Annotated in this window: 43 protein-coding genes (2 of these 43 cut by a window edge); 16 read left to right on the plus strand and 27 right to left on the minus strand. The window is 71.2% G+C overall.

Annotation, left to right across the window (positions count from 1 at the left end):
- Positions 1-1,117: the 3' portion of an aldehyde dehydrogenase family protein gene (locus tag KZX17_RS03265; protein WP_374107904.1), read on the plus strand. The gene continues 557 nt to the left of window position 1, outside the view; 1,117 of the gene's 1,674 nt are visible here — the last part of the coding sequence; its start codon lies beyond the left edge, outside the window; the stop codon is at positions 1,115-1,117.
- A gap of 142 nt (positions 1,118-1,259) precedes the next feature.
- Here KZX17_RS03265 and KZX17_RS03270 read toward each other — a convergent pair whose 3' ends face one another.
- The 3 genes from KZX17_RS03270 to KZX17_RS03280 all read right to left on the minus strand — a co-directional run bounded on the left by KZX17_RS03270 (position 1,260) and on the right by KZX17_RS03280 (position 4,811).
- A complete protein-coding gene (locus KZX17_RS03270; protein ID WP_248170775.1) occupies positions 1,260-2,786 on the minus strand; it encodes a DEAD/DEAH box helicase in 1,527 nt (508 codons plus the stop codon).
- Between the two features lie 181 nt (positions 2,787-2,967).
- A complete protein-coding gene (gene pip / locus KZX17_RS03275) occupies positions 2,968-3,948 on the minus strand; it encodes a prolyl aminopeptidase (RefSeq protein ID WP_248170774.1) in 981 nt (326 codons plus the stop codon).
- Entirely contained in the window at positions 3,945-4,811 is an 867-nt protein-coding gene (locus KZX17_RS03280) for a neutral zinc metallopeptidase (RefSeq protein ID WP_248170773.1), read from the minus strand. Before KZX17_RS03280 ends, pip begins: the two co-directional genes overlap by 4 nt.
- 218 nt (positions 4,812-5,029) lie before the next feature.
- On the opposite strand from KZX17_RS03280, the gene KZX17_RS03285 reads away from it, so the two are divergent.
- Positions 5,030-5,404 (plus strand): recombinase family protein, encoded by a 375-nt coding sequence (locus KZX17_RS03285; protein WP_248171663.1) that lies wholly within the window; start codon positions 5,030-5,032, stop codon positions 5,402-5,404.
- A gap of 5 nt (positions 5,405-5,409) precedes the next feature.
- Here KZX17_RS03285 and KZX17_RS03290 read toward each other — a convergent pair whose 3' ends face one another.
- The 12 genes from KZX17_RS03290 to KZX17_RS03345 all read right to left on the minus strand — a co-directional run bounded on the left by KZX17_RS03290 (position 5,410) and on the right by KZX17_RS03345 (position 26,888).
- The gene (locus tag KZX17_RS03290; RefSeq protein WP_248170772.1) at positions 5,410-7,083 is read right to left on the minus strand and encodes a serine/threonine-protein kinase; all 1,674 of its coding nucleotides are present in this window, start codon (positions 7,081-7,083) and stop codon (positions 5,410-5,412) included.
- On the minus strand, positions 7,080-8,453 hold the full coding sequence (locus KZX17_RS14995) for an FHA domain-containing protein (RefSeq protein ID WP_282443373.1): 1,374 nt from the start codon (positions 8,451-8,453) through the stop codon (positions 7,080-7,082). Before KZX17_RS14995 ends, KZX17_RS03290 begins: the two co-directional genes overlap by 4 nt.
- Positions 8,453-9,280 carry a PP2C family serine/threonine-protein phosphatase gene (locus KZX17_RS03300; RefSeq protein WP_248170771.1) on the minus strand — a complete coding sequence of 276 codons (828 nt, stop codon included), beginning with the start codon at positions 9,278-9,280 and terminating at the stop codon, positions 8,453-8,455. Before KZX17_RS03300 ends, KZX17_RS14995 begins: the two co-directional genes overlap by 1 nt.
- The gene (locus tag KZX17_RS03305) at positions 9,277-10,437 is read right to left on the minus strand and encodes an RDD family protein (protein ID WP_248170770.1); all 1,161 of its coding nucleotides are present in this window, start codon (positions 10,435-10,437) and stop codon (positions 9,277-9,279) included. Before KZX17_RS03305 ends, KZX17_RS03300 begins: the two co-directional genes overlap by 4 nt.
- Positions 10,434-12,737, minus strand: a complete 2,304-nt coding sequence (locus KZX17_RS03310) for a transglutaminase domain-containing protein (RefSeq protein WP_248170769.1) — start codon at positions 12,735-12,737, stop codon at positions 10,434-10,436. Before KZX17_RS03310 ends, KZX17_RS03305 begins: the two co-directional genes overlap by 4 nt.
- A complete protein-coding gene (locus KZX17_RS03315) occupies positions 12,734-14,071 on the minus strand; it encodes a DUF58 domain-containing protein (protein WP_248170768.1) in 1,338 nt (445 codons plus the stop codon). Before KZX17_RS03315 ends, KZX17_RS03310 begins: the two co-directional genes overlap by 4 nt.
- Entirely contained in the window at positions 14,071-15,042 is a 972-nt protein-coding gene (locus tag KZX17_RS03320) for a MoxR family ATPase (RefSeq protein WP_248170767.1), read from the minus strand. Before KZX17_RS03320 ends, KZX17_RS03315 begins: the two co-directional genes overlap by 1 nt.
- Before the next feature lie 37 nt (positions 15,043-15,079).
- Positions 15,080-21,166, minus strand: coding sequence for an Ig-like domain-containing protein (locus KZX17_RS03325; RefSeq protein WP_248170766.1), 6,087 nt, complete (start codon positions 21,164-21,166; stop codon positions 15,080-15,082).
- A 191-nt stretch (positions 21,167-21,357) separates the two neighbouring features.
- Positions 21,358-23,706, minus strand: coding sequence for an excinuclease ABC subunit UvrA (locus tag KZX17_RS03330; RefSeq protein WP_248170765.1), 2,349 nt, complete (start codon positions 23,704-23,706; stop codon positions 21,358-21,360).
- 3 nt (positions 23,707-23,709) lie between these two features.
- Positions 23,710-24,153, minus strand: coding sequence for a cupin domain-containing protein (locus KZX17_RS03335; RefSeq protein WP_248170764.1), 444 nt, complete (start codon positions 24,151-24,153; stop codon positions 23,710-23,712).
- Positions 24,154-24,175: 22 nt separating this feature from the next.
- On the minus strand, positions 24,176-24,754 hold the full coding sequence (locus KZX17_RS03340) for a DNA-3-methyladenine glycosylase I (RefSeq protein WP_308194516.1): 579 nt from the start codon (positions 24,752-24,754) through the stop codon (positions 24,176-24,178).
- Positions 24,755-24,782: 28 nt separating this feature from the next.
- Entirely contained in the window at positions 24,783-26,888 is a 2,106-nt protein-coding gene (locus KZX17_RS03345) for an acyl-CoA dehydrogenase (RefSeq protein ID WP_248170763.1), read from the minus strand.
- Positions 26,889-27,086: 198 nt separating this feature from the next.
- Here KZX17_RS03345 and KZX17_RS03350 point away from each other — a divergent pair, with 198 nt between their 5' ends.
- The 3 genes from KZX17_RS03350 (at position 27,087) to KZX17_RS03360 (ending at position 31,643) form a co-directional block, all read left to right on the plus strand.
- Positions 27,087-28,343, plus strand: a complete 1,257-nt coding sequence (locus KZX17_RS03350; protein ID WP_248170762.1) for a GNAT family N-acetyltransferase — start codon at positions 27,087-27,089, stop codon at positions 28,341-28,343.
- Between the two features lie 20 nt (positions 28,344-28,363).
- On the plus strand, positions 28,364-30,502 hold the full coding sequence (locus KZX17_RS03355; protein ID WP_248170761.1) for an alpha-galactosidase: 2,139 nt from the start codon (positions 28,364-28,366) through the stop codon (positions 30,500-30,502).
- 67 nt (positions 30,503-30,569) lie between these two features.
- A complete protein-coding gene (locus tag KZX17_RS03360; protein WP_248170760.1) occupies positions 30,570-31,643 on the plus strand; it encodes a Gfo/Idh/MocA family oxidoreductase in 1,074 nt (357 codons plus the stop codon).
- Positions 31,644-31,664: 21 nt separating this feature from the next.
- Here KZX17_RS03360 and recQ read toward each other — a convergent pair whose 3' ends face one another.
- Entirely contained in the window at positions 31,665-33,710 is a 2,046-nt protein-coding gene (gene recQ / locus KZX17_RS03365) for a DNA helicase RecQ (RefSeq protein ID WP_248170759.1), read from the minus strand.
- Positions 33,711-34,159: 449 nt separating this feature from the next.
- Between recQ and KZX17_RS03370 the strand changes: the two genes are divergently transcribed.
- Positions 34,160-34,642, plus strand: coding sequence for a DUF4262 domain-containing protein (locus KZX17_RS03370; RefSeq protein ID WP_248170758.1), 483 nt, complete (start codon positions 34,160-34,162; stop codon positions 34,640-34,642).
- 22 nt (positions 34,643-34,664) lie between these two features.
- On the opposite strand, the gene KZX17_RS03375 is transcribed toward KZX17_RS03370, so the two are convergent.
- From KZX17_RS03375 to KZX17_RS03410, 8 genes are all read right to left on the minus strand, one after another.
- On the minus strand, positions 34,665-35,201 hold the full coding sequence (locus KZX17_RS03375; protein ID WP_248170757.1) for a DUF1697 domain-containing protein: 537 nt from the start codon (positions 35,199-35,201) through the stop codon (positions 34,665-34,667).
- A 44-nt stretch (positions 35,202-35,245) separates the two neighbouring features.
- The gene (locus KZX17_RS03380) at positions 35,246-37,744 is read right to left on the minus strand and encodes an RNA helicase (protein ID WP_248170756.1); all 2,499 of its coding nucleotides are present in this window, start codon (positions 37,742-37,744) and stop codon (positions 35,246-35,248) included.
- Between the two features lie 232 nt (positions 37,745-37,976).
- Positions 37,977-39,434, minus strand: coding sequence for a cation acetate symporter (locus tag KZX17_RS03385; RefSeq protein ID WP_248170755.1), 1,458 nt, complete (start codon positions 39,432-39,434; stop codon positions 37,977-37,979).
- A complete protein-coding gene (locus tag KZX17_RS03390; RefSeq protein WP_248170754.1) occupies positions 39,431-39,799 on the minus strand; it encodes a heavy metal transporter in 369 nt (122 codons plus the stop codon). Before KZX17_RS03390 ends, KZX17_RS03385 begins: the two co-directional genes overlap by 4 nt.
- Before the next feature lie 13 nt (positions 39,800-39,812).
- Positions 39,813-40,523 (minus strand): LytTR family DNA-binding domain-containing protein, encoded by a 711-nt coding sequence (locus KZX17_RS03395; RefSeq protein ID WP_248170753.1) that lies wholly within the window; start codon positions 40,521-40,523, stop codon positions 39,813-39,815.
- 4 nt (positions 40,524-40,527) lie between these two features.
- Positions 40,528-41,715: a sensor histidine kinase gene (locus KZX17_RS03400; protein ID WP_248170752.1), complete on the minus strand. Its 1,188-nt coding sequence runs from the start codon at positions 41,713-41,715 to the stop codon at positions 40,528-40,530.
- A 23-nt stretch (positions 41,716-41,738) separates the two neighbouring features.
- Positions 41,739-41,951, minus strand: coding sequence for a YbdD/YjiX family protein (locus KZX17_RS03405; protein ID WP_248170751.1), 213 nt, complete (start codon positions 41,949-41,951; stop codon positions 41,739-41,741).
- 1 nt (position 41,952) lies between these two features.
- Positions 41,953-44,232: a carbon starvation CstA family protein gene (locus tag KZX17_RS03410; protein ID WP_248170750.1), complete on the minus strand. Its 2,280-nt coding sequence runs from the start codon at positions 44,230-44,232 to the stop codon at positions 41,953-41,955.
- A gap of 193 nt (positions 44,233-44,425) precedes the next feature.
- Here KZX17_RS03410 and KZX17_RS03415 point away from each other — a divergent pair, with 193 nt between their 5' ends.
- The 8 genes from KZX17_RS03415 to KZX17_RS03450 all read left to right on the plus strand — a co-directional run bounded on the left by KZX17_RS03415 (position 44,426) and on the right by KZX17_RS03450 (position 52,762).
- Positions 44,426-44,740: a GNAT family N-acetyltransferase gene (locus KZX17_RS03415; protein WP_248170749.1), complete on the plus strand. Its 315-nt coding sequence runs from the start codon at positions 44,426-44,428 to the stop codon at positions 44,738-44,740.
- A gap of 4 nt (positions 44,741-44,744) precedes the next feature.
- Positions 44,745-45,716, plus strand: a complete 972-nt coding sequence (locus KZX17_RS03420) for a pirin family protein (protein WP_248170748.1) — start codon at positions 44,745-44,747, stop codon at positions 45,714-45,716.
- 44 nt (positions 45,717-45,760) lie between these two features.
- Positions 45,761-46,315, plus strand: a complete 555-nt coding sequence (locus KZX17_RS03425; protein WP_248170747.1) for an ECF transporter S component — start codon at positions 45,761-45,763, stop codon at positions 46,313-46,315.
- Positions 46,316-46,352: 37 nt separating this feature from the next.
- Positions 46,353-48,149 (plus strand): ABC transporter ATP-binding protein, encoded by a 1,797-nt coding sequence (locus tag KZX17_RS03430; protein WP_248170746.1) that lies wholly within the window; start codon positions 46,353-46,355, stop codon positions 48,147-48,149.
- Positions 48,146-48,949 (plus strand): energy-coupling factor transporter transmembrane component T, encoded by an 804-nt coding sequence (locus tag KZX17_RS03435; RefSeq protein WP_248170745.1) that lies wholly within the window; start codon positions 48,146-48,148, stop codon positions 48,947-48,949. The genes KZX17_RS03430 and KZX17_RS03435 overlap by 4 nt, the downstream gene beginning before the upstream one ends.
- 26 nt (positions 48,950-48,975) lie before the next feature.
- Complete coding sequence (locus tag KZX17_RS03440; protein ID WP_248170744.1) at positions 48,976-49,824, plus strand: siderophore-interacting protein; 849 nt, start codon at positions 48,976-48,978, stop codon at positions 49,822-49,824.
- A gap of 125 nt (positions 49,825-49,949) precedes the next feature.
- Complete coding sequence (locus tag KZX17_RS03445) at positions 49,950-51,494, plus strand: APC family permease (protein WP_248170743.1); 1,545 nt, start codon at positions 49,950-49,952, stop codon at positions 51,492-51,494.
- 23 nt (positions 51,495-51,517) lie between these two features.
- Entirely contained in the window at positions 51,518-52,762 is a 1,245-nt protein-coding gene (locus tag KZX17_RS03450; RefSeq protein ID WP_248170742.1) for a saccharopine dehydrogenase family protein, read from the plus strand.
- Positions 52,763-52,771: 9 nt separating this feature from the next.
- On the opposite strand, the gene KZX17_RS03455 is transcribed toward KZX17_RS03450, so the two are convergent.
- Positions 52,772-53,656 (minus strand): PfkB family carbohydrate kinase, encoded by an 885-nt coding sequence (locus KZX17_RS03455; protein WP_248170741.1) that lies wholly within the window; start codon positions 53,654-53,656, stop codon positions 52,772-52,774.
- 144 nt (positions 53,657-53,800) lie between these two features.
- Positions 53,801-54,964, minus strand: a complete 1,164-nt coding sequence (locus KZX17_RS03460) for an acyl-CoA dehydrogenase family protein (protein ID WP_248170740.1) — start codon at positions 54,962-54,964, stop codon at positions 53,801-53,803.
- A 194-nt stretch (positions 54,965-55,158) separates the two neighbouring features.
- Here KZX17_RS03460 and KZX17_RS03465 point away from each other — a divergent pair, with 194 nt between their 5' ends.
- Complete coding sequence (locus KZX17_RS03465; RefSeq protein ID WP_248170739.1) at positions 55,159-56,034, plus strand: AraC family transcriptional regulator; 876 nt, start codon at positions 55,159-55,161, stop codon at positions 56,032-56,034.
- Here KZX17_RS03465 and KZX17_RS03470 read toward each other — a convergent pair.
- Complete coding sequence (locus KZX17_RS03470; protein WP_248170738.1) at positions 56,025-56,981, minus strand: M15 family metallopeptidase; 957 nt, start codon at positions 56,979-56,981, stop codon at positions 56,025-56,027. The genes KZX17_RS03465 and KZX17_RS03470 overlap by 10 nt on opposite strands.
- Before the next feature lie 95 nt (positions 56,982-57,076).
- Between KZX17_RS03470 and KZX17_RS03475 the strand changes: the two genes are divergently transcribed.
- A protein-coding gene (locus tag KZX17_RS03475; protein ID WP_248170737.1) for an intein-containing Rv2578c family radical SAM protein crosses the window boundary here: on the plus strand, positions 57,077-57,671 show its 5' end (the start). It continues 1,508 nt past the right edge of the window; only the first 595 of its 2,103 coding nucleotides appear in the window; the start codon lies at positions 57,077-57,079; its stop codon lies off the right edge, out of view.

Consider the following 57,671-nt stretch of genomic DNA (forward strand, 5'->3'; position numbering starts at 1 on the left):
CCTCGACGTCCTGTACGAGCTGCTGGCGAACGGACGGGTGGCGCTGCTGAAGGTGAACCCGACGCAGGACGCCCTGATCCCCGTGTTCGAGCGCGTGTTCGCACCGCTCATCGCGCCGGGCTTCGTGCAGATCGTGCGCGGCGGCGGTGACGTGGGGGCGTATCTGACGGGGCATCCCGGAATCGACCACGTCCACATCACCGGGTCCGAGTCGACCTTCCGGGCGATCGCCCGGAGCGGCCTCCGCGTGCCCATCACCGCCGAGCTCGGCGGGGTCTCACCCGTCATCGTCGTGCCGGGCCGATGGTCGAGGGCAGACCTGCGCTACCAGGCCGAGCACGTCGCCACGATGCGCCTGCACAACAGCGGACACAACTGCATCGCCGCCCAGGTCGTGCTGCTCAGCGAGGACTGGGACCAGCGCGAGGACTTCGAACGCGAACTCCGCGCGGCGTTCGCGCGGACGCCGAAGCGTCCCGTCTGGTACCCGAACGCGGACGCCCGGCTCGAGCAGGTGCGGGCGGCGTATCCCGACGCCGTGTGGTCGGCCGGCGGCACCCGGGCCATCGTCGACGGCGGCGGTGAGGTCGAGACGACGGAGCTCTTCGCACCGGTGCTGGGCGTCGTGCGCCTGTCGGGCGCGGACTTCCTGAGCGCCGCCGTCGCGTACGCGAACGAGCGGCTCACGGGCACGCTCGGCGCGAACGTGCTGATCGATCCGACGACGCGGCGGCAGCTCGGATCACGGTTCGAGGATGCCGTCGCGCGTCTGCGGTACGGGACGGTCGCCGTGAACGCCTGGACGGCGTTCGGCTTCCTCACGCCGACCGCGACGTGGGGCGCGCACCCCGGCGGGACCGTCGACGACTGCCCGAGCGGCATCGGGATCGTCCACAACGCCCTGCTGCTCGACCGTGTCGAGCGCACGGTGGTCCGCGGTCCGTTCCGCCCGTTCCCCCGATCGATCGGCCGCGGCCGGTTCTCGCTGCTGCCGAAGCCGCCCTGGTTCGTCACCTCGCGCACCGGTCGAGCGGTCTCGCAGGGGTTCACCCGGTACCGGGTGGACGGCGATCGCGCGCGCCTCGTGCTGACCCTCGTGCGGGCGTTCTTCGCCTGAGCCGTCGGGCCGGCGCGCCGACGTCCCGTTCCGGCCGGGGATGCGGCCGGAGTTCCCGGCTCGATCGGGACCCCGGCGACCCAGACGGCGAGAGCCGCGACCCCGGCAGGGGACGCGGCTCTCGCGAGAGGGAGGATGCGGGTCAGCGGCCGCCGCGGCGGTTCGCGCCGTTCTGGCGGACGACCGACCCGACGGTGAGGCCCGTGGTCGCGCGGCGACCGGTGCGGCGGGCGCCCCCGGGCGCCGCCTTCGCGGGCTGGCCGTGCGACGCGCCGTGGCTGCGGGCCGAGGGCGCCTGACGGTCGTCCGAGCGGCGCGGCGCGGCATCCCGACGCTCGCCCTGGGCCGCGCGTCCGCGCCCACCCTGGTCCGAACGGCCCTGGCCGCGACCCTGGCCCTGGCCGTCGCGCGCGGCGCGCTTGCGCTGCGCGTTGGCGCCCTGGCTCTGACCGCCACCGCGGGTCGGCTGCTGCACCGGCGCGGGCGTGACGTAGGGGGCGACGGGCCCGACGAGCTCGACGACCGACGGGGATGCCGCGGTCACGGTCTCGGGCGTGACGGAGATGGCCGCCTTGCGGAGCAGGCCGTCGACGTCGCGGCGCTGCTCGGGCAGGACGATCGTCACGACCGCGCCCTCGGCGCCGGCGCGAGCGGTGCGTCCGGAGCGGTGCAGGTACGCCTTGTGCTCGAGCGGCGGATCGACGTGGACGACGAGCTCGACGTTGTCGACGTGCACACCGCGGGCGGCGACGTCGGTGGCGACGAGCACCTTGGCCTCGCCGGACGAGAACGCGGCGAGGTTGCGGTCGCGCTGCGGCTGCGACAGGTTGCCGTGCAGGTCGACCGACGGGATGCCCTGCGAGGTCAGCTGCTTCGCGAGCTTCTTCGCGGCGTGCTTGGTGCGGGTGAAGAGGATGCGGCGGCCCATGCCCGACGCGAGGGCCTTCACGAGGTCCTTCTTCTCGTCGCTGCCCGCGACGTGGAACACGTGGTGGGTCATCGCGGCGACCGGCGAGTGCGCCTCGTCGACGGAGTGCAGCACCTGGTTCTGCAGGAAGCGGTTCACGAGCTTGTCGACGCCGTTGTCCAGGGTGGCGCTGAACAGCATCCGCTGTCCGCCCTGCGGGGTCGCGTTCAGGATGCGGGTGACGCCCGGCAGGAAGCCGAGGTCGGCCATGTGGTCGGCCTCGTCGATGACGGTGATCTCGACGGCGTCGAGGCTCACGAGCTTCTGCTGCATGAGGTCCTCGAGGCGACCGGGGCAGGCCACGACGATGTCGACGCCGGCGCGGAGGGCGTCGACCTGACGCTTCTGGTTGACGCCGCCGAAGATGGTGGTCGTCGTCATGCCGTACGCGGCGGCGAGGGGTGCGAGGGTGCGGTCGATCTGCGTCGCGAGCTCGCGGGTCGGGGCGAGCACGAGGCCGAGCACACGGCCGCGGCGGCGCGTGCCGCCCGCGAGTCCCTGCCCGAGTCGCGCGGCGAGCGGGATCGAGAAGGCGAGGGTCTTGCCCGAGCCGGTGCGACCCCGGCCGAGGACGTCGCGTCCGGCGAGGGTGTCGGGGAGGGTGTCGACCTGGATGGGGAACGGCTCGGTCTTGCCGTCCGCGGCGAGCGCGGTGAGCAGGGGTGCGGGCACGCCGAGCGTGCTGAACGTGGGGTTCGTCATGAGAGGACTAACTCGGGCGGTTCGCCCGGATCGGTGGCCCGGATGCGGGTGCGCATGCGGGTTCGCCGTGAGAAGGAGTCGCCGGCGACGATCAACGGATCGGCAGCGGAAGATGCGTTCTACGACGCGAGGGGCACCAGGGAAGGATGCCGCAACGCGTCCAGTCTATCAGCCGGTCCGCTCAGCGGTCCGCGAAGCGGTCGGTCGCGGCGCGGAGCGCGGTGGCGATACCGGGTTCGCTCGCGGAGTGCCCGGCATCGTCGACGATCGCGAACTCCGCCTCCGGCCAGGCGCGGTGCAGGTCCCACGCGGTCATCACGGGTGTGCAGGCGTCGTAGCGCCCCTGCACGATGACGGTCGGGATGTGGCGGATCGCGTCGACGCCGTCGATCAGCTGGTTCTCGCGGAACCAGCCCTTGTTGACGAAGTAGTGGTTCTCGATGCGCGCGAACGCCGTGGCGCGGGCATCGCCGAGCATCGACGCGACGAGCTTGGGGTCGGGCCGGAGGGTGAGGGTGGATGCCTCCCACGTCGTCCACGCCACGGCTGCCGGCACGTGCACCTCGGGGTTCGGGTCGAACAGCAGGCGGTGGTAGGCCTCGATCATCCGCGAGCGCTCGAGCACCGGCACCGGTTCGAGGAACTTCTCCCAGAGGTCGGGGAAGACGGCCGCAGCCCCGCCCTCGTAGAACCACTCCAGCTCGTGGCTGCGGAGGGTGAACACGCCGCGGAGGACGAGCTCGGAGACCGAGCCCGGATGGGCCTGCGCGTAGGCGAGGGCGAGGGCGCTGCCCCACGATCCGCCGAAGACCTGCCACTGCTCGATGCCCAGGTTCCGCCGCAGCAGCTCGAGATCCGCGACGAGGTGCCACGTCGTGTTGTGGCGGAGGTCGGCATCCGGTTCGCTCACGTGCGGCGTGCTGCGGCCGCATCCGCGCTGGTCCATCAGGATGATGCGGTAGCGCTCGGGGTCGAAGAACCGCCGATGCCAGGGAGACGTGCCCGCTCCGGGGCCGCCGTGCAGGAAGACGACCGGCTTGCCGTCGGGGTTGCCCGACTCCTCCCAGTAGACGCGCTGGCCGTCGCCGACGAGCAGTTCCCCCGTCTGATGCGGTGCGATCTTGGGGTAGAGGATGCCGTCGAGGCGGGTCTGCGGTTTCATAGATCCCTTCCGGAGACCGCGAACGTGTCGCAGGCCGTGAACCCTCCACGGTATCCGGTCGTGAACCATCGCTGACGCTGCTCGCTCGACCCGTGCGTCCAGCTCTCGGGGTTGACCCGCCCGGACTGCTGCTGGATGTGGTCGTCGCCGACCGCCGCCGCCGCCTCGAGTGCGTCGTCGATCTGCGCCTGGGTGGGCTCCTGCAGGTAGGGGTTGCCGTTGCGGTCGGTCTGCGCGGCGGCATCCGCCGTCCACGCCCCGGCGTAGCAGTCGGCCTGCAGCTCGGTGCGCACCGCGTTGCTGTCCGCCCCCGTGCCGTCGCGAGGGTACTCCTCGAAGACGCCGGTGAGGTGCTGCACGTGGTGGCCGTACTCGTGGGCGAGCACGTAGAGCTGGGCGAGGTCGCCGCCCTCGGCACCGAGCTGGCCGCGGAGGATGCTCCAGAAGGTCGGGTCGATGTAGACGGTCTCGTCGGTCGGGCAGTAGAACGGGCCCGTCTGGTTGGATGCCGTGCCGCAGGGCGACTGCGTCTGCTGATCGACGATGACGAGGGCCGGCGCACGGTAGCCGTCGAGCGCCCCCTCCCAGTAGGCGTTGATGACCTCCTCGCCCGCGTCGAGGCGACAGGCGTCGTCGGCGTTGGCATCGGCTCCGGTGTCGCAGTTCTCGACGACGCCCTCGTCCGTCGACGTGCCGCCGCCGGTGCCGCCGAGGAAGCCGCTGAAGTCCTGGCCGGTGAAGAGCATGAGGAGCAGCACGACCACGGCACCGGCTCCGCCTGCGCCGCCGGCGATCACCGCACCGCGTCCGCCGCGGCGCTTCGCGCTCGTCCCCCGGACGTCCGCGTTCGGGTTGAATGTCATGCCCGCACCGTACGCCGGGGCGGGCCGCTCCACGAGGCCGTTGCGAGCGAGCGGGGATTCGTGCTCATCGCCCGATCGGCCACAATGGACCAGACGGCGCACCGTCGCGCCGCCACCGAAGGTCGAGGAGAGCCCACCAGAGGGCGAGGAGAATCACAGTGGAGACACGACCAGGCGACGCCGTACCCGGCGACTACGCCGAATCGCGCACCATCCCCATCCCGGACGACCCCCTCGCGCAGACCCCGGAGCTCGCCGCACTGCACCCCAACCCGGAGTGGTGGCTGGCGCTGCCGGCGGGGTCACGCCTGGTGGGGCTCGTCGTCTCGCGACCCGACATGCCGAGCATCGTCGCCCAGCGCGAAGCGCTCGCGACCTTCGGCGTGCCGATCGAGGGGTTCCGGCATCCGGCACCCGAGATCGGCGAAACGTGGGAGGAGCGGCTCACCCGGTTGTTCGGCCGCCTCGGCGCGGGGGACGTGCTGGTCGTCACGGACGTGAAGGCGCTCGGACGGGACGCCCACGAGGAGACGCGCACCGTCGCCGAACTGCGGCGCCGCTCGGTGATCGTGAAGGTGCTCGACCGCAGCTGAGCCGGTCAGCTCGCCGCGCAGATGCGCGTGGCGTCGCTCACCTGCCCGGTGTCGCGGCGCACACTCACGTCGATGCAGACCTGCGTGTCGTCGCCGAGCGGCACCGTGACCGTCGACTCGGTGATGTTGCTCGACGCCGCAGCGCCGCCGTCCAGGCGCACCTGCTGCCACAGGAAGGTGTCGCCCTCCTGCGGGTCCGGGTTGATCCACCGGAACACGGCCTGATCGCCGTCGACCCGACCGCTGCCGTCCTGCGGCGCCGGGATGAACTCCGCGACCGGATCCTGCGGATCGACCGGCTCGCTCGTCTCGGTCTCGGTGGGCTGCGCCTCGTCGCTGGGCGGGGCGAGCAGCGACGCCGTCACGACCGCGGCCACGACGAGGACGGCGGCTGCGGCGACGCCGAGGGCGATCCAGAGACCTCGGCGGGAGCGCGGACCGGGTGCACCGGAGGGATCCGTCTGCGAGGGCAGCGGAGGCACCGGCGGCACCGAATCCGGCGCGGCGGCCGTCGTCGGGCTCGCCGTGGCGGCGGGGATCGAACGGGGACCCCGCACGATGGTGCCTTCGTCGGCGGCCGTCGTGACGGGGCCTGCAGGCGCGATCGCCGTCGGCGGCCGCAGCTGCGTCGCCTCGGCGGCCGTCGCGGACGGGGCCCAGCCGGTGGTGTCGGGCAGTCCCCGCTCCGCCGCGATGGCCGTGCGCTCCCAGGTGGGACCGGCCGCGGGCGCCGTCTGCGGGTCGATGCTGACGATGCCGCGCACGCGGGTCAGCTCGCCGTCCTCCTCCTCGTCCTCGAGCGGAGGCGAATCGTCGAGGATGTCGATCGGCGTCACCGAGTGCGACAGCTCGATCTGCACCTTCTGCAGTGCGCGAGCGAAGGCGACGGCCGACTCGTACCGGTCGACGGGGCGCTTGGCCATCGCCCGCTCAAGCACCTGGTGCAGCGAGAGCGGCGCGTCGGGGCGGTCGAGGCGCGCGACGGGTTCGCTCTCGATGCGGCGGATGAGCTCCGCTCCCCCGTTGCGTCCGCCGGGGACCTCGAACGGCGACCGTCCGGCGAGCAGGTTGTAGACCGTCGCCCCCAGCGCCCAGACGTCCGAACGGACGGTGAAGTCGGGGCTGTCGGCGAACGACTCCGGCGGCGACCACGGGATCGACATGCCCGCCGCCGGGTCGCTCGCCTCGGCGGTCGTCGCGATGCCGAAGTCGGTGAGGGCCGGGCGGTTGTACTCGGTGACGAGGATGTTCGCGGGCTTGATGTCGCGGTGCAGGATGCCGGCCCGGTGGGCGGTCTCGACCGCCGCGGCGACCTGGATGCCGACGCGCAGCGCCTCGGCCACCGAGATCGACGCCATCTTGGCGCGGACCTGCAGGTTCGGCTTCGAGCAGTACTCCATCACGAGGTACGACCGGCCGTCGTCCGAGACGCCGGCCTGGTAGATCGTGACGATGGCGGGATGCGTCGAGAGCATCGCCATGACGTTCGCCTCGGCCTGGAACTGCTCGGCCGCCCCGCCCGACATCTTCTCGGCGAGCAGCACCTTCACGGCGACGCGGCGGCGCGGCAGCGCCTGCTCGTACAGGTACACGTCGGCGAAGCCGCCGGATCCGAGCGGCTGGACGTAGGAGAAGCCGGGCAGCTGCGGCGGCGGCGCAGGGGCGCGCTTCGAGCTCACGGAAGATCCTCGAAGGTCAGGGTGACGCCGTCGCCGAGGTCGAGGACGTCGGCATCCACCACCATCGTCGGCTCGTGCGGATGCAGTCGCACCGGGTCGTGCCCGCCGCGCAGCAGCACCGTGCCGTTCGTGCTCGCGAGGTCGACGGCGAGGACGTGCTCGCCCTCGGCGCGGATCTCGACGTGGTTGCGGGAGATGTCGTGCTGCGGACCATCGACGGCGACGAGCGTCGGAAGTTCGGATTCGGCGGGCCGTGTCGACCGCGGGCGCCGGCCGACGATGACGGTGCGCTCGAGTTCGATCACCCGGCCGTCGGCGAGGCGGATGCGACCCTGCGACGGCGTGCGGGCCGGCACGTCGTCGACGGCTTCGTAGGAGGGCTCCGCGTCGCGCATCGCGCGCGCCTGGGCGACCGAGACCGTCTCGCCGTCGTGGTCGCCGAGCTCATCGGGCAGCGGCGGCATCGGCGGGACGAAGGGCGGCAGCGACGGCACCGGCGACGAGGTCTTCGCCGTCCGGGGGCTGGCGATCGTGGCGCCCAGGACGGGGTCGTCGTCGACCGACCCGATCGTCTCGGACGTCGCGGCGTCGCCCGGGACTGCGGGCGTGGCGACCGGGGACCCGCCCAGCGTGTACGCGGGCGGAACACCGGTGACGAGGCCCGCGGGTTCGGGCGAGGGGGCGGGTTCCGGCTCGGGCTCCGGGGTGGGCTCCGGCTCGAGCTCGGGCGTGGGCTCCGGCTCAGGCTCCGGCTCCGGGTCGGGCTCCGGCTCCGGCTCCGGGTCGGGCTCCGGCTCCGGCTCCGGGGCGGACTCCGGCTCGGGCTCCAGCTCCGGCTCCGGGTTCGGCTCCGGCTCAGGCTCAGGCGCCGCGACGATCGCAGGCGTCGCGGCAGGCTCCGGCGCCGCCGAGGCGCCGTCGAGGTCCAGCACGACCTCGGCGACGGGGACGACGCCCGACTCGATGGGCAGCGCGTCGCCGTCGGCGGGGGCACCGTCGCCGAGGTCCACCGTCACCCGCGTCGCACCGGCGAGGAAGCGTTCGGTCCACGTGGCAACGCCCGCACCCGACACGGCCTCCGTGCCCGACGTCGTCTCGACGATCAGCGTCGCCGGGCCGCGGACCGCCACCCGGACGCCGTCGCCCTCGGCCACGGCGAGCGCGAAGGGCGGGATCGCCGCCAGCGACGTGCCGAACGCGCCGGTGAGCGACTCGAGGACGGCGCCGATCCCGCCGCCGTCCAACCGCCGCCAGACCGCCTCGACCGCGTGCGGGGTGACGGTGGGGGGCAGCACGGCGATCGCCGAGCCGGTCACGGCCGCGCGCCAGGCGTCGCCGCGCCCGTCGGGCCGATATCGCACTGCGCGCATCAGGCGTCTCCTCCTGCCGCGTGGCGCGGCACTGTATCGATCTCGACATCCGAGGACGCACCCGCGGGCGCCGTCTCGTACGGTCCATCTTCCTGCCCGGCGACGCTCAGCGCATCGACGACCACAGCGGTGATGTTGTCGCGGCCCCCGTGCAGCATCGCCTCGTGGACGAGGCGGGTCGCGGCATCCTGGGGATCGTCGACCTCCCGGAGCACCTGCGCGATCCGCTCGGCGGGGACCTCGCCCGACAGACCGTCCGAGCAGATGAGCATGCGGTCACCCGGTTCGGCGGGAACGAGCCAGAAATCCGCCTCGCCGCCGCCTCCGGCTCCGATCGCGCGGGTGATCTCGTTGCGGCGGGTGTCGCGCCCGGCGGCGGCGGCATCGAGCACACCCTCGTCGATGAGCTCCTGCACGACGGAGTGGTCGACGCTGATCTGCTCGAGCAGACCGTCCGCGAAGCGATAGGTCCTCGAGTCGCCGACGTTGACCGCCAGCCAGTAGCCGTACCCGCCGACGTCGGTCACCGCGACACCCGTGAGCGTGGTCCCTGCGGCACGGCCGCTGTGCCCGATCCGCTCGACGGTGGCGCGGGCGCGGGCCAGGGCAGCCCGCATCCCTTCGAGTCCCATCGAATCGGCGCCGGCCAGCAGCGCGAACTCCTCGACGACGGCGGCGCTGGCGGCCGCGCCGGCGTCGTGCCCGCCCATGCCGTCCGCCACGAGGAACAGCGGGTAGGCGGCGAGGTGGGAGTCCTCATTGACGCGACGACGGAGTCCCGGATGCGTCGCGGCGCCCGCTCGCACCTCGATGACCGCGCGCCTCATCGGGCGCTCTCCACCGTGACCCGTCGATCGCCGACGTCGAGGACGTCGCCCGACCAGATGCGCGCACGGATGCCGGGGGCGAGCCGCTGCGGAACGCCGTCACGCGAGACGACCACCCCGTTGAGGGAGTGCCGGTCGACGATCCACGTGCCGTCCGCGTCCGCGCCGATCTCGAAATGGGTCTTCGAGATCGACAGGGTCTCGTCGCGGACGGGGACCGTGCGCAGACCGGGCTGCGCCGACGGTCCGCGCCCGAAGAGGGTGCCCTCGTAGACGGTGTGGCGCGTGCCGTCGTCCCAGCGGAGGATCGCCACGGCGGGCGGCGCGAGGGACTCGGCGCCCGCCGGGCGCCCGTCGCGGTGCGGCGCACCGGGCACGGTCGAGATGACGTCGACGGGAAGCGTGCGGGCAGCCCGACCGGGACCGGGCTGTGCCGGCGCCCACGCGGGTCGGGGCCGCGGCGCGGGGTCGCCCGGGGCGGGCTCCGGCGTCGGCGCGATCGCCTCGGGTGCGGGGGCGGATGCAGCAACCCGACGCGGCTCCGGCCCCGGCGGCGTCACCGATGCCGCCGCCGCCAGAACGGGCTCGCGTCGGGGCACGGCCACGGCCGGCGCGGGCGCGGGTGCCGGCGCCGGCGCCGGCGCGGGCTCCGGCGTCGGCACGGGCGCAGGCTCTACCGCCGCCGGAGGCGAGGGGACGCGGCGCGCGGCCTGCGCACCGGCATCCGTCATCACGGCCGAGACCGCGAGGTCGTGCCAGCCGCGGCGCCAGCGACCGGGGTCGAACAGCGGCGAGAAGTAGCCGACGACCACGCTGCAGCTCAGCGCCCACACGACGGCGCGGCCCAGCGCACGGCCGACGCCCAGGTCGGCGTCGTCGCCGGTGTGCGCGAGGCGCAGCCCCATCGCCCGCATGCCGAGCGAACCGGCGGCGCCCTGCATGGCGGTCTGCACGAGGAACCACGCGATCGCGGCGACCGGCAGGACCACGAGCAGGACCGCGGGCGAGACGGAGCCGGCGGTCAGCACCGAGATCGCGACAGTCGCGCCCGACGCGACGGCGAGGACGGCACCCGAGACAGCGCCGTCGATGATGACGGCGATGATGCGACGACCGAGGGATGCCGGGGTGTGGCCCGTGGCGGACAGGGCACTCATCGCCGCAGCACCGACCTGAGGCTCCACGTCCGTCGCAGCGACCGCAGGCTCAACCGGGCGCGCAGGCGCTGCCAGAAGGTCGCGCCGCCCGCCATCCCGATGACGATCGCATCGACCTCGCTCCAGAACTTGTCGACGTCCTCGGGGCTCGGGTCGCCCGGGCCGTAGACCTCGGCGTCGGCGCGCTGCGCGAGGGTCGTCACCCGCGGCCCGTCGAACGCGCCGGCGACGGCCGCCGCGCTCTCGGCGCGCGTGGCACCGGGCGTCACCGGGACGCGGTAGTCGACGGCGCGGTCGACCAGCTCGTCCCAGCCGCCCGAGATCCGGTCGGCGGTGCGTTCGGCCTTCCACCGCTTCGCGCGGCGAGCGGCCTTCATCCCGCCGATCACGAGGAACGGCGAGAGCAGCAGGAGGATCGTCCCGAGTCCGATCCCGGTCCAGAAGAGCACCGGTCCGAGCCAGTCGAGTCCGGGCCCCTCCTCGTCGTCCTGGTCGCGCTCCTCCGCCAGTGCCGGCGGCAGCTCCGCGGGCTCCTGCGCGGGGGGCGGCGGCTGCAGCACCTGCGGCTTGGGGTTCGCTCGCGGCTTCGTGTTCTGCTCGCTCGGCTCGTTGTCCTCGTCGGGGGTCGGGTCGAAGGTCACCCACCCGGCGTCCTCGAACGCGATCTCGACCCAGGCGTGCATGTTGTCGCCCGTGGCGGTGAAGACCTCCGCCGTGTCGCCCTCGTCCGGGTACCACCCCATGACGACGCGGGCGGGCATGCCGAGCTGGGTCGCCATGAGCGCCATCGTCACGGCGTACTGCTCGTCGTCGCCCACCATCTGCTCGCCCGAGATCAGGCTCGTGATGCGGGCGGCGCCGTGGCCGGACGGCGAGTACACGTCGTCGGCGAGCCCGTGGCTGAAGAAGCCGTCCGTCTGCAGGTACGCCTCCAGCGCGCGCGCCCGCTCGATGGGCGTCTCGGCGTCCTCCGTCGCGTCGGACGCGAGCTCGGCGACCGCCTGCGGGATGTTCGACTGCTTCGGCATCTTCAGCGGCGCGAACTGCTGATCGGCGAGGACCTCGTCCTCCAGCACCGGGGGCACGATCGTGTCGACGGTGTAGGCGTCGCCGGAGCGGACCTCGGCCGTCGCGACCGCCGTCCCCGTCGCGTCGTTGAAGTGGGCACCGCGTCGCAGGTCGGTCGCGCGGGCGCCGTCGAAGGTGATCTCGCGGGCATTGCCGACCGAGGGGAGCCAGACGCCCTCGAGGTTCTCGATGTCGACGCGGACCGTGGCCTCGTCACCCTTCGCGGCCGGTGACATGTTCGAGCGGATCGGTGTGAAGGCGCTCGAGGACCCCGCGCCGTCGTCGGCGACGTTGTAGACCACGCCGTCGTAGGCATCCATCGTCGCGAGACGGACGCGACCGTCCTCGGGCAGTCCGCTGACGGTGAAGAGCGGTTCGGTCTCGAAGTCGCGCACGAACATGCGCCACGACTGCAGGGGACTCGCGTAGTCGTGCACGTCGAACGGCGGGACGACGAAGTCGCGCAGGATGTAGCGCTGCGTGGGCGGAGACGCCGCCGCGGCGACGGCCGCGCCGGCACCGGCCGCCAGGGCGAGCACGACGCCACCCGAGACGAGGCGGCGCAGCCGCGCCGACCGGAAGGCGTCGACCTCGGGTGCCGCGGCCTCGACAGCCGCGCGCTCCGGGCTCCACAGGGAGCGGAGCGCGAGCCAGACGACCGCGACGACGACGAACAGCGCACCCTGGACGACCGGGGCGATGGGCTGGGCGGTGCCGAGCAGGATCTCGAGGGCGATGTAGAGGGCTGCGGGGATCAGCGCCCAGGCGGCCGACCGCAGGCGGAAGGCGAGGGATGCCGCGAGCACCGCGCCGACGAGGGTCATCAGGAACGGCACGATGAGGTGTCCGTCGCCGGCCGCGACCGGCGGCACCGTCGTCAGGAGGTTCTTCCACGAGGTGACGGCGCCGACTGCCAGCTCGCTCCACGTGGTGAGGGTCGGGATGACCCCCAGGAGTGTCGTCTGCGGCAGCGCAAGGGCACCGCCCAGCACGAAGTAGAGGGCGATCGTCGCACCGGCCATCGACAGGATGCCCCATCGCCAGCGCGCTCCGACCCAGGCGAGGACGAGTCCGGCGATGAGGGCGCCGACCGACGCCACGACGTACTGCGGCCCGTCGAACGTCGCCGCGAATCCGATGACGCCCACGCCGAGCAGCAGGGTCACGGCGACGGCGTCGGTGATCAGCCGCCGCGCCGTGCCGCCCGGGAGGCGAACGTCGAACCGCGTCACGAGAGCACCTTCCGGACGGCGCTCGGCAGCTGGTCGAGGTGGCCGAGCGCGACGACGTCGGCGTCGCCGACACGGCGGAGCGAAGGCGAGTCGAGGCGGCCGTCGGCGATGATCGCGAGGGTGCGGACCCCGTAGGGGATCCGGGCGCACGCGATGCGGAGATCGGCCGCGTCGACGGTCGACCCGCACACGAGCACCGCAACCGCGGCATCCGGTGCGTGTGCGGCCAGCACCCCTGCGAGGGCGACGATCCCGCCGTCGCGGGGCTTGCTCGGCTCGAGCGCCGAGAGGGAGTCGAGGTAGCGCCGCCCGGTCTCAGCGCGGATCTTGCCGGCCGAGGTCCGGACGTCGAGGGTGCGGGAGTCTCGAAGGGCGCGAAGGCCGATCGACCCGGCGACCGAGATCGCGGTCTCGAACTCCTCGGGGTCGCGGTAGTCGGCGGGGAGCGTCGACAGCGCGACGACGAAGTGCGAACGCCGGGTCTGCTCGTACTCGCGGACCATGAGGTCGCCGACGCGGGCGGTCGACTTCCAGTGCACGTGACGCAGGTCGTCGCCGGGCTGATACTCGCGCAGCGCGTGGAACGAGACGTCGTCGCGGGCGAGGTGCTGGTCGGGGAGGCCTTCGAGGTCGCGCATCTGCCCCAGCGAGAGACCGTCGAGCGGCAGCGTCCGCGGGTGGACGAAGAGGTCGACCGCCTGACGACGGTCGTTCGTGCGCTCGAACAGGCCCAGGGGGTCGCCGCGCAGGACGCTCACGGGACCGACGGCGAGGACGCCCCGGCTCGTCGTCGGGATGGCGAACAGCTCCTCGTGCTCGGCATCGGGCTGCAGCCGCGGCACCTGGAACACACCTCGACCGGCGCCGACGGGGAGGATGATCTCGGACGGCAGCAGCGATCTCGTCGTGCGGTTGGCGAGGGTGAGCGCACCGACCGCGCGCTCCCCCACGACGACACGGGTGCGCGTGAGGTCGAGCTCGACCTCGTAGGCCGTGCGCCCGAACAGGAACGCGACGCACAGCAGTGCGACGATCGTGGCGATGACGGCGGCGACGAACGCCTCCTGCCAGCCGAGGGCGAAGGCGGTGATCCACAGGACGAGCGCTGCCGCGATCACGACCCAGCCGGTCACCTGGATGACGTCGGCGATCAGGCGGGTCCGAGACCACGCACGACGCGCCCAGACCGCGGCATCCTCTCGGAGCTTCTCGGTGCGCGTCGCCTGGCGCGGTGCGAGCAGCGGCGGAGCCGTCTGGCCGACGTCGTCAGCGGGCGCGCCGGAGTCCCGCGACGCGTCCTGCGTCCCGGTCACCGCCTCCGGCGTGAGCGTCATCAGGCGGATGCCCTCGCGAGGGGGGCCTCGACGTCGCTCAGCGCGCGCTCGACGACTGACTCGGCGGTCGTGCCCGAGAACTCCGCCTCGGGGTCCAGCACGAGTCGGTGGGTCCAGACGGGGGCCGCGAGCGCCTTGACGTCGTCGGGGATGACGTAGTGGCGCCCCTGGGAGGCGGCGACGACGCGCGCGATGCGCATCATCGAGATCGCACCGCGGACCGAGACGCCGAGCTTGGTGGACTCGGACTCGCGCGTCGCCTCGACCAGCTGCGCCGCGTAGCGGGCGACCGCGGGGTCGACGTGGACGGACGAGGCGAGGTCGGCCATGTCGGCGACCGCCTTGGTCGTGATGACGGGCGTGAGCTTGCCCGAGGGGTTGCGGTCGACCTCACCGGCGAGGATGCGCTCGGCGACGGCGAGGGAGGGATACCCGATCGAGGTCTTGATCATGAAGCGGTCGAGCTGCGCCTCGGGGAGCTTGTAGGTGCCCGCCTGCTCGATCGGGTTCTGCGTCGCGATGACGAGGAAGGGTCGGCCGACCTCGTGGGGCACGCCGTCGACGGTGACCCGCGACTCCTCCATGACCTCGAGGAGCGCCGACTGCGTCTTCGGCGAGGCGCGGTTGATCTCGTCAGCCAGGACGATCGAGGCGAAGACGGGTCCCTTGTGGAACTCGAACTTGTGGTTCTGCTGGTCGTAGATCGTCACACCCGTGACGTCGGAGGGCAGCAGGTCCGGCGTGAACTGGATGCGGGTCGACGTGCCCTGCACGCTCGCCGCCAGCGCCTTCGCGAGGCTCGTCTTGCCGGTGCCGGGTGCGTCCTCGAGGAGGACGTGCCCCTCGGCGAGCATGGCGGCCAGCACGAGGCCGACGACCTCGCGCTTGCCCATCAGGGCCTGGTCGACGTTGTCGACGAGGCGCGTGAACGTGTCACGGAACCAGGCCGCCTGTTCGGGGGTCATGCTCATTCGTTCAGTCCTTGCTCTCGAAGGGGGGGATGTGCGATCACGGTCGCGGCCAGAATGTCTTCTCGGTGTCCACACCGTCACCCCAGCCCTGGATGTCCACCCAGACGTTCTGGCCGTCGCGGCCGACGTAGCACCCGATCTCCTGGTTGCCACGACCGTTGAAATTGATCTGGTATGTCGAGAACCCGCCGTCGTTGTCACTGACGCAGGTGACGGCACGACTGCCGATGTCGAGGTTCTCCCAGTGCACGTTGTACTTGCGGCAGCCGTTGACGCAGTTGCCTGCGGCGCCACCCTGTGTCACCCACACGCGCGGCTGAGGAGCGTTCTGTGTCGTGGCCTGAGCGGCGTCAGACGTGTTGCTGCTGCCGTCCGCGCGCGCGACGACCTCGATCCGGATGGTCTTCTCGTATCCCGGGTTGTACGACCGCGACCCGCCGCCGTTGACGTCGAAGGTCTCCGTGACCGCGCCCGTGATCCGGACCGTGCCGGACACTGGGCGGCCATTCGAGGCGGGCAGGTCCCAGCTGACGTCCACGTTCGTCGCGCCGGCGTTCGCCCGCGCACGCGGAGCACCGATCTGACCGTAGGGGCGCACCTGGTTCGAGGCGCCCGACGCCGCTCCTTCGTAGGTTGTGCCGTCGGCTGTGGCCACGGCACGCACCCGAACGGAGTACGTCCCACCGTTGTTCACCGTGCCGTTGCCGATCGTCCCGCTGTTGCTCGTTCCGCCTTCTACCCAATCGGCCCGCCATCCGTTGCCGTTGACGCTGTACTGGTACCGGATCTCGTTGGCGTTCGCTCCGTTCGACGCGCCGGGCTGCCACTGCACCGTAACCCGGTTGTCGCCCTCGCGGGCGGTGACACCGGTTGGTGCTCCAGGCGGCGTGAACGCTCGCCTGGGGGCGGACTGCGGACTCGTCTCTCCCCAGCCGGCCTTGTTCCGTGCACGCACGCTGTACGTGTAGTCGGAGGTGGAGGTGTCCACGGTGACCGCTTGACTCGTCTGCCCGGCGGGAACATCGATCACGTTGATGGTCTGTCCACCGCGGATGACGTTGAGCTGGTAGCCGGCGATCGCATCGCCGTTGTTGCCCGGCTCGTTCCAGCTCACCTGCATCTGCGCGCGGTCGCCGACCGGTTGGAGCCGGGCGACGGTCGGCGCGCCGGGCGCCGCCGGAGGCGCCGCCGGAATCTCACCGGCTGACCACTGCGAGAAGTCGGACGGCTCGGGCGCGCGGTTGTGGGCGCGCACCCGCACCTGGTATTCGGTGCCGTTCTCCAGTCCGTCCCAGCGGGTCGAGTTCCCGGTCACACCGGTCCGCTGCGCCACCCCGGAGGGGGGTGCCGGCGAGATCTCGAGCGTGAAGGACTCCACCGGGGAACCCTCCGTCCGCGGAGTGGTCCACGCCACGTCGAGGCTTCGATCGCCGAAGGTGAGCGTGGGTGGTGCTGGCTGGTCCGGTCGCACGTCCGGGCGGGCAGTCTCGGAGGGGACCGACGGGTCGGACTCTCCCACGCTGTTGGTCGCGGTGACGGTGAAGTTGTACTCGACATTGTTGGTGAGGCCGTCGAGCGTGCACGTCGTCGAGGGGCACTCGCGCGTGTATCCCCCTGCAGTCGACCGCACCGTGTACGTCTCGATGCGGCGCCCGTTGTCGACAGGCGGGGTCCAGCTGAGAACGACCGTCCGACTCTCGACCGCTGTGACGGTGGGCTTGCCCGGTGCGTCGGGGCGCCCTTGCACGGTGATGCGGATGCGACCATCCACCTGTCGATCGGCGTCTTGGGTGGCGTCCTGAACGGTGTAGCGGACCACGACGGAGCCGACGAAATCAGATGCTGTCGTGACGCGCACGGTGCCACCGGAGACGTCGACATTCGTCACCGCGCCCGTCTCGATCTGCGTGCCCACGATCTCGAGAGGCGTGTCCGGGAAGGGATTGACGTCGTTCCCGAGCACCCCGACGGACACCGTCTCACCTTGATCCGCCTGCGCGACGATGTCGTCGTTGACGGAGGGCAGCTCGCGCGTCGACGCGGTGACTGCGACCTGGATCGTTCCCACGACCGGCTCGGTCTGGTTGTCGGTGACCTGGACGTCCAGGGTGAAGCGCGTGCCCTTCGCGACGTCGGGCTGCGCCGACACTTGCAGCGTCTGTCCGTCCACGGAGGCGTTGACGCCGGCAGGCGGGTCGGACACCAGGGAGAAGGTCAGGTCGTCCAGATCGCCCGGGTCGGGATCGGTCGCCAGTTCACGGAGGCCGAGCGTCGCCGGGTCCTCTCCGGGGGCGACGTTCATCGTGGCGCCCGCCATCTCCGGCGGCTGATTGTCGGGAGGGAGCACCGTGATCGGGATCGTCAGTGTGGCTTTGCGTCCCTCGGGATCGTCGGGGCCTGTTCCATCGGTGACCTCGAACGTCAACGCGTCCGCTCCGAAGTAGCGATCGGCGGATGTGTAGGTGAGGGTGCGCTCATCGCGTACGAGGTCCCCACCGTTGCTGTGCGCCGCGATCACCTTCTCGGTCTCGGTGATGACGACCTCGCGACCGCCCGATGCACGAACGTACTCGGACAGCGGCAGCTCGATCGTCTCGCCGCTCTTGACCTCCACCGCGTCGGTCGACAGCAGCGTCGGGGGGAGGTCGGCGAGCGCGGGCACATGGATGAACGCCGCCGCAACCTGATCGTCCTCGTCTTGAACGACGTACGTGATGAGCTGCCGCTCGTCGGTGACGGAGAGCGACACCCGACCGTCCGCTGTGACACGCGCGTCTGCACCTCCCTCGCTCAGTGAGACGATCAGGGCCTCACGGGTGCCGTCGGGGTCATCGTCGTTCTCGAGCACATCGAGGGTGACGGTCCCGTCTTCTGCGACGTCCTCCGGCCGCACCCGGTCGTCTCGCGCGATGGGACGCGCGAGCGGCACGTCCGGGTCGACCGTTATCTGCACAGACGTCGTTGCCCGAAGACCGCGTTCGTCGGCGATCGTGTAGGTCACGCTCGTCTGCATGGGCTCGTCGGGCGCTGTGATCAGCAGCTGAGAGCCGGACACCTCAGCGTCGAGACCCGGGACGTCGGGAACCTGGATGGCATCCTCGGCGAAGTTGAAGTCGTCTCCATCCGGATCCGAGTCGTTCTGCAACACGTCGACGGCGACCGTTCGGCCGGGCCGCATGACGATCGAGTCCCGCACGGCGTAGGGCGCCTGGTTCGTAGACTCCGCCGGAGCGATGCCCACCTCGACGAGAGCGGTTGCCTCCTTGCCCAGGTTGTCGCGAACGCGGTACTGGAAGCGGTCCACGCCCGTCGAGTCGTCGAAGGCCGTGTACACGAACGAGTCGGCGTCGATGTCGGTCACCGCCCCCTTCGACGGCGAAGAGGCGAGGCCCACCAGCTCCACGGAATCACCGTCGGCATCGATGCCGTCGAGCTCGATGGGGACGAGCGTCCCCGACCCGGCGAGAGTTCGCACCGTGACGTCGCGCGGTCGCGGCGCCGCATTCGCCTCGTCGTCGCGCGCGAGGATGCGTATCGTGACGTACCCCGCGTCACGCTGTCCGGTCGAATCCTCGACCTCGTATGTCGCATTGACGGTCTTCGCCTCAGGACCGGCACGGAACCTGAGGGTGTCTTCGGAGACGAAGAGGTCGCCGTCCTCCTCGTCGACGAGGGGAGGGACCAGCTCTGGGACGATGTGGATCTCGTCGTTGTTGGGGTGGTAATCGTTGTCCATCACGGGGATGGTGGCGATGTCACCGACACGCACCACGACCTCGTCGTCGACTGCGATGGGCGGCCGGAGCTTTTCGGGCGCGGGCACCGGTATGACGATGATCTCACCGTCCGCCGACTGCGACCCGTTCGAGATCGTGTATCTGACGCGGACCTGCTTGTCGAGCGAACCCTGATCGCTGACACGGATCGTCTCGTGGCCGAGGACGGCGGCCGCAACGCCGCTGTCATCGTCCGCGCCCACGGACTGGACGACCAAGATGCCGCCTGCCGGGTCGGTGTCATTGCCGAGAACGTTGACGAGCGCGTCGCCCCCGGCGGGGAGCAGCGCGACATCGCGGACCGCGATCGGTGCGACGTCAGCATCCTCCTCGGGGAGGACATCGATACGGACGATGCCTGGTGCACTGTTCGCGCCGGCCGAGGCGAGGTAGGTCGCGTAGTACGTGCCGGTTTGACCGGACTCGAAGGTGAACGACTTGTCGGGATAGTCCCGCGTGACTTGTCCGCCGTCGACGTCGTCCACGCGGGTCAGCCGAAGTTGCTCGCTGCCGGTGCTGGTGTCGTTGCTGAGTGGTCGGACGGTGACGGCGCGATCGGGTCGGGTCACGACATGGTCCGCGTTCGTGACGGGGAGGGTCGTCCCCAGTGGGCGGATCTCGTATCGCGCGACCCCCGGCGCGGCCTCGACGCCGTCCGAGACGGAGACGGGGACGTCCTTTCGTCCTTGCATGCCGCCGATGGCCCGATAGGTGATCTGACCGTCGGAGGTGAACTCCGCCTCGTCACCGCCATCGGGGGACACGGACTGCAGGAAGATGTCGTCGCCGTCGGGGTCGACCCAGTCGGTGAGGACGTTGTACGAGACGACGCCGCTCTGCTCGACCGTGATGGCGGTCTTCCGCTTCTGCACCGGCGGCGAGTTCTCGCTCAGCGGGCGCACCGTCAGGTCGACGCGTGCGGTGTCCTCGCCCTTGCGGCCGTCCGACACCTTATAGGTGAAGGAGGTCGTGCCGGTCGCGTCCTCGGGCAGCGCGATCTGCAGCGCCGTCCCGTTGTAGATGGGGGTGATCTCCCCGATCGAGGGCGTGTTCACCACCTCGGCGACGAGCACGTCGCCGTCCGCGTCGAGGTCGTTCTCCAGGATGGGCAGCACGGTCGTGCGGCCCGGGCGCACGCCGTATCGGTCGTCCTCGGCGACGGGAGGCGTGTTGTTCTCGGTGCGCTCGGGGAGGGTCGACTGGATCGTCTCCTCGGTCGTCTCCTCCTCCTCTTCACCCTCGCCCTCGGGAGGCGTGATGTCCTCCCAGTTGTCGACCTGCTGCAGCGCGTCGCTGGCCATCCAGGCGGCCCCGCCGAAGACGTCGTTCAGGACGACGACGTCGCGGTTGACTCGGAAGCGCAGGTCGCTGGTGGGCTCGATGCCCTCGATGGTCTCGGACAGGTCGGATGCCTCGCCGCGGCAGTCGCGCACGAACGCACCCGATCCCGACCAGGCGCCGTAGGCGCACCCGGCGACGTAGACGGGCTGCGAGGGCGCGCCCTCGGCCGACGCGTCGACGATCGTGGGGTCGCCGCCGGCCAGTGGCTGGCGGAGCAGGCCGGTTGCGGTCGCCATCGTGACCGCATCCGTCGCGTTCGAGGGTTGCTGCAGCACGGCATCCGCGGGAGCCTCCATCTGCTGCCCGTCGCTCGTGTACAGCGTGGAGGTGTCGCGGTCGAGGACGACGCTGACGCCGCCGACCGAGGTCATCGTGATCTCGTGTCCCTCTTCGACCCCTTCGAGCTCGCGCTCGGCGGTCTGCTCGAAGGTGCCGTCCGCACCGGGCGCGTAGGCGTAGAGCATCCGCTCCTTAGGCGAGACCGCGTACACGACGCCCGCGGTGCTCACCGTCGCCACGGCGCCGCGCCCCAGCTCGGCGATGGGGTCGCCCGCCTCTTTGCCCACCGCCCCGATCGAGGTGAAGGGGGCCGCGCGGAGCGCGCCGCTCTCGTCGAGGACGGCGACGGCGGGACCGCCCAGGATCACCTGGGCGCCGGAAGGGAGGTCGGCGCTGTCGGAGAGGACGACGCGTGCGGGATCGATCGCGGTGGCGGTGTTCTCGGTCTGGTCGGTCACCAGCACCCGGTTGCCTGCCTGCTGGATGTCGTACTCGGGCGAGAGGGTGCGCAGGCCCCCGTCGAGCAGTCGTGACTCGTTGTTGAAGTGCCCGACGAGCAGGCTCGTCTGCTTGGTCAGCCAGACACCGCCGTCGTTGAGGTCGACCTCGGTCGTCGGCTCGCCTTCGTAGGTCAGCGCGAGCACGCCGATCGTGACGGCCGCGACCGTCACGGCGCCGATCGAAGCGAGCGTCTTCGGACGCGCGCGGAGCCACGCGAAGGACTTCATACGAGCTCGGCCTCCCCCGGGCAGTCGAGTGTGCACGGCGAGGAGCCCCGTTCCACCGTTCGGGCTCAGCGCTGCGAGTTGACGACGAAAAGCCTAAGCGAGGGATGAATTTCCGGCGAGCGCGTGACGTGGGGAGTTCTCCCCACTTATGCTCTTCTGCCCGGTGAGCCCGGACGAACGGATGCCGCGGCTCACCGCCCCACGTAGCGGGCGAGGTGCTCGCCGGTGACGGTGCTCCGCGAGTCGACGAGCTCGGCGGGCGTCCCCTCGAAGACGACGCGGCCGCCGTCGCGGCCCGCCCCGGGTCCGAGATCGATGATGTGGTCGGCGTGCGCCATCACCGCCTGATGGTGCTCGATGACGATGACGGAGTTGCCGGCATCCACCAACCGGTCGAGCAGGGCGAGCAGGTTGTCGACGTCGGCGAGGTGCAGACCCGTCGTCGGCTCGTCGAGGACGTAGACCGCACCCTTCTTCGCCATCGCGATCGCGAGCTTCAGCCGCTGCCGCTCGCCGCCGGAGAGCGTGTTGAGGGCCTGGCCGAGGGTGATGTAGCCGAGTCCGACGTCGATCATGCGCGACAGGGTCGTCTTGGCGGGGCCCGAGGTGAACCCGTGCGCCTCCTCCGCCGACATCGCGAGCACTTCGGCGATGTTCTTGCCGTCGAGGGTGTACTCCAGCACGGCGTCGCTGAAGCCGGAGCCGTCGCAGACCTCGCAGCGGGTCTCGACGCTCTGCGTGAAGCCGAGGTTCGTGATGATCACCCCGAGCCCCTTGCAGGCGGGGCAGGCGCCCTCGGAGTTCGCGCTGAACAGCGACGCCTTGACCCCGTTCGCCTTCGCGAAGGCCGTGCGGATGGCGTCGAGCACACCGGTGTAGGTCGCAGGGCTCGAGCGGCGTGATCCCTTGATGGGCGACTGGTCGACGACGACCACGTCGTCGAAGGCGGGGACGTTGCCGTGGATGAGGGAGGACTTGCCCGACCCTGCCACCCCGGTGACGACGGTCAGCACCCCGAGCGGGATGTCGACGTCGACGCCGGTGAGGTTGTGCTGCGTCGCACCCCGGATCTCGAGCGCGCGCGAGGAGGTGCGCGAGGTCGTCTTCAGGGCGGCCCGGTGGTCGAGGTGCCGCCCGGTGAGGGTGTCCGACGCGCGGAGGCCTGCGACGTCGCCCTCGAACATGATCTCGCCGCCGCGCGATCCGGCGTGGGGCCCCAGGTCGACGACGTGATCGGCGATCGCGATGACCTCGGGCTTGTGCTCGACCACCAGCACCGTGTTGCCCTTGTCGCGCAGGAGCAGCAAGAGGTCGTTCATCCGCTGGATGTCATGCGGGTGGAGGCCGGCGGTGGGCTCGTCGAAGACGTAGGTGACGTCGGTCAGCGCCGAACCGAGGTGCCGGATCATCTTGGTGCGCTGCGCCTCGCCGCCGGACAGCGTGCCCGATGAGCGGTCGAGCGAGAGGTAGCCGAGCCCGATGTCGATGAACGAGGTGATGACCTTCTGCAGCCCCGACAGCAGCGGGCCGACCGCCGACCCGTCGATGGTGTCGAGCCAGGCGGCGAGGTCGGTGATCTGCATCGCGGCGACCTCGGCGATGTTGACGCCGGCGATCCTCGACGAGCGCGCTCCTTCGTTCAAGCGGCTGCCCCCGCAGTCGGAGCAGGGCAGGAACTTCACGGCCCGGTCGACGAAGGCGCGGATGTGCGGCTGCAGCGACTCGCGATCCTTCTGCAGGAACGACTTGGTGATCTTCGGAACGAGCCCCTCGTAGGTCATGTTCATGTTCTGGAACTTGACCTTGGTCTGCTCCTTGTACAGGAAGTCGGCGCGCTCCTGCTCGGTGTAGTCGGCGATCGGCTTCGCGGCATCCAGGAATCCGGACTCGGTGAAGATGCGCACCATCCAACCGTCGACGTTGTACCCGGGGACCGTGATCGCCCCCTCCGACAGGGACTTCGAGCTGACGAAGAGCTCGTCGAGATCGACGTCGCTGACCTCGCCGAGTCCCTCGCACCGCGGGCACATGCCGCCGGTGATCTCGAAGGTCCGGTGCTCGCGCGTCCCCTTCTTCGCACCGGTGGCGATGGTGACCGCTCCCGATCCCGACACCGAGGGGACGTTGAACGAGAACGCCTGCGGCGATCCCACATGCGGCTGCCCGAGTCTGCTGAACAGCAGCCGGAGCATGGCGTAGGCATCGGTCACGGTGCCGACGGTCGAACGGGCGTTGGCACCCATCCGCTCCTGGTCGACGATGATCGCGGGGCTGACGTTCTCGAGACCGTCGACCTCGGGCCGGCTCAGCTGCCCCATGAACTGCTGCACGAACGTCGGATAGGTCTCGTTGATGAGGCGCTGCGACTCGGTCGCGATCGTCCCGAAGACGAGGGACGACTTGCCCGAGCCGCTGACACCGGTGAAGACGGTCAGTCGGCGTTTGGGGATCTCGACGTCGATGCCCTTGAGGTTGTTCTCGCGAGCACCGATGACGCGGATGACGTCGTGGGAGTCGGCGATGTGCTCGGCGGATGCCACGGCTCAGCCCTCGGCCCACGGCATCGGCCGCGGGGTCGGCTCGTCGCGGGTCGCGTCGTCCGGCAGGTGCGGCAGTTCGCCGCCGCCGGCGCGGATGCACAGCCACCGCAGCTGCCCGGGACTGTCCGGGTGGGCCCGCCAGGTGCGCCAGACCCCCTGGCCGACGCGGACGACCGATCCCGGTCCGACGTGGACGAGGTCGTCGTCCAGGCCCATCTGCCCGCGGCCCTCGAGGAAGACGTACAGTTCCTCGACCTCGGCGTGCGTGTGCCAGTACCCCGCCTGCTCGCCCGGTTCGAGGGCGTTGGCGGTCATGCCGATGTACTGCATCGCGAGCTCGTGATCGACGACGCGGCGGCCGTCGCGGGATCGCGCCGCGGCGAACCCGCCGAAATGGTCGCGCCACTGGTCGAGCGAGCCGATCTCGGTGATCTCGTAGCCGGTCATGTCGCCATCCTTCCGCCCGCGTTCAGTCTGTCGCATCGTTTGCCCGGTGGCAGCCGATGACGTGATCGTCGACCATGCCCGTGGACTGCATGAGGGCGTACATCGTCGTCGACCCGACAAAGCGGAAGCCGCGCTTGCGCAGCGCCTTCGACATGGCGTCCGAGTCCGCGGTCGTCGCGGGGACCTCGGCGAACGAGGCCGGGCGGCGATGGGATGGCGGGGCGAACGACCACATGAAGTCGTCGAGCTCGCCCGGCGCCAGCTGTGTCACGAGCTGCGCGTTCCCGATGGTCGCGAGGATCTTCGCGCGGTTGCGGATGATCCCGGCATCCGCCATGAGCCGTTCGACGTCGGACTCGTCGAACCGAGCGACGACGTCGGGCTCGAATCCGGCGAACACCTCGCGGAAGCGGGGGCGCTTCCGCAGGATGGTGATCCACGAGAGGCCCGCCTGGAAGCCCTCGAGGCTCATCTTCTCGAACAGCGGACGGTCGCCGTGCAGCGGGCGACCCCATTCCTCGTCGTGGTAGCGCCGGTACTCGGCGTCATCGCCGACCCAGGAACAGCGGGAGAGGCCGTCGGGCCCGATGCGCAGACTCACCCGCTCAGGCTACCGACGGCCTCCGACGTCACTGCTTCTTGACGTGCTTCTCCGGCACCGGCGCCTCGCCGCGTGCGGCGAGACCCGCGTAGTGGGCACGCGCCTCGTCCTGCCGCACCTTCTCGGCGCCCGATGCGATCGGCGCGCGCACGTGCTCGGGCGCGAGACCGAAGGCGTCGACGAGATCCTGCGCGTGCGGACGCAGACGCGCGCAGAGGCGGTCGATGTACTTCGACACCGCCGCGCCGCGCTGGGTGGAGAGTCGACCGTTGATGAGGTGCCAGGCGAGGTGCTTCTCGATGAGGTGCAGCCCGAAGAGGTCGCGGAGCCAGGTGAGGACCTGTCGCGTGCCGTCGTCCGTCGTCGCCCTGACGGCGTCGGAGAAGGCCTCCCACTGCAGCAGCTCTCCGTGCGCGCGCGCCGTCTCGATGAGCTCGGCCTGGTGCTGGTTGAACAGCGCGGCGGCTTGGTCGGCCGAGAGCTTGGATGCCGGGCGCAGCGCACCGGCGAGATCCGCGACCATCTGCTCGACCCGACCGGCCAGCAGCTCGTGCTGCTGCTCGGCCCGCAGCCCCAACTCGACCGAACGGGCGGTCGAGCCGAAGTCGGCGACGGTCTGGCCGAGGCTGCGCAGGCCCGCGCCGTGGAAGACCTTGCCCGCCGTCTGTCCGACGGCGAACTTGGCGAGGGCCGCGGCATCCGCCCCCGTGAACCGCCGCGCGAAATCAGCGAGCAGCCGCTTGCCGACCAGCTGGAGCAGCACGTTGTTGTCGCCCTCGAAGGTGACGTAGACGTCGAGGTCGGATCGGAGCCCGACGAGGCGGTTCTCGGCCATGAAGCCCGACCCGCCGCACGCTTCGCGCGCTTCCTGGATCGTGGTCAGCGCGTTCCACGTGCTGAGGGGCTTGAGCGCCGCGGCGAGGGTCTCGAGGTTCTCTCGCTCCGCCGGGGTGTCGGCCTTGCCGCCGAAGACGCCGTCGAAGGTGCGGAGCAGCTCGTCGTGCGCGAAGAACTGCGCGAAGTTCTGAGCGAGCAGCGGCAGCAGGCGTCGCTGGTGCTTGCCGTAGTCGAGCAGCACGACCTCGTCGGTGCCGGCGCCGGAGTCGAACTGCCGACGCTGGTTGCCGTAGGTCACCGCGATGTGCAGCGCGAGCGACGAGGCGATCGTCGCCGCTCCGTCGAGGGAGACCCGGCCCTGCACGAGGGCGCCGAGCATCGTGAAGAACCGTCGACCCGTGCTCTCGATGGGGCTCGAGTACGTGCCGTCGGGTGCGACGTCACCGTAGCGGTTGAGGAGGTTCGTGCGCGGGACCCGGACGTGGTCGAAGGCGAGTCGGCCGTTGTCGATGCCGTTGAGCCCGCCCTTGACGCCGTCGTCCTCGCTCTGCACGCCGGGGAGCATCTCGCCTTCGGCGGTGCGGATGGGCACGAAGAAGCAGTGGACGCCGTGGTTCACGCCGTTCGTGATGAGCTGCGCGAAGACGGTGGCCGCCTGTCCGTGCACGGCGGCGTTACCGAGGTAGTCCTTCCACGCCGCCCGGAACGGGGTGTTGATGACGAATTCTTCGGTGTCGGGGTCGTAGGTCGCGGTCGTGCCGATGGCGGCGACATCCGATCCGTGCCCGATCTCGGTCATGGCGAAGGCGCCGGGGAGCTTCGCATCGCGGATGTCGGCCAGCCAGCGATCATGGTGCGCCTTGGTGCCCAGCTGCAGGACCGCCGAGCCGAACAGTCCCCACTGGACGCCGGACTTGATCTGCATGCTCGGGTCGGCGAGCACGAGCTCTTCGAAGCCCGCGAGGTTGGCGCCGTTGTCCTCCTCGCCGCCGTACTCCTTCGGGAGCGCGCGGGTCGAGCCGCCGTTCTTCGCCAGCAGACGCACTTGCCCCATGACACGTTCGCGGTGCTCGGCGACGCTCTGGCCGTCGATGCGCCAGTACGCCGGGTCCTTGATGAGCTCGCGGACGGTGAGGCGGGTGTCGCCCCAGGTGCCACGGAGCATCGCGCCCACGGCGTCGATGTCGATGCGGGGCTCGTGCGCCTCGTCGGCAGTGTGCGGAGCGGTGGGAGCGCCGCCGGCGGGGGTGCGCTTGTCGGCGGCGGGCGTGGAGGAGCGGACGACGGTGTCGGTCATCACTGGCCTTTCTGAGGACGCCTGGATAGGGCGACGGGGCAGGGAAGTTCACCGGCAACGGTAGGAGTCCTCCAACGCGCCACCAACTGCGTTGTGCGGATCGGACAACCCGGCGCGGCGCCGTGGCCGGATCGCGTTGTACGCCGCCTACACCGCCGGGTGTCCGAGGCGAGCGGGACACTGGAGGCGGAGGACGCGATGATCACGATCGAACGGTGGGATTCCTCGGGCCGCAGCCTGCTCGCACAGCTGAACACCCCCGAGATGACGGCGCACCTGGGCGGCCCCGAGACCGAGGCGCAGCTCGACGATCGGCAGGAGCGCTACCTGCGCACGTGGGACGACCGGCCGGGCGCCATGTACCGCATCGACGTCGACGGGCGAGCCGCCGGCGGCATCGGCTACTGGCCGGTCGACGAGGGCGGGGTGCCCGCCTTCGAGACGGGGTGGAGCGTGCTGCCGGAGTTCCAGGGGCGAGGCGTCGCCACGGCCGCGCTGAGGCTCGTGATCGCGGAGGTGCGTCGCGACGGCAGTCGTGAGCTCCTGATGGCCTATCCCGGCGTCGACAACGCGCCGTCGAACGCGCTGTGCGCGCGTGCGGGGTTCGAGGAGCGCGGCGTCGGCTCCGAGCCGTGGCGCGGCGGTGTCCTCACCTTCCGGCGGTGGGCGCTCGACATGTCCCCGCTCGACCTAACGGGGTGCGTCGCGGACATCGACGAGCGCTTCGACGGGCAGGGACTCGACCCCTCGCGGTGGTGGCCGTACTACACGCCGCACTGGTCGTCGCGGGAGCGGACGGCCGCGCGGTACGCCATCTCGGCAGGGCTCGAGCTCCGGATCGATGCGGACACCGAGCCGTGGGCGCCGGAGTGGGACGGCGACGTGCGCGTCTCGCACCTGCAGACCGGTCAGCGATCGGGTGCAGTCGGCTCCGGGGTCGGACAGCACCGCTTCCGAGGCGACCTCGTCGTGCGCGAGGAGCAGGAGGAGCGGCGGCTGTGGCTGCCGCACTTCGGGGTGATCGAGGCGCGGATGTCGGCGGTGCGGCATCCGGACGCGATGGTGGCGTTCTGGCCGATCGGGTTCGAATCCGAGCCCGAGGAATCGGGCGAGATCTGCATCGCGGAGATCTTTGGGTCCGAGATCGACGACGAGGGCGGCCTAGTCGGCGTGGGCGTGAAACCGCAGAACGATCCGCGCCTGAGAGAGGACTTCGAGAAGGTCCGAGTCGACGGCGACCTCACCGTGCCGCACGACTACGCCGTCGAGTGGACGCCGGAGCGGCTGCGCTTCTTCGTCGACGGGCGGTGGGTGAAGACCGTCCCGCAGACCATCGACTACCCGGTGCAGCTCATGCTCGATCTGTACGAGCTGCCGTCCCCGGGGGGTGCACGCGACGTCGACGCCCTGCCCCATGCGATGCGGGTCGAGCGGGTGCGGACGTTCCGCCGCTGAAGCACTGCCAGAATTGTCGGATGCCCGATCTCAGCGCCCGCCGCAGCGTCGCCCACCTCCACGCCGGGGGAACCAGCGTGGTCATCGACCTCGACGAGGGAACGATGCCCGCGATCGTCCACTGGGGCGAGGATCTCGGTGATGCGCCGCAGGAGACGCTCGTCTCGCTCGCCGTCGCCTCGCGGCTGCAGCGGGTCTCCGGCGGCGCCGATCGCACGGTGGGCCTCGGTGTGCTGGCCACCGCCGCCGGCGGCTGGCTCGGCACTCCTGCACTCGAGGGGCACCGCGACGGCGAGTCGATCAGCGCGCTGTTCGCCGTCACCGACCTCCGCGTGACCGCGGACTCCCTCGAGGTGCATCTCACCGATGACGAGACCCGGATCTCGGCCCGGTACGAGCTCCGGGTGACGGCATCCGGACTGGTCCGCGTCCGCACCACGGTCCGCAACGACGGCGAGGACGACTACACCGTGCAGGCGCTGCACACGACGCTTCCCCTCCCGTGGGACGCCACCGAGATCCTCGACACCACCGGACGCCATCTGCGCGAGCGCTCCGCGCAGCGCCACGAGCTCACCTTCGGCACCCACCTTCGCGAGTCGCGCCGCGGGCGGCCGGGCGCCGACGCGACGCTGCTGCTGGCCGCCGGCACGCCCGGCTTCGGGTTCGAGCAGGGCCGGGTGCACGGTGTCCACCTCGCCTGGAGCGGCAACTCGCGGATCTTCGCCGAGCGCATCCCCACCGGGGAGTCGTTCCTCGGCGCCGGCGAGCTGTACCTGCCGGGCGAGATCCGTCTGGCCCCCGGCGAGGAGATCTCCTCGCCCGAGCTGCTCGGGTCGTGGGGCGACGGCCTCGACGAGCTCGCCGTCCGCTTCCACGACGAGTGGCGCGCCCGGCCGCAGCATCCGACGCGCCCGCGCCCGATCACGCTCAACACGTGGGAGGCGGTCTACTTCGACCACCGCCTGCCCAAGCTGATCGCACTCGCCGACGCCGCCGCCGAGATCGGCGTCGAGCGCTACGTGCTCGACGACGGCTGGTTCCGCCACCGCCGCGACGACACCGCCGGCCTCGGCGACTGGTACGTCGACGACACCGTCTGGCCGGGCGGTCTGCACCCGATCGCCGACCACGTGGTCGCGAAGGGGATGGAGTTCGGCCTCTGGTTCGAACCCGAGATGGTCAACCCCGACAGCGACCTCGCCCGCTCCCACCCCGACTGGGTCCTCCGCGGCCGCACCGAGCTGCCGCCGTCAGCGCGTCAGCAGCAGGTGCTGAACCTCGCGCACCCCGAGGCGTACGCCTACATCCTCGGCGTCATCTCCGACATCCTAGCCGCCTACCCGATCTCGTACATCAAGTGGGACCACAACCGCGACCTCGTCGACGCCGCGGCCGGTCCCGGCGGCGCGGGTCGGGTGCACGCGCAGACCCTCGCCGTCTACCGCCTGATCGACGAGCTCAAGGCAGCCCACCCGGGCCTCGAGATCGAGAGCTGCGCATCGGGTGGCGCCCGCGTCGACCTCGGCATCCTCGATCGCACCGACCGCATCTGGACGAGCGACTGCCTCGACCCCGTCGAGCGTCTCGAGAACCAGCGCTACACCGCGCTGGTCGTGCCGCCCGAGATGATGGGCATGCACCTCACGACCCCGCACGTCCACTCCACCGGCCGCACCGTCTCGCTCACGATGAGCGGTGCCGTCGCCCTCTTCGGCCACTTCGGCATCGAGTGGGACGTCACGACACTGTCCGAGACGGATGCCGCCGAGGTCGGCGCGTGGGTCGCGCTCGCCAAGCGCGTGCGACCCCTCGTCGCGACGGGCCGCGTGGTCAACGTCGACGTGGCGGACCCGGGGCTCGATGTCCGCGGCGTCGTCGCGGAAGACGCGGCATCCGCCTTCTTCACCGTCACGCAGTCGCAGACGCTCATCTCGTCGCCGACCGGCCGCGTGCGTCTTCCGGGGCTCGACGCCGACCGGACCTACCGCGTCCGGATCGTCACCCCGGGTGGCATCGTGCAGGACCCTGCGCAGTCGCCGCTCGCGTGGGCCCACCACGACACGGTCCTGACCGGCCGCCAGCTCGCCGTCGTGGGCGTGCGGCCACCGGTGCAGAACCCGCAGCAGTCCACCGTGATCGAGGTCACCGCACGCTGACGCGAGGGGGTTGACCGCGCGCGCACGGCCGCCGGAGGATGCTCGGACGCCCATCGAGAGGATCCCCGTGAGCCAGCCCGTCCGTTTCGCGATCGTCGGCGCGGGGTGGCGCGCCGAGTTCTTCCTGCGTCTCGCGGCCGCCGCGCCCGACCGACTCGAAGCGGTGGCGCTGCTCGCCCGGTCGGACGAGTCCGCGGAGCGCATCGAACGGTCCTGGGACGTCCCCGTCGTCCGGACGCTCGACGATCTGCTCGCCGCTGAGCCCGAGTTCGTCATCGCGTCGGTGACGTGGCCGGCCATGCCCGGGCTCGTCACCGAGCTGGTCGAGCGGGGGGCGCACGTGCTCGCCGAGACGCCTCCGGCGCCGGACGCGGCCGGCCTGCGGTCGCTGTGGGAGGCGGTGGGGTCGTCGCGCCGGGTGCAGGTCGCCGAGCAGTACATGCTCATGCCGGGGCACGCCGCCCGACTCGAGGTGGTGCGCTCCGGTGCGCTCGGCGCCGTGGGGGGCGTGCAGATCTCGTCGACGCATCTGTACCACGCGACGTCGATGATCCGGACGTTCCTGGATGCCGGCATGGCCGAGGCGACCGTGTCGGCCCGGACCTTCGCCGCACCGCTCGTGGATCCGTTGACGCCGGCGGGCTGGTCGGACGACGTCACGCCTGCGGAGCGGACGACGACGATCGCGACGATCGACTTCGGCGACGGGCGGATGGGCCTCTACGACTTCGTCGACAACCAGTGGTGGAACCCGATCCTGTCTCGGCGCATCGTCGTCCGCGGCTCGCACGGTGAGCTCGCCGACGACATCGTGCGCCGGTTCGAGGGCACCGAGGTGATCACGTCGCCGATCACCTACCGCCGGACCGGAATCGACCTCAACCTCGAGGGCAACGACGTCGTGTCGGCCGCCTTCGAAGGGCGGGTCGTCTACCGGAACCCGTGGGTCGGGACGCGGCTGTCGGAGGATGACATCGCGGTCGCGTCGCTGCTCGAGCAGACCGGACAGTGGGCGCGGGGTGACGGCGCGGAGCCGTATCCGCTCGCTGAGGCGTGCCAGGACCACCTGTTGGGGCTCGCGATCGGCGAGTCCGCGCGGACGGGTACCGATGTGAAGGTCACCCGCGACGTCTGGAGCTGAGTCGGCGTCGTTCGCCCGCGCTCAGGCGTTCGCGATGACGGCCACGACGGCCTCGCCGTAGGCCTCGCGCTTCTTCGCACCGATCCCGGTGATGCCGTCGAGGTCGGCGACCGACGTCGGGCGGTGCTCGGCGAGGGCGCGGAGGGTTGCGTCGCCGAAGACGATGTAGGCGGGGACTCCCTGCTCGCGCGCCTGCTCGGCGCGCCACGCGCGGAGCGCCTCGAAGAGGTCGCGGTCGCCCTCGGGCAGCGAGTCCGCTGTCGACGACTTCTTCGCACGGGTCGATCCCCCGCCGGTGCGGCCGAGGACGTCGCGCCGCAGGGGCACCGCTTCCTCGCCGCGGAGCACCGGCATGCCCGCGTCGCCGACGGCCAGCACGCCGTACTCCCCCTGCGCGACGAGGATGCCGCGGGCCAGGAGCTGCCTGACGACCGAGCGCCAGTCCTGCTCGGACAGGTCGTTCCCGATGCCGTAGGTCGAGAGCTTGTCGTGCCCCTGCTGACGGATGCGCTCGGTCGATCCGCCGCGGAGGATGTCGATGAGGTGCCCGGCGCCGAAGGCCTGGTTGCGCTCGCGCTGCAGGCGAACGATCGTCGAGAGGAGCTTCTGCGCCGCGACCAGGCCGTCCCACGTGTCGGGCTGGGTGAGGCAGGTGTCGCAGTTGCCACAGGCATCCGACGACTGACCGAAGTAGCCGAGCAGGTTCTGCCGGCGGCACGAGACCGTCTCGCAGAGGGCGAGCATCGCGTCGAGGTGCTGCCCCAGACGCATCTTGTAGGTGCGATCGCCGGGCGACTGGTCGATGAGGCGGCGCTGCTGGACGACATCGCCGAGGCCGTAGGCCATCCATGCGACCGCGGGCTCGCCGTCGCGGCCGGCGCGGCCGGTCTCCTGGTAGTAGCCCTCGACCGACTTCGGCAGGTCGATGTGGGCGACGAAGCGGACGTCGGGCTTGTCGATGCCCATGCCGAACGCGATCGTGGCGACCATGACGACGCCGTCTTCGCGCAGGAAGCGGGACTGGTGCCGGGCGCGGATCGAGGCATCCAACCCCGCGTGATACGCGAGGGCGTCGACGCCCTGCGTGCGCAGGTACTCGGCCGTCTGCTCGACCGACTTGCGGCTCAGCGCATAGACGATGCCTGCGGAGCCCTCGGGCTGCGACCGCACGAACTGCACGAGCTGGCGCCGCATGTCGACCTTGGGCTCGATGCGGTACTGGATGTTCGGGCGATCGAAGCTGGCGACGAAGTGGCGGGCATCGGGCAGGTGGAGGCGCTCGGTGAGCTCGGTGTGCGTCGCGCGCGTCGCCGTGGCGGTGAGCGCCATGCGCGGGACGCCCGGGAAGCGCTCGGCGAGGTCCCCGAGCGCGAGATAGTCGGGACGGAAGTCGTGGCCCCACTGCGAGACGCAGTGCGCCTCGTCGATCGCGATGACGCTGAGCTGTGCACGCTGCAGGAGCGCGGTGGTCGCGGGGACGGACAGCCGCTCGGGCGCGACGTAGATGAGGTCGAGTTCGCCGTCGAGGAGTGCCTGCTCGACGCCGGCGCGCTCGGCCGGGGTCTGCGTGGAGTTCAGGAACGCGGCGCGGACGCCGTTGGCGATGAGCGCATCGACCTGGTCGTGCATGAGCGCGATGAGAGGGCTGACGACGAGGCCGGTGCCGGGACGCACGAGCGCCGGCACCTGGTAGGTGATCGACTTGCCGCCGCCGGTCGGCATGAGGACGACCGCATCGCCGCCGGCGATGACGTGCGAGACGATGTCGGCCTGATCGCCGCGGAACGCCGGGTAGCCGAAGACCTCGGTGAGGACCTTCACCGGATCGTCGCCGACGTGGTCGCGACGCTCGAGCCGCAGGACCGACGCGGGCGCCGCCTGCGCGCTGCGCGGGCGGGTCGCGGGGCTCACGGGTGCACCGCGCGTGGCGCGTGCGACGGATGCCGCGTAGTCGTCGTACCGCGGGTCGGGCGGGGGCGGCGAGTCGAAGTCCTCGGGCGGGACGAGGTCGTCGGGATCCCACGAGAGGTCGGCGTACGGGTCGTTCTGCCAGCCGCCGTCACTCACCCGCTCAACGATAGCCGCGGGTGCCGACACCGGCTGCCGGTGTCGGTGCGGGGCGGGGTTGCGGCCGGCCGGTTGGGGCTGTGGAGAAGGCTGCCCCCGGCCCGCGAGACTGCACCCGCGCACCGAGGATGCGGCGTAGGAGTGCAGTCTCGACGCGCAGGTGCAGTCTCGATGCGCAGGTGCCGTCTCGACGGTCTCAGCGCGGGGCTCGGCCTTGGCGTGAGGATGTGGCCGACGCGTGAGGGGCCGGCCGAGCGCCTGCACCGCGGGTGCGAGCGGGGATCAGCATTCGAGCGGTCGTTTGTGCCTTCGTCGACCCGCCCAAGCGCAGAGCTCCGCTCGTGCGGCGGGTCCCCGCGATGACGGCATGCGAGCCGCGACGAGACTCTCGGAGATGTCGGGACCCTGCCTTACATTCGAAGATAGATACGAATGAGAGGGAGTTTGTCATGGATCGAACACGGCTCGCCGCGTGGCTCGACGAGGAGTCGGCGTATACCGCCGCGGTTATCCGCGATCACGGGGTGTTCATTCAATATGTGGGCGGGATGCTAGAGAGTGCGGCTCCTTTCGCCTACACGGTGGGACTCTTCGGGTCCGGGCGCCCGGAGATCGCAATCGTCGGGGTCTCCCCCGGGACCGCCGCCGCGGTCCTCAACACGGTCGCGAAACGGGTCATCGCCGGCGAGGAGCTTCGTCCTGGCCAGATCATCGGATTCGGAGAGGAGTGGCCGCATCGTGTCCGCGTCGAGCAGGTTCCGAACCCGGGCGATATCGCCTACAGCGCGAACGATCACTACCGCCGCGCGCCTGGGTCTTCCGTGCCCCTGCTCCAGCTCACGTACGACGACAAGGGCGGACGATTCCCGGACGAGGACGGGTACGCGAATCCCGGATGGGTTCAGCCTCGCCCGGGCAGGTGGCGTGCGTGATCCCGCTCCGACGCGCCACCCATCAGCACCACTTCTCCGCAAGGGTCCGTACGACGTTCGCGTTCCGGTTCGTCGCGACGCCCAGCAGGGCCGCCGCCGCGAGCGGATCGACCGTCCCGTCCTGGTAGCCCGGCTCGAGCAGCGCATGAGCGGCTCGGCCGCGAACCAGCATCCGTCCCCTGCCGTCAGCCTTCGCCTCGACCGCAGCGACCTGCGCGGGCGACAGGTCGTCCTTCATCAGATAGACGTAATGGCGCGCCAGCCCGGGGTTCTCGTCGTCGATGCGGCGGGTGTCCTGCCCGATCGCGGCGAACTCCGCGGCGGAGTAGACGATCGTCGGGACGTCGAAGCCCCGGTCGTCGGCGAACGCCTTCTCGAGCACCTGCTCGATCTTCGGCCGCGACCGCATCCGCGTCTCGAATCGCACATTGCCGGTGTTGATGTGCGTCTGCACGGCCTCGAAGCCCGCGCCTTCGACGGCACGGCGGATGTCCTCCTTCGGGAACACGCGCTTCGGGCCGAGGTTGATCGCGCGCAGGAAGGCCAGGTACGTCGCCATCGCTCCAGTGTGCCGCGCGGCGCCGACGGCCGCTCGGACTCTTCTCAGAGCCGCACGACCTCGGTCACCCGCACGACCGCGGCGCCCTCGTCGACGGATGCCTCCAGGTCGACCTCCGCGCGGATACGCCAGTCGTGGTCGCCCGCCGGGTCGTCGATGATCTGCTCCACACGCCAGACACCCTCGGACGCCGAGGTCTCGTCGATGAGGCACAGCGCGGGGCTGCGCGCGGCACCGCCGGTCAGGATCTCGTCGTGGTCGTCGAAGTATCGGTCGAGGACGTCGGGCCAACCGGCATCCGGATCCAATTCGACCAGCGCATCGTCGTTCTGCAGCGCCGCCAGCTGCACCCGCCGGAACATCTCATTGCGCACCAGCACGACGAATGCGCGCCGGTTCGCGATGATCGACGGCGGCGCGGGCGGCACGACCGGCGCCTCGGGGTCGTCGGCCGGGTTCACGAGCGCGTTCCACTCGTCGACGAGACTCGAGTCGACCTGTCGCACCAGCTCGCCGAGCCACTCGATCAGATCGAGCAGCTCGTCGGTGCGAGCCTCGGCCGGCACCGTCTGCCGGATCGCGCGATAGGCATCGGACAGGTACCGCAGCACCAGGCCCTCGCTCCGCCCCAGTTGGTAGAACGACACGAACTCCCCGAACGACATCGCCCGCTCGAACATGTCGCGGACGACGGACTTCGGCGACAGCTCGAAGTCGCGCACCCACGGCTGACTCGACGCGAACGTCTCGTAGGCCTGCGCTAGGAGCTCCGCGAGCGGCTTCGGCCACGTCACCGCCTCGAGCAGCTCCATCCGCTCGTCGTACTCGATGCCGTCGCGCTTCATCGCCGCGACGGCCTCGCCGCGCGCCTTGAACTCCTGCTGCGAGAGGATCGCGCGCGGGTCGTCGAGCGTCGACTCGATCACGCTCACCACGTCGAGCGCGTAGTGACCGCTGCCGGTCTCGCTGTCGTCCGGGGACAGCAGCTCGATCGCGGCGAGCGCGAACGGCGACAGCGGCTGATTGAGGGCGAAATTCGGCTGCAGGTCGACGGTGAGACGGATGCCGTCGGCATCGGCCTCGACGATGTCCGCCGCCACGAGGGTCCGGAACAGCGCGATCGCCCGGCGGGCGAGCTCGTACTGCCGCGCCTTCGGCTCGTGGTTGTCGAAGACCAGCGAGCGGACGTTCGCGAAGACGTCGCCGCCGCGACCGATGACATTGATGAGCATTGCCGCGGTCAGCTTCAGCTGCGGAGACAGCGGCTCTGGCTCGGCGGCGACGAGGCGCTCGAACGAGCCCTCGCCCCAGTTCACGACCCCCGTCGGCGCCTTCTTGCGGACGATCTTCTTGCGCTTGGCGGCATCGTCCCCGGCCTTCGCGAGTGCGACGGCGTTCTCGATCTCCCACTCGGGCGCCATCACGACGACGCTGCCGTGGGTGTCGTATCCGGCGCGCCCCGCGCGACCGGCGATCTGGTGGAACTCCCGCGCCGAGAGCTGGCGCATCTTCGTGCCGTCGTACTTCGACAGCGCCGTGATCAGCACCGTGCGAATGGGGACGTTGATGCCGACACCGAGGGTGTCGGTGCCGCAGATGACGCGGAGCAGACCGCGCTGCGCGAGCGTCTCGACGAGCCGGCGATAGCGCGGCAGCATCCCGGCATGGTGCACCCCGATGCCGGCGCGGACGAGCCGCGACAGCGTCTTGCCGAACCCCGTCGTGAAGCGGAAGCCGCCGATGGCCTCGGCGATCGCATCGCGCTGCTCCCGGGTCGTGACCTTGACGCTCGACAGCGCCTGCGCCCGTTCGAGGGCGGCGGCCTGCGAGAAGTGGACGATGTAGACCGGGGCCTCGCCGTTCTCGAGCAGCCCCTCGAGCACTTCGTGCACGGGGCGGCGGGCGTAGGAGAAGTCGAGCGGGACCGGGCGCTCGGCGCCCGCGACGTGCGCCACCGGCCGACCCGTGCGTCGCTCGAGGTCGGTCGTGATCGCCGACACGTCGCCGAGGGTCGCCGACATGAGCAGGAACTGCGCGCTCGGCAGGAGCAGCAGCGGCACCTGCCACGCCCATCCGCGGTCGGGGTCGCCGTAGTAGTGGAACTCGTCCATCACCACCTGGTCGACCTGCGCCTCGGGACCCAGGCGCAGCGCGACGTTCGCCAGGATCTCGGCGGTGCAGCAGATGATCGGCGCGTCGGGGTTCACCGACGAATCGCCCGTGACCATGCCCACGGCATCCGGTCCGAAGATGTCGACGAGGGCGAAGAACTTCTCGCTGACGAGGGCTTTGATCGGAGCCGTGTAGTACGTGCGGCCGCCGCGGGCGAGGGATGCCGCGTGTGCCGCGACCGCGACGAGCGACTTGCCCGTGCCGGTCGGCGTCGCGAGGATCACGTGCGACCCCGACGCGAGCTCGAGGACCGCCTCGTCCTGCGCGGGGTACAGGTCGATGCCGCGCTCGATCGTCCATTCGAGGAAGCCCTCGTAGACGGCGTCGGGGGTCGACCCCGCCGGAATGCGGTCCCGGAGCGTCGAGGTCATCCCTCGAGTCTGCCTCACGGGCGGCCTGCCGGCGTGCGGGCGTGAGCGGGCGACGACCCGTTCTCCGGATGGATCGGTCTCTCGCCGGTCGCACGGGGAGTTTCGGGCCGTGAGTCCGGAGAACGGGCCGGACTGTGCCGAGCAGAACGATCTCAGCCTGCGGCGACCCGGCAGGGCTGGCCGCAGGCGACGACGGCCGGGCGCGCCATCGACCGGCCCGGCCCGGCCCGACTCAGGACCGGCCGGGCGTGTGCAGCCGCGCGAGGTAGGCGCCCGCGCGGACGGGGGCGCCGGCACGGTCGGTGAGCGAGACGACGACGGTGACCGCGGTCGCGAGCGGGATGGTCCACGCGGCGGGCTGGGCGAGCAGCGGCGCCGCGGCCCCGACGCCGCCGACGGCGGCGTGCACCAGCAGCGCGAGCCCGCACGCGACGGCGCCGGTCGCCATGCCGGCGACGGCGCCTCGCGCGGTCAGCCGGTCCCACCAGATCGCCAACAACAGGACGGGCGAGAGCGCGGACGCCGCGAACACGAAGACCACGCCGACCGACGCGACGAGCCCTGCCGGCTGCGTCAGCAGGGCGATGCCGAGCGGCACGACGGCCACCACGACCGCGGACAGCCGGAAGGAGCGCACCGAGCCGCTGAAGACGTCTTGGCTGATGACGCCGGCGAGCGACACCGTGAGACCCGCCGACGTCGCCAGGAAGGCGGCGAACGCCCCGGCCACGACGAGCGCGGTGAGCAGTTCGCCCGGCAGGCCCGGGAAGACCCGCGACGGCAGGACGAGGGCGACGGTGTCGGCGACCCCCGGCACCGCGAGGTCGGGCGCGACGACGCGGGCGAGCAGGCCGATGACGCTCGAGACGGCGTAGAAGACGCTCACCATGACGATGACGAGCACGGTCGTCCGCCGCGCCGACCCGCCGGTCGGGCTCGTGTAGAAGCGCACGAGCACGTGCGGCAGGCCCATCGTGCCGAGCAGCAGGGCCAGCAGCAGCGATCCCGCGGCATAGGCGTCGAGGCCCGACGGGCCCGCCTCTGCGGGGAAGACGACGAGCGGGTCGAGCTCGCGCGACCCGCCGCCGACCGCGAAGGCGATGAGCACGGCGGGCACGAGCAGGGCCGTCAGCTTCAACCAGTACTGGAACGCCTGGACGTACGTGATCGCCCGCATCCCGCCCGCGGCCGCGGCGGCCGCCACCAGCACCGCCACGAGGACCGCGCCGACCCAGGGCGGCACGTCGGCCACCACCTGCAGCGTGATGCCCGCGCCGTGCAGCTGCGGCACGATGTACAGCCACCCGATGAGCAGGCACGCCGCGCTCACGACCCGGCGCGCCGAGCGCGATTCGAGGCGCGCCTCGATGAAATCGGGGATCGTGTATGCGCCGCTCCGCCGCAGCGGCGCCGCGACGAACAGCAGCACGAGCAGGTACCCCGCGGCGTAGCCGATCGGGAACCAGAATCCCTCCGAGCCGCTCAGCAGCACGAGTCCCGAGAGGCCGAGGAACGTTCCCGCGGAGAGGTACTCCCCGCTGATCGCCGACGCGTTCCAGACGGGCCTGACGGTGCGGGATGCCACGAAGAAGTCACCCGTCGTGCGCGAGACCCGCAGCCCGTAGACCCCGATGAGCGCCGTCGCGCCCACCACGAGCGCGACGGCGACGAGGTCGAGGACGGCGTTCACCGCTCGTCCTCCTCGCGGAGCGCGCGGTAGCGGCGCTCGTTGCGGTTGGCTCCGCGCACGTAGAGGAGCGCGAATCCGGCGATCGCGGGGTAGAAGCCGAACGCGTGCAGCAGCCACGACAGCGGCACGCCGAACCAGACGATCTGGTCGAGCTCGGGGATCAGCGTGAGCGCACCGAAGAGCGCGAGCATCACGACGACGAAGCCCAGCAGCGTCCCGACCGCGAGCCGCAGCTGCGACCGCCGCAGCGCCCGGGCGTAGGCAGCCTCGACATCGTCGACGGGCGTCCCCGGCAGCGCGATCCCGCGGGTCGGCGCACCGGGGCGGCCCGACCCGGCGGTGACCCGCACCCGCTCGCGCGTCACGGTCGGCGCCAGCTCACGGTCCGCTCCGGCCGATGAGCGCCTCGCGCACGAGCGGCACGAGTCGCCGGCTGACCGGCAGGGCGGCGTCGTCGATCCAAACGGTCGGCTCGGCTCCCGCGAGCCGGACCTCGGTGACGGATGCCGCGCGCACGAGATACGAGCGATGGATGCGGACGAAGCCGGCATCCGCCCATCTCGTCTCGAGCTCCGAGATGGGGATGCGGACGAGGTGCCCGGCGTCGAGGTCGGTGTGGAGGCGGGTGTAGTCGCCCTCGGCGCGCACCCAGCGCACGTCGCTGCGGTGGACGAAGCGGACGGCGGAGCCGACGGTGACGGGCAGCACCTCGTCGGCGTCGGCGGGACGCTCGGTCTCGGCGATGCGGTCGACCGCTCGGCGCAGGCGCTCGGTGCGGACGGGCTTCAGCAGGTAGTCCAGCGCCCGCAGCTCGAACGCGTCGACGGCGTGCGCGTCGTCGGCCGTGACGAAGACCACAGCCGGCGGCGACGCGAGCCCGCGCAGCGCCGTCGCGAGCTCGAGCCCCGACAGCCCCGGCATGTGGATGTCGAGGAAGGCCGCGTCGACCGCACGCTCAGTGAGCAGGCGCAGCGCCTCGGCGCCCGAGGACGCCGTCAGCACCTCGCCGACCCGCTCGTCGGCGCGCAGCAGGAAGGCGAGTTCATCGAGCGCCGGCTGCTCGTCGTCGGCGACGAGGACGTCGATCATCGCCTCACCTCAGCCCTGCCGAATCGTGATGCGGCTGCGACTTCGGGATGCGCATCCGCACCAGGGTACCGGCGCCGCGGTTCGTCTCGACGACGAGCCCGCCCTCGGCGCCGTAGAGCTGGCGGAGCCGGGTGTCGACGTTCCGGAGCCCGACGCCTCCCGCATCGCCCGTGCGCGTCAGGAGCGCATGCAGCTCGTCCGGGTCCATGCCCGCGCCGTCGTCCTCGACCGTGATTTCAGTGTGCGTGGCGGCATCCTCCGATGCGAGGAGGATCGTGCCGCCGCCCTCCCCCGGCTCGAGTCCGTGCCGCACCGCGTTCTCGACGAGCGGCTGCACCGAGAGGAACGGGATGACGGTGGCCAGCGTCTCGGGCGAGATCCGCAGCGTCACGGTGAGACGGTCGCCGAAGCGCGCCCGCTCGAGTTCGAGGTAGGAGTGGATGCTGCGCAGCTCCTCCGCGAGCGTCGTGAACTCGCCCTGGCGCCGGAACGAGTACCGCGTGAAGTCGGCGAACTCCAGCACCAGCTCGCGTGCGCGCGGCGGATCGGTCGTGATGAACGAGGCGATCGCCGTGAGCGCGTTGTAGATGAAGTGCGGCGAGATCTGCTGCCGCAGCGCCCGGAGGTCCGCCTCGGCGAGGGCCGCACGGGATGCGTCGAGCTCGCCGAGCGTCGCCTGCGCGGCGCACCAGTCCGCGACCTCTCCAGTCGCCCGCACGAGCGCCGCGCGCACCGGGGCGGCGAAGGCGACGAGCACGCCGGCGACGGCACCGTCCACCCGGATCGGTGCGCCGACCGCCTCGAGCCCGTCGCCGCCCTCGGCGCGGGGGAACACGCGGCGTTTGCCGGTCTCGGCGACCTGCGCCGCGACGCGGCGGGCCGCGGCATCCAGCCCCTCGGTCTGACCGTCGCGGGCGACGACGACCTCGCCGACGACCAGGACGACGGCGGTGCTGCCGAGCACCGCGCGGAGATGCCTTGCCGCGCGGGCGACGTCGGGCGTCGCGAGCCCGCCGCGCAGATGAGGGGCGGCGAGGCTCGCCTGATGGAGGGCGCGGTACGTCGCCTCCTCGGCCTCGCTGCCCAGGCCGCCCGGTCCGCGGGCGTACCGGCGCGCGAGCAGCAGGAGCGCCGACAGCACGATGCCGCCGACCACGCCGAGCAGGGCGGCGAGGACGACGGCATCGGTCATGCGACGAGCCTAGATCGCGGGCGTCAGCAGCAGCGGGCGCCCGGATTGCGATCCTGGTCGTCCATCTTCTGGCGCCAGAACTGCCGCTCGGTGAGCGGGGCCTCCCCCGGGTGGACGCGGCGGTGGTGGGCCACGTAGGTCTCGTAGGCGGAGTCGCCCATGAGGTTCCTCATGTACCACCGGATGCCGCGGCCCGCCCGGGCGACGTGCTCCCATGCATACGTGACGGTCGACATGTCAGTGCCGGTTCGCCGCGCGCTCGTCGGCCAGGATGGGCTCCCACTCCTTCTCGAGCCCGCGCTCGGACGAGGTGGGGATGAAGCCCGCGGGGGCGAACCGGCGCGACGGCGTCGGCTCGTCCTCGTGGTTCTCGCCCCCGCCGCGGCGGATCGCGGCGATCGTGACGAGCACCGAGGCGACGATCACGATGATGGCGAGCACCACGAACACGATCGACAGGGTGCCCTGCACGAAGGTGTTGCGGATGACCGCGCCCATCACCTCGGGGGTGCCGAGCTCGGTGTTCCCCGAGGCGAGCGCGTCGCGATAGAGGAAGTGGTTCGACCAGTAGCCGATCTTGGGGTCGGGCGAGAAGATCTTGTACGCCGAGGCGGTGATCGTCACGACCGCCGCGAACGCGAGCGGCAGGGCGACGATCCACAGCCACCGCACGAACGACGGCCCGCGCTTGGCGATGATCGCGAGCACCACGGCGAGCGCGATGGCGGCGAGCAGCTGGTTGGCGATGCCGAACAGCGGGAAGAACGTGTTGATGCCGCCGAGCGGGTCGGTGACGCCGAGGATGAGGATCGCTCCCCAGCCGGCGACCATGATCGCCGTCGTGATCCACACACCCGGACGCCACGAGACGTCGCGGAACTTCGGGACCCAGTGGCCGATCGAGTCCTGCAGCATGAAGCGCGCGACGCGGGTGCCGGCATCCACCGCCGTGAGGATGAACAGCGCCTCGAACATGATCGCGAAGTGGTACCAGAACGCCATCATCGCAGGTCCCCCGAGGGCCTGCTGCATGATGTGCGCGAGACCGAGCGCGAGCGTCGGTGCGCCGCCGGTGCGCGAGACGATCGACTCCTCACCGACCGCCGCCGCGGTGTTCGTCAGCACCTCGGGGGTGAGGTTCACCCCGGTGATGCCGAGCGAGTTGACGAAGGCGACGGCGCCCTCCACGGTGCCCTGCGTGGCCGCAGCCGATGCGTTCATCGCGTAGTAGATGCCCTGATCGATCGAGATCGCGGCGACGAGGGCCATGATCGCGACGAAGGACTCCATGATCATGCCGCCGTAGCCGATGAAGCGCGTCTGGCGCTCCTTCTCGACGAGCTTCGGGGTCGTCCCCGACGAGATGAGCGCGTGGAAGCCCGAGAGGGCACCGCACGCGATCGTCACGAACAGGAACGGGAAGAGGGGCCCGGCGAACACCGGCCCGGTGCCCTCGAGCGCGAAGTCCGTCACCGCCGGCACCGAGATCTCGGGGCGGACGAGCACGATCGCCCCGGCGAGCATCACGATGACGCCGATCTTCATGAACGTCGAGAGGTAGTCGCGCGGGGCGAGCAGCAGCCAGACGGGGAGCACGGCGGCGATGAAGCCGTAGATGATGATGCCCCACGCGATGACGCTGCGGTCGAGGTGCAGGAACTCCTGGCCCCACGCCGTCTCGGCGACCCAACCGCCGGCGACGATCGCGCCGATGAGCAGGACGAAGCCGATGATCGAGACCTCGGTGACCTTGCCGGGACGCAGGTAGCGCAGGTACAGGCCCATGAAGAGGGCGATCGGGATGGTCATCGACACCGAGAAGACGCCCCACGGGCTCTCGCCGAGCGCGTTGACGACGACGAGCGCGAGGATCGCGACGATGATCAGCATGATCAGCAGCGACGCGACGATCGCGGCGGTGCCGCCGATCTTGCCGAGCTCCTGCCGAGCCATCTGACCGATCGTGCGGCCGCCGCGCCGCATCGAGAAGAAGAGCACCGTGTAGTCCTGGACGGCGCCCGCGAGCACGACGCCGACGATGATCCAGATGGTGCCGGGGAGGAAGCCCATCTGCGCCGCGAGGACGGGCCCGACGAGGGGACCTGCGCCGGCGATGGCGGCGAAGTGGTGGCCGTAGAGCACCCGTCGGTCGGTGGGGACGTAGTCCTTGCCGTCCTGCTTGACCTCGGCGGGGGTGGCGCGGCGGTCGTCGGGGCGCAGCAGGTGCTTCTCGATGACCTTCGAGTAGAAGCGGTAGCCGATGAGGTAGGTCGCGACGGCCGCGAACACGAACCAGATCGCGTTGACGGTCTCGCCGCGGACGATGGCGAGCATCGTCCAGCCGAGGCCGCCCGCGAGGGCGATGGCCGCCCAGATGACGATCTTCAGCGGCGTCCAGCGGCCGTCTTTCGTCTTCTGCGTCTCGGTGAGGGCGACGGGGGGAAGCGAGGGATCCGGGCGGGCCCCGGCATCCGGGTCGAGCGTGGTGTCCTTGCCACGGCGCGACGGTGCAGACATGGGTGACTCCTTCATGCGCGTCTTTGCGTGCCCCTCACGGTACGGAGAGGGATGCCGAGGTCGTCCCTGCGCCGGCGGCACCGTGCGACGAGCGGCACCGGCGGCGCGACGAACGGCACGCGGGGAGGGGCCGACCAGTGGCGGAGCGCAGGATGCTCTGCGTACGGTGGACCCACACGACAGAGGGAGTCCCGTGGCAGACGACGCCGGCACGACGGTCACGCGCAACGACGAGAAGCACCGGTACGAGATCCATGTCGAGGGCACCGTCGCGGGGTACACGGAGTTCGAGGCCGACGCATCCGGCCGCACCGTGCTCCCCCACACGGTCATCGACCCCGCCTTCGAGGGCCGGGGGCTCGGCAAGGTGCTCGTCGGCGACGCGCTCGCCGACCTGGCGGCTCGCGACGAGGAGATCGTCCCCACCTGCCCCTTCGTTCTCCGCTACCTGGCGAAGACGGAGGTGCCCGGCCTGCGGGTCGCCCGGCGCTCCACCGACGCGGAGTGAGCGGATGACCCGCCTCGACGCCGACCCGACCGAGACGGTCGACGCCCCGACCGCCTGCGACGGCCCGCGGTCGCTGCTGCTGACGGCGCGCGAGGTGCCGCTCGGCGGCGTCCGTGGGATGCAGGTGCATCGGGCACTGCCGCAGCGGGAGCTGCCGATGGTCGGCGCCTGGTGCTTCCTCGACCGCTTCGGCCCGCAGGTCACCACGATGCGGGTCGAGCCGCATCCGCACATCGGCCTGCAGACCGTCACCTGGCCCTTCGCCGGCGAGACCCGGCACCGCGACACCCTCGGCTCCGACGTCGTCATCAAGCGCGGACAGCTGAACATCATGACCAGCGGCGCCGGCATCGCGCACTCCGAGTACTCGATGGGCGACGAGCCGACCGTCACCGACGCGCTGCAGCTGTGGGTCGCGCTCCCCGAGTCACGGCGGCACGGCGGCCCGGACTTCGAGCGGCACACCGACCTGCCGGTGATCGATCTCGACGGCGGGGCTGCGGCGGTGGTCGTGGTCGGCGAGTTCGCCGGCATCCGCTCTCCGGCCACGATGTACACGCCCATCGTCGGCGCTGAGGTGTTCGTCCCCGCGGGGTCCCGTGTGCGGATCCCGCTCGACCCGGCGTGGGAGCACGCCGTGGTCGGCGTTGACGGATCGCCCCTCGTCCACGCGGGCGACGAGCCGGTGCAGGTCGGCGACCACGACCTGCTCTACCTCGGCCTCGCGCGCGACGAGGTCGAGATCGAAGCCCCCACGGACGTCACGGTGTTCCTCCTCGGCGGGGAGCCGTTCGAGAGCGACATCGTCATGTGGTGGAACTTCGTCGGCCGCGACCACGACGAGATCGTGACCGCCCGCGAGGAATGGGAGGCGAATGCCGACCGCTTCGGCCACGTCGTCGGTCACGGCGACGAGCGCATCCCCGCACCGCCCCTGCCGACCGTCCGGCTGACGAAGCGCCGCCGCCGCACCTGATTTTGCACGGCCGGGGCATCGGCGGGCGCCGATAGCCTGGTTCCGTGCCCCGCCGCCCGATCCTGTCCACGCGCGTGCTGCTCGTGTGCGCGGCGATCGGCGTCGCGACGGGGGTCGCCGGCGGCGTCGCCGGGCTCGTGACGCCGCTCGTGATCGCCGCGGCACCCTTCGCCTACGGCATCGTCCTCGGCTCGCACGTGCTGCCGGGGATCATCGCCCAGCAGGTGTTCCGCCTGCCGCTGGTCGCCCTGACCACCCATGTCCTCGCGGCGCTCGTCGCGAGTGCGTTCAACCCAGCCTGGATCGGCCGGTTCCTCGGCACGGCGCTGCTCTTCGGCGCCATCCAGGAGGGTGTCGCCGCCCTCACCCGCTACCGGTCCTGGGGGGTGTGGCGCTTCTTCGCGGCGGCGCTCGCGATCGGCCTCGTCGTCGCGGTCGTCGTGTTCTTCGCCGCGCACCTCGGGAAGCTCGCGCTCTGGGCGCAGATCGCCTACCTCATCGTCTCGCTCCTCGGTCCCGTGGCCTGGACGGCCGTCGGGCTCGGTGTCGGCGAGAGCCTCCGGAAGGCCGGCGTGGCACGCGGAGTTAGGGCAGGCTAAGTTCAGAGGGCACACTCCCCATCGGTTTGGACCCACCGTGACCTCTGCCGCCTCCGGCGCCACGGCGGCCGAGGCGCCCCGCGACGACCGGACGCCGACGCCGCTCCTGCGCGTGCGCGACGTCGCGATCGTCCATGAGGGGGCGGATGCGGCGGTCCCGACATCCGTCACCTTCGACATCCGACCCGGCGAGGTCGTGCTGCTGCTCGGACCGAGCGGGTCGGGCAAGTCGACGCTGGCCCTCGCGACGAACGGCCTCCTCCCCCAGGCCGTCCCGGCCAGGATGACCGGCACGGTCTCGGTCCGAGGCATGTCGACGGTCGACGTCCCCGTCGCCACGCTCGCCGGCCACGTCGGCATGGTGTTCCAGGACCCCGACGCGCAGCTCATCACCGGCACGGTGCTCGACGACGTCGCGTTCGGACCCGAGAACCTGCGCCTGCCCGTCGACGAGGTCCTCCGGCGGACGGAACGGGCGCTGCGGCAGGTGGGCCTCTGGGAACGCCGAGCCGAGAACCCCGACCGCCTGTCGGGTGGCGGTAAGCAGCGCCTTGCGATCGCCTGCGCGCTGGCGATGGGGTCCGAACTGCTGGTCCTCGACGAGCCGACCGCCAACCTCGATCCGGCCGGGATCGAGGACGTCTACGAGGCCCTGCGCGCTGTCGTCGCCGACGGCCGCTCGATCCTCCTCGTCGAGCACAACCTCGACGCCGCCGTGGGACTCACCGACCGCGTCGTCGTGCTCGACGCGACGGGACGGACGGTCGCCGACGGCGGCGTCGACGAGATCCTGCGCGAGCGGGCCGAGGACCTCGAGGCGATGGGCGTCTGGCTGCCGGTCTCGACGATGGCCGCACTCGCCCTGCGGCGGGCGGGCTGGGACCTGCCGCGCGTGCCGCTGACGCCCGACGAGCTGCGCGACGCGCTGGAGGCGGCCGAGGCTCCTGCGGCCTCCGTACCGTTCTCCGGATCAGCGAGGCTCCCGGCCGCTGCGGCGTCCGATGACGACCCGTCCGTCCGGAGAACGGCACGCCCCGTGATCGAGGTGCGCGGTCTCACGCTCCGCCGCGGCCGGCGGACCGTCCTCCACGAGATCGATCTGACCATCGGTGCGGGTGAGTTCGTCGCCGTCGTCGGCGCGAACGGCGCCGGCAAGACCACCCTCGTGCAGACCATGGCGGGCGTCATCCCGCCGCCGCGCGGCACCGTGCGGATCGACGGCGTCGACGCGGCGAGGACCGCGCTGCGCGACCTCTCGCGCCGCATCGGGTTCGTCTTCCAGAACCCCGAGCACCAGTTCATCGCCCACACCGTCTTCGACGAGCTCGCGCACGGCCTGCGCGGTCGTGGCCTCCAGGGCGACGCCGTCGCCGCGCAGACCACGGCGATGCTGGAGCGGTTCGGACTGGAGGGCAGGGCCGACGTGCACCCCTTCCTCCTGTCCGGCGGGCAGAAGCGCCGCCTCTCGGTCGGGACGGCGCTCATCGGAGGCGCCCCGATCCTCGCGCTCGACGAGCCGACGTTCGGCCAGGACCGCGCCCGCGCCGACGAGCTCCTGCGCCTGCTGCGCGACCTGCACGCGACGGGCACGACGATCGTCGTCGTCACCCACGACATGCAGCTGGTCGCCGAGTACGCGCATCGTGTCGTCGTCGTGCACAATGGCCGGGTGCGGGCGGATGCCGCCACCGCCGACGTCTTCGCCGATGAGGCGCTGCTGCGCGAGACGGGCCTGCGCCGCCCGCCGCTGCAGGCCGCGCTGCGGGGCGTGACGCGGCATCCGGATCTCGCCGGGGCGACCGCGCTGCGGGACCTCACCGGGGGCAGGCCGTGACCGCCGTCGTCGATCCGTACGCCGTCGCCCCGCCCCGCGGGGCGCTCGCCGCGCTGAACCCGCTCGCGAAGCTGGTGGGCCCGCTGCCGGCGATGCTCGCGCTCGTCTTCGCCCGCGACCTCCTCACCCCGCTCGTCTTCCTCGGGGTCGCCGTCGCGCTCGTCCTCATCGGTGCGCCGCTCACGCGGCGGACGGCGGCGGTGCTGTTCGTCGCGATCCCCGTCGGCGCGGTCGTCGTCGGACTCTCCCTCGGCCTGTGGGTCGACCCCTCGCAGGTGGACGACACCCCGGCGATCGTGTCCGTCGGCGACTGGACGCTCCACGCCGGCGCGGTGCAGGTCGGTCTCGCCACCGGCGCCCGCCTCGCCGCCATCCTCGCGCTCGGTCTCATCGTGGGGCTCACGACGGCCGGGGCCGATCTCGTCCGCGCGATGGTGCAGCAGCTGCGGGTGCCGTACCGCATCGGCTACACGGCGCTCGCGGCGTTCCGGTTCGTCCCGCGCTTCGCGTACGAGCTCGAGGTGATCCGACAGGCGCACCGCGTCCGCGGGGCGCACGGCGGGCGCGGACCGTTCGCCGCGATCGCCCGATGGTGGGGGTACGTCGTGCCGCTGCTGGCCGGCGCGATCCGGCACGCCGAGCGGGTCGCCCTCGCGATGGACGCCCGTGCCTTCGGGGCGCACCGCGACCGGACCGAGCGGTACCGTGTGCCGTGGCGCGCTCGCGACACGGTGTTCGTCGCGGTCTTCTGGGTCGCATCGGCCGCCATCCTCGTCGCCCTGTTCCCCTGGTCGCTCTGACCACTCGCACCGACCGAAGGATGCCGATGGCCCGCGCCAGCGCTCTCGTGAAGCCCGCCCAGCAGGAACTGCTGCATCTGACCGTGCTGCGCACCGAGCGGCTCGCGCCGCACTGGATGCGCGTCACCCTCGGCGGGGGCGAGATCGAGAGGTTCACGCCCCTCGGCTACGACCAGTGGTTCCGCCTGTTCCTCCCGGTCGGCGGCGAGGCGGGCCTCGATCGGATCCCGGCGAAGGCGAACAGGCTCATCGGCTACCTCCGCTACCTGCGCATCCCCGAGGGCGAACGGCCGGTGATGCGCAACTACACCGTCCGCGCGTTCCGCCCGGCGACGACGGATGCCGGAGCCGAGATCGACGTCGACTTCGTGCTGCACGGGCACGGCGACGCTGCGGGACCGGCATCGTCGTGGGCGGAGCGGGCGCAGCCGGGCGAGAGCGTCGTGATCATCGACGAGGGGCTCGGCTTCAACCCGGCGCGCGGGGTCGACGAGGTCGTCCTCGTGGCCGACGAGACCGGCGTGCCCGCCGTGGCCGGCGTGCTGGCCTCGCTCCCGGCCTCGGCGACGGGGACGGCGATCATCGAAGCGCCGACGGCGGACGACGTCCTGCCGCTCGCCGGGCCCGCGGGGGTCGAGGTGCGCTGGCTCGTGCGCCGGGTGGATGCCGCGCCCGGCACGCTCGCTCTCGCCGAGCTGCAGCGGCTCGCCCCGGCATCCGCTGCCCACCACTTCATCGTGGGTGAGCAGAGCCTGCCGACGTCCGCCCGCCGCCACCTCGTGGCGACCGGCATCGACAAGGCGGCGATCAGCTTCATCGGGTACTGGCGCAGGGACGCCGCAGCGCACGCGGAGGCCACGCCGCGACCGGCCTGACACCGGGTCTCGTGCGGCGCGGAACCGCGGTGCTAGGGTGAGGCCACTTCCCGCTCAGGACGGTGATGGCGCCGCCCGCGAACCCGACCGCGGGAGGGCGGATCGCTTTCCCTGAGGAGGCCGGCGTGACCACGACACCCGTTCATCTGACTCGGCCCGACGGCAAGGGATTGGCCACCGGCACCCTCGGCCTCTGGGGCTCCACCGTCATCGGCCTCGCCTCGACGGCGCCGGTGTACTCCCTGGTCGCGACCCTGGGGTACGTCGTCCTCGCCGTCGGCGGCCAGGCGCCGATCGCGTTCGTGATCGCGTTCGTCCCGATGCTGCTCATCGCCTTCGCCTACCGGGAACTCAACAACGCCGTCCCGGACTGCGGCACGACGTTCACCTGGGGCACCAAGGCGTTCGGCCCGTGGGTGGGCTGGATGGGCGGCTGGGGCGTCGCGGTCGCAGGCATGATCGTGCTCGCGAACCTCGCCCAGATCGCCTCGGTCTACTTCTGGGCGCTGCTCGGTCAGGAGTTCGAGGAGCCCAACGACTGGCGCATCGTCCTCGTCGCCGTGGCGTTCATCGCTGCCATGACGTGGGTGTCGTGGCGCGGGGTCGAGATCGGCGAGCGCATCCAGAACGTCCTCCTCGGCGTCCAGTACCTCGCGCTGATCGTCTTCGTGGTCGCCGCGCTCACCCAGTTCTTCTCGGGGACCGCCCCGAACCCCACCGCCTTCTCCTGGGAGTGGCTGAACCCGTTCGCGTTCGGCGACTGGGGTGGGTTCGTCGAGGCGATCCTGCTCGCACTGTTCATCTACTGGGGGTGGGACACCTGCCTCGCCCTGAACGAGGAGACGAAGGACCCGAAGCGCATCCCCGGGCTCGCCGCACTCCTCACCTGCGTCCTGCTGCTGGTCACCTACGTCACCGTCACGATCGCGGCCATGATGTACGCGGGCATCGGCGAGGAGGGCACGGGGCTCGGCAACGAGGCCAACGCCGACGACTTCTTCCTCGGCATCAGGGACGGCCTGCTCGGCCCCTGGGGATGGCTGCTCGTCGTCGCCGTCCTCATCTCGGCCGTCTCCTCGACGCAGACGACCATCCTGCCGACGGCGCGCGGCACCCTCGCGATGGGCGTCTACCGTGCGCTCCCGGCCAAGTTCAAGGACGTCCACCCGCACTACAAGACGCCGTCGTTCTCGACCCTCGTCATGGGTGTCGTCGCGAGCGTCTACTACGTCGTCATGACCTCGATCAGCGATGCGATCCTGCAGGACACGATCCTCTCGCTCGGACTCGCGATCGCGTTCTACTACGCCATCACCGGGTACGCCTGCGTCTGGTACTTCCGGAAGGACCTCCGGCGCTCCGCACGCGACGCGATCTTCAAGGGCGTGTTCCCCCTCATCGGCGCACTCATGCTGACCTACGCGTTCGTCCAGTCGGCGATCGACATGCTGAGCCCGGACTACGGCTACTCGGGCACGCTGCTCGGCGTCGGTTCGACGTTCGTCGTCGGCATCGGGGCGCTCGGCATCGGCGTGATCCTCATGGTCGTGTGGTTCCTGTTCCCGCGGTCGAAACGGTTCTTCCGCGGTGAGAGCCTCAACCGCGAGACGCCGGTCCTCGTCCCCGACGACACCAGCTCGCTCCCCCGCTCGATCGACGGCGGCATCTGACCGCCCCGGAAGGAACCCTCCGCATGCGCATCCTCATCGTCGGGGCGGGAGGCGTCGGCAGCGCCGCCGCCCGCATCCTCCGCCGCCGGGACTTCTTCGAGACCGTCGCGGTCGCCGACTACGACCCTGCCCGCCCGCAGGCGCTCGTCGACGAGCTGGGCGACGAGCGCTTCGTCGCCGCGCAGGTGGATGCCTCGAGCGCCGAGTCCGTGGCATCCCTCATCCGCGAGCACTGCGCCACCCACGTGCTGAACGCCGTCGACCCCCGGTTCGTCATGCCGATCTTCGACGGCGCATTCGCGGCCGGGGCGACGTACCTCGACATGGCCATGAGCCTGTCGCAGCGGCATCCGGACCGTCCGTACGAAGAGGTGGGCGTGAAGCTCGGCGACGCGCAGTTCGCCAAGGAGCAGGAGTGGAAGGATGCCGGGCGCCTGGCGCTCGTCGGCATCGGCGTCGAGCCGGGCTTGTCGGATGTGTTCGCCCGCTACGCGGAGGACGAGCTGTTCGACGAGATCGACGAGCTGGGCGTCCGCGACGGGGCGAACCTCGTCGTCGCCGGCTACGACTTCGCGCCGTCGTTCTCGATCTGGACGACGATCGAGGAGTGCCTGAACCCGCCCGTGATCTACGAGGAGGGGAAGGGCTGGTACGTCACCGAGCCGTTCAGCGAGCCGGAGGTGTTCGACTTCCCCGAGGGGATCGGGCCGGTCGAGTGCGTCAACGTCGAGCACGAAGAGGTGCTCCTCATGCCGCGGTGGACGAAGGCCAAGCGGGTCACCTTCAAGTACGGCCTCGGCGACGAGTTCATCGAGGTGCTGCGGGTGCTGAACAAGCTCGGCCTCGACAAGACCGACCCGCTGACGGTGAAGGGCGTGCAGGTCTCGCCGCGCGACGTCGTGGCGGCTGCCCTGCCCGACCCCGCCACGATCGGCGACAAGATGAGCGGCAAGACCTGCGCGGGCGTCTGGGTGACGGGCACCGGCAAGGACGGCCAGCCGCGCTCGACGTACCTGTACCACGTGGCCGACAACGAGGAGACGATGCGCGAGGACAACTCGCAGGCCGTCGTCTGGCAGACCGCGATCAACCCGGTCATCGCGCTCGAGCTGCTCGCCCGGGGCACCTGGTCGGGCACGGGGGTGCTCGGCCCCGAGGCGTTCGACGCAAAGCCGTTCCTCGACCTGCTCGCCGCACCGAAGCCCGAGGGCTACGGCTCGCCGTGGGGCATGCGGGAGCAGCCGCATCCCGTCCCCTCCGAGGCCTGACGCGACCGGTCAGGCCTCAGCCAGCTCGGCCGCCCACGGCAGGTCCGCACCCGCTCGCGACACGGTGATGGCAGCCGCGCGCACGGCTGCGGCACCCGCGGCGGCGAGGTCGCTCTCCGACGCCGGCACACCGTGCGCGGCGAACGACACGAGCAGCGACGCCATGAACGTGTCCCCCGCGCCGATCGTGTCCACCGCCGTGACCTCGACCGCCGGCACCCGCACACGGACGTCCGAGCGAGCCAGCAGCGCACCGCGGCTGCCGAGGGTGACCACGGCGAGTTCCGGACCGAGCGCGAGCACTGCGTCGAGCGCCTCATCGGGTGCGGCGCCGGGGAACAGCCACTCGGCATCCTCGTCGCTCATCTTCACGACCTGCGAGACGCGGGCCGTCTCGGCGAAGGTCGCGAACGCGACGTCGTGCGCGCCGACGAGGGCCGGACGGATGTTGGGGTCGAAGGTGACGATGTCCGCCCCCGCCGAGGCGAGGATGTCACGGACGCTGCCGGCACCGGGCTCGAGGAAGGCTGCGATCGAACCCGTGTGCAGGATGCGGGCGGAGAGACCCTCGATGCTCGGGAGCCGGTCCCACACGATGTCGAAGTCGTATGTCGCCGAACCGTCCTCCGCCAGGTGTGCGACGGCGGTGGAGGTCCGCGGCAGGCTGGTCGACGCCGAGAGCAGCCGGACGCCGGACGCCTCCAGGTGCTCTGTGATGGTTCGGCCGCGCGCATCGGGCCCGATCTGCGTCAGCAGCGCGACATCGACGCCGCGCCGCCCGAGACCGAGCGCCACGTTCGCGGGGCTGCCGCCGACGCTCTCGCGCGCGCCGTCCGGCGTCGCCACCACGTCCATCAGCGCTTCGCCCACGACGAGCACGTCAAGGGATTCCATCGTTCTGCCTCCTCGTGGCCGCGACGCGGCAAACGCCCTCACCATACCGCTCGGCGCGTGACGCGCATCCCGCACACAGACGAGGTCCCGATCAAGCCGGGAAACGCGGTGGCGTTTCCGGCCCGATCGGGACCTCGGATGCGGTCAGCGCTTGCCGGCGATCTGGCGCGAGACGATGTCGCGCATGATCTCGTTCGTGCCGCCGTAGATGCGGTGGACGCGAGCGTCGAGGAAGGCGCGGGCGATCGGATACTCCGTGATGTAGCCGTAGCCGCCGTGGAGCTGCACGCCCGCGTCGAGCACCTCCCATTCGCGCTCGGTCGCCCAGAACTTCACCTTGGCGGCCTCCTCGGGCGACAGCTTGCCCTCACCGTAGAGCGCGATCGCGCGGTCGATGTAGGCCCACATGACGTCGACGGTCGTGACGAGGTCGGCCAGCGTGAAGCGGGTGTTCTGGAAGTCGATGATCCGCTCGCCGAAGGCCTCGCGGTCCTTCGTGTAGGCGATCGTCCACTCGACGCCGGCCTGCGCGGCGGCAGCCGCGGCGACGCCGATCGACAGTCGCTCGAGCGGGAGGTTCATCATCAGCTGGATGAAGCCCTTCCCCTCCTCGCCGCCGATGAGGTTCTCCTCGGGCACGAACACGTCGGTGAAGCTCAGCTCGGCCGTGTCGTGACCGTGGAAGCCCATCTTGTGCAGCTTCTTGCCGTGGTCGAATCCGGCCATGCCGCTTTCGAGCAGCAGCAGCGAGAACGCGTCGGGGCGGTTGCCCTCGCCCGTCTTCACGAACACGACGAAGATGTCCGCCGTTGCGCCCGAGGAGATGAACGTCTTCGCACCGTTGACGACATAGCCGCCGTCGGCCTTCTTCGCCGTCGTCTTGATGCCGCGGAGGTCCGACCCGGCTCCCGGCTCGGTCATCGCCAGCGCACCGAGGACCTCGCCAGTGGCCATGCGCGGCAGCCACTTCTGCTTCTGGGCGTCGGTGCCCATGTGGACGAGGTAGGGCACGGCGAGGTCGTCCTGGATGCCGAAGGCGCCGGCCAGCGACCCGGCACCGGCCCGGACGACCTCCTCATTGACGACCGTGCGGAAGCGGTAGTCCTGCAGCATCCCTGCGCCGCCGAACTCCTCGGGGACCGTCAGCCCGATGACACCGGCGTCGCCCGCCGCGCGCATCGTCTCGCGGTCGACCTCACCCGCCGCATCCCACTGCTCGCGCTTCTCGTTCGTGACGTAGCGCCTGATGAACTCCTTGACGACGTCGCGGAACGCCTCGTGGTCTTCGTCGTAGATGGCGCGCTCCATGCGCGGACCCCCTTCGTATCAGCGCGACGCTGCGCTCGTGGGGCGGCGTCGCCACCGTCCACTGTACGCGCGCCATGGGATCGGATGCCAGGATCGGCGCGACTCAGTGTCGACGCGGCATCCGATCGTTCCGGTCCGCAGAGATCGGGCGCCGGATCGACGACAGGATGAGAGTGGATGCCGGAGGAAGAACCATGATCACCGCACTCATCCGCCTCGTGGAGCACATCGAGGCCCATCTCGGCGAGGAGCTCGACGTCGCCGCCGTCGCCCGCGTGCACGGCACGACCGAGTACCACCTGCGCCGGATGTTCTCGTCGCTCGCGGGGATGCCGATGTCAGAGTACGTCCGGCGACGGCGGATGACGGTGGCCGCGGGCGACCTCGTCGGTGACGAGGAGCTGCTGGCCATCGCGGTGCGGTACGGCTACGGCTCCACCGAGGCGTTCGCCCGGGCGTTCCGGGCCGTGCACGGCACCGCTCCGGCCGCCGTGCGGCGTGACGGTGGTCCCCTCCGCGCACAACCGCAGCTCAGGTTCCGCCTGACCGTAGAAGGGAGCATCCCTATGGACACCCGCATCATCGATCGACCCGCCTTCCGCCTCGTTGGCCACGCCGCGCGCGTACCGCTCGTGCACCGTGGGACGAATCCCGCCATCCGGGCGCACATCACCGCACTCCCCGCGACTGAGCATGCGCGACTGAGGGAGTTGAGCGACACCGATCCGTCCGGCCTGCTCCAGGTCAGCGCCGATATCGACCCCGACTACTCCGAGGGCAGTGAGCTGACCTATCTGCACGGGGTCGCCCGGGAGGACGACAGTCCCGTGCCCGTCGACCTGGACGTCATCGAGGTGCCCGCCGGCACATGGGCGGTGTTCCGCACGATCGGCGCCTACCCCGACGCCTTGCAGACGACGTGGGCCGCGACGGCGACCGACTGGTTCCCTGCGAACCCGTGGCGGCTCCGGCAAGGCCCCTCGATCGTGTCGGTGCTGGATCGGACGGACGACTTCTCGACGGCGACGTGCGAGCTGTGGCTGCCCGTCGAGCGCGACGCTCAGCCGTAGTCGGGGGCGGGCTCGAGCCCGAAGAACTCCTCGAGGGTGCGGAAGCCGCCCTCGGCGTACGCGGCGGCGAGCTCGCGTCCGATGAACCGGAGGTGCCACGGCTCCGCCGAGTACCCGGTGGTGTCGGTGTGGCCTTCCTCGTAGCGGACGACGAACCCGTAGCGCCAGGCGTTCTCGGCGATCCAATCGGACTGCGGCGTCCCGCCGAAGCCGTCATGGTCGCCGCATCCCGAATCGCACGCCACGACGTCCACGGCGAGCCCGGTCTGGTGCTCGCTGTGCCCGGGGCGGGCGCTGCGGAGGTCCGCCGCCTCGCGGCCGCGCATGCCGACGTACCGGTTGTAGGTGTCGACCTGGAAGTCGTAGGGCCGGAATCCGCTGCTCACGCCGATCGTGCCCGCGGCATCCCGCACATCCGCCGAGAGCTCGTCGAGCGCGGCGGCCGTCTGGTCGAGCAACCAGCCGCCAGCGATGATGCGCGTGTCCTGCGGGCGGGCCTGCGGCGTCGGCCAGTAGTCGATCGGGTCGAGCGCGTGACGCTTGTTCGCCACGACCCAGACACGGCCGGCCTCGTGCAGGTCGATGCACGGCGCATCCCCGCCGGCGACGGCAGCACGGAACGCCCCTCCCCCGCCGAACGCCGCGATCACGTCGGCGTCGCTCCCGGCCTCGAGGGCCGCAGCGACCTCGTCGGTCTCGCAGACGGGCACCTGCGCTGCGGGGGTGGCGGTCGGGGCTTCCTCGGGGGTGTCGGCCTCTTCCGTTGCGACGGTCGGGGTGGGGGTGGATGCCGGCTCGGCGACAGCCTCGTCCTGCGACAGCGCGCGGGGCACCATGACGGCGATCGTGACGATCATCGCGGACGTGAGCGTGAGGATGACGAGCGCCCGCCGGCGACGCCGCGCGCGGAGGACACGCCGCCGCGCGGCGCTCCTCGTGTCGGACATACCCCCATCCTCTCAGCCGTCGACAGCGTCCGCCGTGTTCGCCTCGACGCCGTGTCCCGTTGACAGACATTCGAACCTGTGTTCGAATCGACGATATGCGGTGGCAGGGTCAGGACATCTCGACTGTCGACGTCAATGCGCTGCCGGGCCTCGAATCGGTGGGCGGACTGGTTCGATCCGTCACGACACCGGAGTTCGCGGGGATGACCTTCCACGAGGTCGTCGCCAAGTCCGCGCTCAACCACGTTCCGAGCTCGTCGCCCATGCCGTTCTCGTGGACGGTGAACCCCTATCGCGGCTGCTCGCATGCATGCGCCTACTGCCTCGATCCCGAGACGCTGGTCATGACAGCCGATGGCCGGCACCGGCGTCTCGCCGACGTGCGGGTCGGGGATGAGCTCATGGGCACGCGACTCGACGGCCCGTACCGGCGCTACACCGCGTCGACCGTTCGAGCCGTGTGGCCGACGAGAAAGCGCGCCTATCGGATCACGCTCGCCGACGGCACCACGATCGTCGCCAGTGGCGATCATCGATTCCTCACCGACCGCGGGTGGAAATACGTGACGGGCACGGGCTCCGGCGCAGGACGACGGCCGCATCTGACGACGGCGAACCGTCTGCAGGGATTCGGGATCGGCGCTCCGCCCAGCACGAGCTCATACGCGGAGGATCCCGAATTCGAACGCG

The sequence above is a fragment of the Microbacterium sp. EYE_78 genome (assembly GCF_023149035.1).
GTDB lineage: Bacteria > Actinomycetota > Actinomycetes > Actinomycetales > Microbacteriaceae > Microbacterium.

Excerpts from the sequence above, each read along its gene's own strand:
- KZX17_RS03270 (WP_248170775.1), bottom strand. The coding sequence starts at position 2,786 with ATGACGAACCCCACGTTCAGCACGCTCGGCGTGCCCGCACCCCTGCTC.
- pip (WP_248170774.1), bottom strand. The coding sequence starts at position 3,948 with ATGAAACCGCAGACCCGCCTCGACGGCATCCTCTACCCCAAGATCGCA.
- KZX17_RS03280 (WP_248170773.1), bottom strand. The coding sequence starts at position 4,811 with ATGACATTCAACCCGAACGCGGACGTCCGGGGGACGAGCGCGAAGCGC.
- KZX17_RS14995 (WP_282443373.1), bottom strand. The coding sequence starts at position 8,453 with ATGCGCGCAGTGCGATATCGGCCCGACGGGCGCGGCGACGCCTGGCGC.
- KZX17_RS03300 (WP_248170771.1), bottom strand. The coding sequence starts at position 9,280 with ATGAGGCGCGCGGTCATCGAGGTGCGAGCGGGCGCCGCGACGCATCCG.
- KZX17_RS03305 (WP_248170770.1), bottom strand. The coding sequence starts at position 10,437 with ATGAGTGCCCTGTCCGCCACGGGCCACACCCCGGCATCCCTCGGTCGT.
- KZX17_RS03315 (WP_248170768.1), bottom strand. The coding sequence starts at position 14,071 with ATGACGCTCACGCCGGAGGCGGTGACCGGGACGCAGGACGCGTCGCGG.
- KZX17_RS03320 (WP_248170767.1), bottom strand. The coding sequence starts at position 15,042 with ATGAGCATGACCCCCGAACAGGCGGCCTGGTTCCGTGACACGTTCACG.
- KZX17_RS03325 (WP_248170766.1), bottom strand. The coding sequence starts at position 21,166 with ATGAAGTCCTTCGCGTGGCTCCGCGCGCGTCCGAAGACGCTCGCTTCG.
- KZX17_RS03335 (WP_248170764.1), bottom strand. The coding sequence starts at position 24,153 with ATGACCGGCTACGAGATCACCGAGATCGGCTCGCTCGACCAGTGGCGC.
- KZX17_RS03345 (WP_248170763.1), bottom strand. The coding sequence starts at position 26,888 with ATGACCGACACCGTCGTCCGCTCCTCCACGCCCGCCGCCGACAAGCGC.
- KZX17_RS03350 (WP_248170762.1), top strand. The coding sequence starts at position 27,087 with ATGATCACGATCGAACGGTGGGATTCCTCGGGCCGCAGCCTGCTCGCA.
- KZX17_RS03355 (WP_248170761.1), top strand. The coding sequence starts at position 28,364 with ATGCCCGATCTCAGCGCCCGCCGCAGCGTCGCCCACCTCCACGCCGGG.
- KZX17_RS03370 (WP_248170758.1), top strand. The coding sequence starts at position 34,160 with ATGGATCGAACACGGCTCGCCGCGTGGCTCGACGAGGAGTCGGCGTAT.
- KZX17_RS03375 (WP_248170757.1), bottom strand. The coding sequence starts at position 35,201 with ATGGCGACGTACCTGGCCTTCCTGCGCGCGATCAACCTCGGCCCGAAG.
- KZX17_RS03380 (WP_248170756.1), bottom strand. The coding sequence starts at position 37,744 with ATGACCTCGACGCTCCGGGACCGCATTCCGGCGGGGTCGACCCCCGAC.
- KZX17_RS03395 (WP_248170753.1), bottom strand. The coding sequence starts at position 40,523 with ATGATCGACGTCCTCGTCGCCGACGACGAGCAGCCGGCGCTCGATGAA.
- KZX17_RS03400 (WP_248170752.1), bottom strand. The coding sequence starts at position 41,715 with ATGACCGATGCCGTCGTCCTCGCCGCCCTGCTCGGCGTGGTCGGCGGC.
- KZX17_RS03405 (WP_248170751.1), bottom strand. The coding sequence starts at position 41,951 with ATGTCGACCGTCACGTATGCATGGGAGCACGTCGCCCGGGCGGGCCGC.
- KZX17_RS03410 (WP_248170750.1), bottom strand. The coding sequence starts at position 44,232 with ATGTCTGCACCGTCGCGCCGTGGCAAGGACACCACGCTCGACCCGGAT.
- KZX17_RS03420 (WP_248170748.1), top strand. The coding sequence starts at position 44,745 with ATGACCCGCCTCGACGCCGACCCGACCGAGACGGTCGACGCCCCGACC.
- KZX17_RS03440 (WP_248170744.1), top strand. The coding sequence starts at position 48,976 with ATGGCCCGCGCCAGCGCTCTCGTGAAGCCCGCCCAGCAGGAACTGCTG.
- KZX17_RS03450 (WP_248170742.1), top strand. The coding sequence starts at position 51,518 with ATGCGCATCCTCATCGTCGGGGCGGGAGGCGTCGGCAGCGCCGCCGCC.
- KZX17_RS03455 (WP_248170741.1), bottom strand. The coding sequence starts at position 53,656 with ATGGAATCCCTTGACGTGCTCGTCGTGGGCGAAGCGCTGATGGACGTG.
- KZX17_RS03460 (WP_248170740.1), bottom strand. The coding sequence starts at position 54,964 with ATGGAGCGCGCCATCTACGACGAAGACCACGAGGCGTTCCGCGACGTC.
- KZX17_RS03465 (WP_248170739.1), top strand. The coding sequence starts at position 55,159 with ATGATCACCGCACTCATCCGCCTCGTGGAGCACATCGAGGCCCATCTC.
- KZX17_RS03470 (WP_248170738.1), bottom strand. The coding sequence starts at position 56,981 with ATGTCCGACACGAGGAGCGCCGCGCGGCGGCGTGTCCTCCGCGCGCGG.